The sequence below is a fragment of the Myxococcus sp. NMCA1 genome, assembly GCF_026810205.1.
Classification (GTDB): Bacteria; Myxococcota; Myxococcia; order Myxococcales; family Myxococcaceae; genus Myxococcus; species Myxococcus xanthus_A.
On sequence record NZ_CP113950.1, the window covers coordinates 6,548,175 to 6,604,082 of the forward strand.

The 55,908-nt window shown below is 69.6% G+C and carries 51 protein-coding genes and 1 pseudogene (2 of these 52 running past the window's edge); 29 read left to right on the forward strand and 23 right to left on the reverse strand.

What is annotated here, in order from left to right:
- Positions 1–355, forward strand: the 3' end of a protein-coding gene (locus OZ403_RS26830) for a LytR/AlgR family response regulator transcription factor (protein ID WP_268782117.1). Its footprint begins 416 nt before the window's first position; only the last 355 of its 771 coding nucleotides appear in the window; the start codon falls outside the window, past its left edge; it ends in the stop codon at positions 353–355.
- Between the two features lie 71 nt (positions 356–426).
- On the forward strand, positions 427–1,794 hold the full coding sequence (gene dnaB, locus OZ403_RS26835) for a replicative DNA helicase (RefSeq protein WP_140794221.1): 1,368 nt from the start codon (positions 427–429) through the stop codon (positions 1,792–1,794).
- 12 nt (positions 1,795–1,806) lie between these two features.
- Here the strand turns inward: dnaB and thiD are convergent, their stop codons facing one another.
- Genes thiD through thiE form a run of 3 tightly spaced genes read right to left on the reverse strand, consistent with a single transcriptional unit; the run spans position 1,807 to position 3,985 of the window.
- Positions 1,807–2,547: a bifunctional hydroxymethylpyrimidine kinase/phosphomethylpyrimidine kinase gene (gene thiD, locus OZ403_RS26840; protein WP_140799421.1), complete on the reverse strand. Its 741-nt coding sequence runs from the start codon at positions 2,545–2,547 to the stop codon at positions 1,807–1,809.
- The gene (locus tag OZ403_RS26845) at positions 2,544–3,308 is read right to left on the reverse strand and encodes a gamma-glutamyl-gamma-aminobutyrate hydrolase family protein (protein WP_140876479.1); all 765 of its coding nucleotides are present in this window, start codon (positions 3,306–3,308) and stop codon (positions 2,544–2,546) included. The genes thiD and OZ403_RS26845 overlap by 4 nt, the downstream gene beginning before the upstream one ends.
- A gap of 20 nt (positions 3,309–3,328) precedes the next feature.
- The gene (gene thiE / locus OZ403_RS26850) at positions 3,329–3,985 is read right to left on the reverse strand and encodes a thiamine phosphate synthase (RefSeq protein ID WP_268782118.1); all 657 of its coding nucleotides are present in this window, start codon (positions 3,983–3,985) and stop codon (positions 3,329–3,331) included.
- 92 nt (positions 3,986–4,077) lie between these two features.
- Here thiE and OZ403_RS26855 point away from each other — a divergent pair, with 92 nt between their 5' ends.
- Genes OZ403_RS26855 through OZ403_RS26865 form a run of 3 tightly spaced genes read left to right on the forward strand, consistent with a single transcriptional unit; the run spans position 4,078 to position 5,410 of the window.
- Complete coding sequence (locus tag OZ403_RS26855; protein ID WP_140794225.1) at positions 4,078–4,461, forward strand: RNA polymerase subunit sigma; 384 nt, start codon at positions 4,078–4,080, stop codon at positions 4,459–4,461.
- On the forward strand, positions 4,458–4,772 hold the full coding sequence (locus tag OZ403_RS26860; protein WP_140794226.1) for a DUF1844 domain-containing protein: 315 nt from the start codon (positions 4,458–4,460) through the stop codon (positions 4,770–4,772). Before OZ403_RS26855 ends, OZ403_RS26860 begins: the two co-directional genes overlap by 4 nt.
- Positions 4,769–5,410, forward strand: a complete 642-nt coding sequence (locus tag OZ403_RS26865; RefSeq protein WP_140794227.1) for a hypothetical protein — start codon at positions 4,769–4,771, stop codon at positions 5,408–5,410. Before OZ403_RS26860 ends, OZ403_RS26865 begins: the two co-directional genes overlap by 4 nt.
- Positions 5,411–5,416: 6 nt before the next feature.
- Here the strand turns inward: OZ403_RS26865 and OZ403_RS26870 are convergent, their stop codons facing one another.
- Positions 5,417–6,052, reverse strand: a complete 636-nt coding sequence (locus OZ403_RS26870) for a hypothetical protein (protein WP_237079831.1) — start codon at positions 6,050–6,052, stop codon at positions 5,417–5,419.
- 127 nt (positions 6,053–6,179) lie between these two features.
- Between OZ403_RS26870 and clpB the strand changes: the two genes are divergently transcribed.
- From clpB to OZ403_RS26890, 4 genes are all read left to right on the forward strand, one after another.
- A complete protein-coding gene (gene clpB, locus OZ403_RS26875; protein ID WP_268782119.1) occupies positions 6,180–8,804 on the forward strand; it encodes an ATP-dependent chaperone ClpB in 2,625 nt (874 codons plus the stop codon).
- Between the two features lie 79 nt (positions 8,805–8,883).
- The gene (locus OZ403_RS26880) at positions 8,884–9,567 is read left to right on the forward strand and encodes a hypothetical protein (protein ID WP_268782120.1); all 684 of its coding nucleotides are present in this window, start codon (positions 8,884–8,886) and stop codon (positions 9,565–9,567) included.
- A 10-nt stretch (positions 9,568–9,577) separates the two neighbouring features.
- Complete coding sequence (locus tag OZ403_RS26885; RefSeq protein WP_268782121.1) at positions 9,578–10,594, forward strand: LLM class flavin-dependent oxidoreductase; 1,017 nt, start codon at positions 9,578–9,580, stop codon at positions 10,592–10,594.
- A 466-nt stretch (positions 10,595–11,060) separates the two neighbouring features.
- Entirely contained in the window at positions 11,061–12,446 is a 1,386-nt protein-coding gene (locus tag OZ403_RS26890) for a di-heme oxidoreductase family protein (protein WP_268782122.1), read from the forward strand.
- 77 nt (positions 12,447–12,523) lie between these two features.
- Here the strand turns inward: OZ403_RS26890 and OZ403_RS26895 are convergent, their stop codons facing one another.
- Both OZ403_RS26895 and OZ403_RS26900 read right to left on the reverse strand, forming a co-directional pair.
- The gene (locus OZ403_RS26895) at positions 12,524–13,852 is read right to left on the reverse strand and encodes a DUF418 domain-containing protein (protein ID WP_268782123.1); all 1,329 of its coding nucleotides are present in this window, start codon (positions 13,850–13,852) and stop codon (positions 12,524–12,526) included.
- Positions 13,853–13,949: 97 nt separating this feature from the next.
- Positions 13,950–15,278 carry a DUF418 domain-containing protein gene (locus tag OZ403_RS26900; protein ID WP_140876485.1) on the reverse strand — a complete coding sequence of 443 codons (1,329 nt, stop codon included), beginning with the start codon at positions 15,276–15,278 and terminating at the stop codon, positions 13,950–13,952.
- Positions 15,279–15,418: 140 nt separating this feature from the next.
- Between OZ403_RS26900 and OZ403_RS26905 the strand changes: the two are divergent.
- Together OZ403_RS26905 and OZ403_RS26910 are read left to right on the forward strand one after the other, a co-directional pair.
- A pseudogene (locus tag OZ403_RS26905) lies at positions 15,419–16,728 on the forward strand (amidohydrolase).
- 131 nt (positions 16,729–16,859) lie between these two features.
- Positions 16,860–19,079 (forward strand): Ig domain-containing protein, encoded by a 2,220-nt coding sequence (locus OZ403_RS26910; protein ID WP_268782124.1) that lies wholly within the window; start codon positions 16,860–16,862, stop codon positions 19,077–19,079.
- A 56-nt stretch (positions 19,080–19,135) separates the two neighbouring features.
- On the opposite strand, the gene OZ403_RS26915 is transcribed toward OZ403_RS26910, so the two are convergent.
- Positions 19,136–19,552 carry a winged helix-turn-helix transcriptional regulator gene (locus OZ403_RS26915; protein ID WP_140794236.1) on the reverse strand — a complete coding sequence of 139 codons (417 nt, stop codon included), beginning with the start codon at positions 19,550–19,552 and terminating at the stop codon, positions 19,136–19,138.
- Between the two features lie 101 nt (positions 19,553–19,653).
- On the opposite strand from OZ403_RS26915, the gene OZ403_RS26920 reads away from it, so the two are divergent.
- Positions 19,654–20,508 carry an SDR family oxidoreductase gene (locus tag OZ403_RS26920; RefSeq protein WP_268782125.1) on the forward strand — a complete coding sequence of 285 codons (855 nt, stop codon included), beginning with the start codon at positions 19,654–19,656 and terminating at the stop codon, positions 20,506–20,508.
- A gap of 48 nt (positions 20,509–20,556) precedes the next feature.
- Here the strand turns inward: OZ403_RS26920 and OZ403_RS26925 are convergent, their stop codons facing one another.
- Entirely contained in the window at positions 20,557–21,108 is a 552-nt protein-coding gene (locus OZ403_RS26925) for a sigma-70 family RNA polymerase sigma factor (protein ID WP_140799426.1), read from the reverse strand.
- A gap of 309 nt (positions 21,109–21,417) precedes the next feature.
- Here OZ403_RS26925 and OZ403_RS26930 point away from each other — a divergent pair, with 309 nt between their 5' ends.
- Positions 21,418–22,236: a DUF6209 family protein gene (locus OZ403_RS26930; protein ID WP_268782126.1), complete on the forward strand. Its 819-nt coding sequence runs from the start codon at positions 21,418–21,420 to the stop codon at positions 22,234–22,236.
- 149 nt (positions 22,237–22,385) lie between these two features.
- Here the strand turns inward: OZ403_RS26930 and OZ403_RS26935 are convergent, their stop codons facing one another.
- Entirely contained in the window at positions 22,386–22,820 is a 435-nt protein-coding gene (locus tag OZ403_RS26935; protein ID WP_140794240.1) for an arginine repressor, read from the reverse strand.
- Positions 22,821–22,989: 169 nt separating this feature from the next.
- Between OZ403_RS26935 and OZ403_RS26940 the strand changes: the two genes are divergently transcribed.
- From OZ403_RS26940 to argG, 5 genes are read left to right on the forward strand one after another with little or no spacing between them, the layout of a single operon-like run.
- On the forward strand, positions 22,990–23,997 hold the full coding sequence (locus OZ403_RS26940; protein WP_140876493.1) for an N-acetylornithine carbamoyltransferase: 1,008 nt from the start codon (positions 22,990–22,992) through the stop codon (positions 23,995–23,997).
- Positions 23,998–24,040: 43 nt separating this feature from the next.
- On the forward strand, positions 24,041–24,967 hold the full coding sequence (argB, locus tag OZ403_RS26945; protein WP_140794242.1) for an acetylglutamate kinase: 927 nt from the start codon (positions 24,041–24,043) through the stop codon (positions 24,965–24,967).
- On the forward strand, positions 24,964–26,025 hold the full coding sequence (locus tag OZ403_RS26950; protein WP_140794243.1) for a M20/M25/M40 family metallo-hydrolase: 1,062 nt from the start codon (positions 24,964–24,966) through the stop codon (positions 26,023–26,025). The genes argB and OZ403_RS26950 overlap by 4 nt, the downstream gene beginning before the upstream one ends.
- Positions 26,018–27,367 carry an argininosuccinate lyase gene (argH, locus tag OZ403_RS26955; protein WP_140794244.1) on the forward strand — a complete coding sequence of 450 codons (1,350 nt, stop codon included), beginning with the start codon at positions 26,018–26,020 and terminating at the stop codon, positions 27,365–27,367. Before OZ403_RS26950 ends, argH begins: the two co-directional genes overlap by 8 nt.
- A gap of 25 nt (positions 27,368–27,392) precedes the next feature.
- Positions 27,393–28,583, forward strand: coding sequence for an argininosuccinate synthase (gene argG / locus OZ403_RS26960; protein WP_140794245.1), 1,191 nt, complete (start codon positions 27,393–27,395; stop codon positions 28,581–28,583).
- A 237-nt stretch (positions 28,584–28,820) separates the two neighbouring features.
- On the opposite strand, the gene OZ403_RS39500 is transcribed toward argG, so the two are convergent.
- The gene (locus OZ403_RS39500; RefSeq protein ID WP_328285465.1) at positions 28,821–29,375 is read right to left on the reverse strand and encodes a hypothetical protein; all 555 of its coding nucleotides are present in this window, start codon (positions 29,373–29,375) and stop codon (positions 28,821–28,823) included.
- 39 nt (positions 29,376–29,414) lie between these two features.
- Between OZ403_RS39500 and OZ403_RS26965 the strand changes: the two genes are divergently transcribed.
- Both OZ403_RS26965 and argC read left to right on the forward strand, forming a co-directional pair.
- Entirely contained in the window at positions 29,415–29,651 is a 237-nt protein-coding gene (locus tag OZ403_RS26965; RefSeq protein ID WP_268784935.1) for a hypothetical protein, read from the forward strand.
- The gene (gene argC / locus OZ403_RS26970) at positions 29,648–30,715 is read left to right on the forward strand and encodes an N-acetyl-gamma-glutamyl-phosphate reductase (RefSeq protein WP_140794247.1); all 1,068 of its coding nucleotides are present in this window, start codon (positions 29,648–29,650) and stop codon (positions 30,713–30,715) included. The genes OZ403_RS26965 and argC overlap by 4 nt, the downstream gene beginning before the upstream one ends.
- On the opposite strand, the gene OZ403_RS26975 is transcribed toward argC, so the two are convergent.
- Positions 30,654–31,454: a TVP38/TMEM64 family protein gene (locus OZ403_RS26975; protein WP_140794248.1), complete on the reverse strand. Its 801-nt coding sequence runs from the start codon at positions 31,452–31,454 to the stop codon at positions 30,654–30,656. The two genes, argC and OZ403_RS26975, sit on opposite strands and share 62 nt — an antisense overlap.
- 186 nt (positions 31,455–31,640) lie before the next feature.
- Between OZ403_RS26975 and OZ403_RS26980 the strand changes: the two genes are divergently transcribed.
- Together OZ403_RS26980 and OZ403_RS26985 are read left to right on the forward strand one after the other, a co-directional pair.
- Positions 31,641–33,251, forward strand: coding sequence for a Na+/H+ antiporter (locus OZ403_RS26980; protein ID WP_140799430.1), 1,611 nt, complete (start codon positions 31,641–31,643; stop codon positions 33,249–33,251).
- A 127-nt stretch (positions 33,252–33,378) separates the two neighbouring features.
- Positions 33,379–34,245: a universal stress protein gene (locus OZ403_RS26985; RefSeq protein WP_268782127.1), complete on the forward strand. Its 867-nt coding sequence runs from the start codon at positions 33,379–33,381 to the stop codon at positions 34,243–34,245.
- Positions 34,246–34,270: 25 nt separating this feature from the next.
- Here the strand turns inward: OZ403_RS26985 and OZ403_RS26990 are convergent, their stop codons facing one another.
- The 5 genes from OZ403_RS26990 to OZ403_RS27010 form a co-directional block, all read right to left on the reverse strand.
- On the reverse strand, positions 34,271–35,029 hold the full coding sequence (locus OZ403_RS26990; protein ID WP_140799432.1) for a hypothetical protein: 759 nt from the start codon (positions 35,027–35,029) through the stop codon (positions 34,271–34,273).
- Positions 35,030–35,050: 21 nt separating this feature from the next.
- Positions 35,051–35,848, reverse strand: a complete 798-nt coding sequence (gene truA, locus OZ403_RS26995; RefSeq protein ID WP_140794252.1) for a tRNA pseudouridine(38-40) synthase TruA — start codon at positions 35,846–35,848, stop codon at positions 35,051–35,053.
- A gap of 3 nt (positions 35,849–35,851) precedes the next feature.
- Positions 35,852–37,078 carry a serine/threonine protein kinase gene (locus tag OZ403_RS27000; RefSeq protein ID WP_140794253.1) on the reverse strand — a complete coding sequence of 409 codons (1,227 nt, stop codon included), beginning with the start codon at positions 37,076–37,078 and terminating at the stop codon, positions 35,852–35,854.
- Between the two features lie 173 nt (positions 37,079–37,251).
- Positions 37,252–38,238 (reverse strand): class I SAM-dependent rRNA methyltransferase, encoded by a 987-nt coding sequence (locus OZ403_RS27005; RefSeq protein ID WP_268782128.1) that lies wholly within the window; start codon positions 38,236–38,238, stop codon positions 37,252–37,254.
- 8 nt (positions 38,239–38,246) lie between these two features.
- Complete coding sequence (locus OZ403_RS27010) at positions 38,247–39,572, reverse strand: amidohydrolase family protein (protein WP_140794255.1); 1,326 nt, start codon at positions 39,570–39,572, stop codon at positions 38,247–38,249.
- 98 nt (positions 39,573–39,670) lie between these two features.
- Here OZ403_RS27010 and OZ403_RS27015 point away from each other — a divergent pair, with 98 nt between their 5' ends.
- Complete coding sequence (locus OZ403_RS27015) at positions 39,671–40,819, forward strand: hypothetical protein (RefSeq protein ID WP_237079833.1); 1,149 nt, start codon at positions 39,671–39,673, stop codon at positions 40,817–40,819.
- Here the strand turns inward: OZ403_RS27015 and OZ403_RS27020 are convergent.
- The 3 genes from OZ403_RS27020 to OZ403_RS27030 all read right to left on the reverse strand — a co-directional run bounded on the left by OZ403_RS27020 (position 40,816) and on the right by OZ403_RS27030 (position 45,069).
- Entirely contained in the window at positions 40,816–41,595 is a 780-nt protein-coding gene (locus tag OZ403_RS27020; protein WP_268782129.1) for a MerR family transcriptional regulator, read from the reverse strand. The genes OZ403_RS27015 and OZ403_RS27020 overlap by 4 nt on opposite strands.
- A 175-nt stretch (positions 41,596–41,770) precedes the next feature.
- Positions 41,771–42,028: a hypothetical protein gene (locus OZ403_RS27025; RefSeq protein ID WP_174258898.1), complete on the reverse strand. Its 258-nt coding sequence runs from the start codon at positions 42,026–42,028 to the stop codon at positions 41,771–41,773.
- A gap of 164 nt (positions 42,029–42,192) precedes the next feature.
- Positions 42,193–45,069 (reverse strand): fused MFS/spermidine synthase, encoded by a 2,877-nt coding sequence (locus OZ403_RS27030; RefSeq protein ID WP_140876501.1) that lies wholly within the window; start codon positions 45,067–45,069, stop codon positions 42,193–42,195.
- Positions 45,070–45,113: 44 nt separating this feature from the next.
- On the opposite strand from OZ403_RS27030, the gene OZ403_RS27035 reads away from it, so the two are divergent.
- From OZ403_RS27035 to OZ403_RS27050, 4 genes are all read left to right on the forward strand, one after another.
- Positions 45,114–46,088, forward strand: a complete 975-nt coding sequence (locus OZ403_RS27035; protein ID WP_328285466.1) for a sensor histidine kinase — start codon at positions 45,114–45,116, stop codon at positions 46,086–46,088.
- A gap of 7 nt (positions 46,089–46,095) precedes the next feature.
- Positions 46,096–47,559 carry a sigma-54-dependent transcriptional regulator gene (locus tag OZ403_RS27040; RefSeq protein ID WP_140794261.1) on the forward strand — a complete coding sequence of 488 codons (1,464 nt, stop codon included), beginning with the start codon at positions 46,096–46,098 and terminating at the stop codon, positions 47,557–47,559.
- A gap of 273 nt (positions 47,560–47,832) precedes the next feature.
- A complete protein-coding gene (gene mrpC / locus OZ403_RS27045) occupies positions 47,833–48,579 on the forward strand; it encodes a Crp/Fnr family transcriptional regulator MrpC (protein ID WP_002634092.1) in 747 nt (248 codons plus the stop codon).
- A 93-nt stretch (positions 48,580–48,672) separates the two neighbouring features.
- The gene (locus OZ403_RS27050; RefSeq protein ID WP_237077438.1) at positions 48,673–49,173 is read left to right on the forward strand and encodes an SMI1/KNR4 family protein; all 501 of its coding nucleotides are present in this window, start codon (positions 48,673–48,675) and stop codon (positions 49,171–49,173) included.
- A 2-nt stretch (positions 49,174–49,175) separates the two neighbouring features.
- Here OZ403_RS27050 and OZ403_RS27055 read toward each other — a convergent pair whose 3' ends face one another.
- Both OZ403_RS27055 and OZ403_RS27060 read right to left on the reverse strand, forming a co-directional pair.
- A complete protein-coding gene (locus OZ403_RS27055; RefSeq protein ID WP_140796600.1) occupies positions 49,176–50,747 on the reverse strand; it encodes an aromatic amino acid hydroxylase in 1,572 nt (523 codons plus the stop codon).
- 103 nt (positions 50,748–50,850) lie between these two features.
- Complete coding sequence (locus tag OZ403_RS27060) at positions 50,851–51,762, reverse strand: LysR family transcriptional regulator (protein WP_442929626.1); 912 nt, start codon at positions 51,760–51,762, stop codon at positions 50,851–50,853.
- A 96-nt stretch (positions 51,763–51,858) separates the two neighbouring features.
- Here OZ403_RS27060 and OZ403_RS27065 point away from each other — a divergent pair, with 96 nt between their 5' ends.
- Positions 51,859–53,763, forward strand: coding sequence for a sulfatase-like hydrolase/transferase (locus OZ403_RS27065; protein ID WP_268782131.1), 1,905 nt, complete (start codon positions 51,859–51,861; stop codon positions 53,761–53,763).
- Between the two features lie 45 nt (positions 53,764–53,808).
- Here the strand turns inward: OZ403_RS27065 and OZ403_RS27070 are convergent, their stop codons facing one another.
- Positions 53,809–54,405 (reverse strand): hypothetical protein, encoded by a 597-nt coding sequence (locus OZ403_RS27070; protein WP_140856188.1) that lies wholly within the window; start codon positions 54,403–54,405, stop codon positions 53,809–53,811.
- The gene (locus OZ403_RS27075) at positions 54,405–55,175 is read right to left on the reverse strand and encodes a metallophosphoesterase family protein (RefSeq protein ID WP_140794264.1); all 771 of its coding nucleotides are present in this window, start codon (positions 55,173–55,175) and stop codon (positions 54,405–54,407) included. Before OZ403_RS27075 ends, OZ403_RS27070 begins: the two co-directional genes overlap by 1 nt.
- Positions 55,176–55,331: 156 nt before the next feature.
- Here OZ403_RS27075 and OZ403_RS27080 point away from each other — a divergent pair, with 156 nt between their 5' ends.
- Positions 55,332–55,908, forward strand: the beginning of a protein-coding gene (locus tag OZ403_RS27080; protein WP_268782132.1) for a HEAT repeat domain-containing protein. Its footprint extends 1,145 nt past the window's final position; the window shows 577 of its 1,722 coding nt (coding positions 1–577); its start codon is at positions 55,332–55,334; the stop codon falls past the right edge of the window.

Below are 55,908 nucleotides of genomic sequence, written 5' to 3' on the forward strand. Positions count from 1 at the left end.
GCGGGCCCCCGCGGGCCGTCCGCTGGAGCGGCTGGTGGTGAAGGCGGGGGAGGCCTGGGTACCCCTGCCGCTGAAGGACGTCTGGCGCCTGTCGGCCGAGGACAAGTACGTGCGGCTCTACACGGGCCAAGGAGAACACCTGGTGCGACAGACACTCCGGGCCCTGGAGGAGCGGCTGGCCCCCTCACGCTTCGTCCGGGTGCACCGGGGCGACATCGTCAACCTGGACGCGGTGGCCCGCCTGGAGCCGTGGAGCCACGGGGATGGAATCCTCGTCCTCAAGGACGGGAGCTCCGTCGTGCTCAGCCGCACCTGGCGTGAAGCGTTCCTCCAGAAGTGGGGACTGGAGGGGTAGGCGTCACTGCTACAGGTCTGTGGTAGCAAATTTGGTTGTGTCAGCCCTGCCTGTAGAGTGGGCGGGCTGCCATGGAGAACGTCCACGAGTTCAGAGAGGGTCGGAAGGTCCACGAGGACCTCGCCGCGGAGCGCGCCGTGCTGGGCGCTGTGCTGGCGGATAACACGCTCATCGCCGCGGTAGGCGAGGTCGTCCACCCAGAGGATTTCTCCAGCCCCGCACACGCCCAGATTTTCGAGGCGATGCTGAAGCTCGACGGCCAGTCGAGACAGGTGGACCACCTGACGCTGGCCGAGGAGCTGAAGGTGTTGGGCCACCTGGTGTCGGTGGGCGGCCCGGCCTACCTGATGCGTCTGGACCAGGTGGTGCCCATCGCGTCCAACGCGGTCCAGTACGCGCAAATCGTCAAGGACCAGGCCATCCGCCGCCGCCTGGCCCAGGCGGGCAGGGAGATCCAGGACCTCGCCAGCCAGGAGACGGGCGAGTTGGAGGTGCTGCTCGACGAGGCCGAGCGCAAGGTGTTCCTCCTCGCGGAGAAGAAGCGCGAGGGCGACCTGCGCCCGGTCAGCGAGCTGATGGAGCACACGCTCGACCTGCTCGACAAGATGAAGGCGGCGGCCACGGGCATCACGGGCCTGTCCACCGGCTACATCGACCTGGACAACCAGCTCACCGGCCTGCACGCCGGCGAGCTCATCATCCTCGCGGCGCGTCCCGGCATCGGCAAGACGTCCTTCGCGATGAACATCGCGGTGCACGCGGCGCTGAAGGAGAACAAGGCCGTCGGCATCTTCAGCCTCGAAATGCCCGCCGACCAGTTGCTGATGCGTCTGCTGGCCTCCACCGCGCGCGTGGACATGAAGAAGCTGCGCGGCGGCCGGCTGACGCCGCACGACGAGGAGAAGTTCCAGGAGATGGCGGGCGCGCTCTACAACGCGCCCATCTACATCGACGACTCGGGCGGCCTGTCCCCGTTCGACCTGCGCGCCAAGGCCCGCCGCGTGAAGCAGCGCGACCCGCGCCTGTCGCTCATCGTCATCGACTACCTCCAGCTCATGCATCAGAAGGGCAAGGTGGAGAGCCGCCAGTTGGAGGTCGCCGAAATCTCCCGCGCACTGAAGCAGCTCGCCAAGGAGCTGGAGGTGCCCATCATCGCGCTCAGTCAGCTCAGTCGAAAGGTGGAGGACCGCAAGGACGGCAAACCCCTGCTGTCGGACCTGCGTGAGTCCGGCTCCATCGAACAGGACGCCGACGTGGTGATGTTCATCCACCGTGAGACGACTGACGAGGGCCCCGACGGGCAGCCGGCGCAGCAGTCGAGCACCGTCATCCCCGTGGAGCTCATCGTCGCCAAGCAGCGCAACGGCCCCATCGGCTCCATCGACCTGGTGTTCCTGGCCGAGTTCACCCGCTTCGAGAGCCGGTCGAGGACCGATTAGCGCGGCCCCACCCTACTCCGCGCCGGTCCGCAGGTAGCGCACCACCAGCGCGCGGGCCGAGCGCACCGCCGTCTCCAGCGTACGGCCCCGCCCCAGCTCCGTGGCCAGCGCGGAGGCCAGCCGGCACCCGGTGCCCCGGCGTCCGGGGGCACGCGCCAGCCTCTTGCCCTCCAGCACTCGCACGCGGCCCGGTGTGGCCAGTACGTCCGCCAGCCCCTGCGTGTCCGGCAAGTGCCCGCCCTTCACCAGCACCGCGCCAAAGCCGTGCCGTGCCAGTGCCTCCGCGGCCTCGACAGCCTCTTCCACCGTGCGCGCGACGGGTCGTCCCAGCAGCCAGCCCGCTTCATCCAGGTTCGGCGTGAGCACCACGCGCGGCGCGGCCAGGGCCAGGTAGGCCCGTGCGGACAGGCGCGTCAGCGGCTCGCCCCGGGAGGTGCGCACCACCGGGTCCACCACCCACCACGCGCCCGTGTCCTCCAGGGCCCGCTGCGCGGCCTCGAGCTGCGCGCGAGCGGGCACCATGCCGCACTTCACCGCATGCACCGGCCCCAGTTCGCGCGCGGCGGCCACCTGGGCGGATAGCACGCGCGGCGGCGAGGCCGTCCAGGTGAAGGTGCGGACACCCTGCGCCGTCTGCGCGGTGGGCACCGCCACCGGCTGGCCCCGCAGCGCGCGCACCGCGGCGACGTCCGCCAACAACCCCGCCCGTCCCGTGGGCTCCAGCCCGGCCAGCAGGAGGACGCGGGCGCTCACCGGCGGTGCTCGCGCGCCTTCTGCACGAACGCCTTGTAGAGCCCCACGTGCACCGGAATGGTCGTGGACATGTATTCGGGGTGCCACTGCACGCCCACGGCGAAGGTGTGCACGGAGGACTCGATGGCCTCCACCACGCCATCCGGCGCCACCGCGGTAATCGTCACGTCATTGCCAACGCCGCGCACCGACTGGTGGTGGGTGGAGTTGACCATCAGCTGGCCATGCCCCACCGCCTCCGCCAGCAACGTGCCGCTCTTCACGTCCACCGGGTGCTGCGGGTGGGTGCGGTCGTGCTTCTGCTCGTGCTCGCGCGCGCCCTCCACCTCACGGCCGATGTCCTGGTACAGCGTGCCGCCCAGGATGACGTTGAGCAGCTGCATGCCGCCACAGATGCCCAGCACCGGCATGTTGCGCTTGAGCGCGCCGCGCATGAGCGCCGCCTCGAAAGAGGTGCGCCCTTCCTTCAGCGCCCCCAGACCCTCGCGCGCGTCTTCGCCGTAGGCCGACGGAGGGATGTCGAACGCGCCGCCCGTGACGAGCACCCCGGAGATGCGGTCCAGGTAGGACTCCACGCAGGCTGGCTCGTCCGAGTACGGCAACACGAAGGGCAGCCCGCCCGCGCGCAGGACGGCGTCCGCGTACGGCACCTTCAGCTCGTAGCGAGCAAAGGGCTGTTCTCCAGCCGGACTCCAGTCCGGGGTGATGCCGATGTTGGGGCGGCGCGGCGCCGGCCCGTGGTGACGCGAATGGGTGTTCATGGAGGCTCCTGGCTTCGAGGCTATGCCCCGAAGCGCCCCTGTTCAAACGCGTCCGCCAGCTGTCTCACACGCTCGGTGATATCCGCGGCAAGCAGCGCGTCGGAGACCACCGCCGCGCAGTACGCCCCGGCCGCCGCCACGCTCGCGATATTCGCCAGCCCCACCCCACCAATGCCCACCACGGGCAGCGGGCTGTCGCGCACCACGGCCGCGAAGGCCTCCAGGCCCAGCACCGGCGCGGGCACCTGCTTCGTCGACGTGGGGAAGATGGGCCCCAGGCCCACATAGTCCGCCCCCGCCGCTTGTGCCGCCCGCGCGCCCACCACGTCTCGCACCGTGACGCCCACCAGACGGCCAGGCCCCAGCAGCGCGCGCGCATCCTCGGTGGGCACGTCCTCGTCACCCACGTGGACGCCGTCCGCGTCCGCCAGCAGCGCCACGTCCACCCGATCATTCACCAGGCACAGCGCGCCTTCCCGGCGGCACAGCGCCACCACCTGCCGCGTGGCGGCCAGCGCGTCACGGACCGGGGTGCGCTTCATGCGCAGTTGCACCACCCGGGCCCCTCCGGCCACCAGGCGAGCCGCCTTGTCCACCAGTGAAATCTCCGGCAGGACGGAGTCGTCGCACAACAGGTAGGGACCGCGGGGAAGGTACGGGCGGGACGGTGCGTTCATCGGCTCTGGAAGGCGGGACGGCGGCGTTGACAGATGGCCACCCTGCTATAAGGTGCCGCGCTGTTTTCCAAGCAATTCTGAGGATTTGAACCATGGCGGATTCGGCGGACCCGAAGTACCTCGATAAGCGCACCGTGGAGCGGTACGTGCGCTCAGGCCAGCTCGACGAGGTGGAGTACGAGCGCCACCTCCAGGGCCTGCCCGACGTGGCGGAGAAGTCCGTCCCCGTTGAGACGCTCATGCTCGACGACGCCGACGACTTCGACGACGAAGAGGATGACTTCGACGACGAGGACGAGGACGAGGACGACGATACGTCCGACGACGAGGCCGAGACCTCCGCCGCCGCCGAGTCGACGGATGGCGACGCCGCCGAGGCCGGTGAGGACGACGAGGACGACGAGGACGAGGGCGACGACGATGCCGCCACCGCTTCGAACGAGACCCCCGACGACGAGGGGCCGGTCTCCGCATGAGCTCCGGGGACGAGAAGCGCGGCGAGACCTTCGTGATGCGGGGGGAAGCGCGCTCCGCGTCCGAGGAGTCGATTTCCTTCAGCACCTTCATCGTGGGGCTGGGCACCGCGGTGCTCATCCACCTGGGAGGTGCGCCCAATCCTGAAACGGGTCAGACGGCGAAGGACCTGCCGCTGGCCCGGCAGAACCTGGACCTCTTGTCCATGCTGCGCGCGAAGACGCGGGGCAACCTCACGGCCGAGGAAGAGAAGCTCTTCGACGGGCTGCTCGCGGACCTCCGCCTGCGCTACGTGGAGGCGACCAAGCGGTGAAGCACTCCGGTAGGAAGGGCCTGCCCGGCGGCATCCGCTTCGCCGCCATCGTGGGCCTCGTGCTCTCCATCCTCACGGGCTGGGCAGCGCTGATGGAAGCCGTCGAGATGGCGAACTTCTACGAAGCGCGCTCGCTCCGGATGGAGCAGGAGCTGCCTCGGATTCCCGGCGCCCCGGCACTCGACCCGAAGATTTTCGAGGTCTACTACGCGGCGCTGGAGCCCATGCGGGAACCGCGCGCGGTGCTGTTGGGCCTGCTCGCCGTGGCCTGCGCCTTTGTCAGCGTGTCCGCGGCGCGAATGCTGAGTCCGGAGAACCTGCCGCGCGACGCCATGCGCCGGGTCCTGAGCCGCGCGGCCATCATCGCCGCCGGGCTGCGCACCATCGACGGCGCGCAGATGTCCGTGGCCAAGCAGCGCCTGTTCGCGGCGCTGGCGGAGCCGATGAGCAAGATGCCCGAGTTCCCACCGGACATCACCGTCGAGGCCTCTCGCGAAATCCTGAGCGCGATGGGCACGGGGAGCGCCATCTTCGGCACCGTGGTGGTGGCGGGCACCTTCGCGCTCCTGGGGCAGTACTTCCGCAGCCAGGGCGTCCGCGAGGCCATGGCCGTGCAGGACGGGCCGCAGGAGGAGTAGCCCTTCTCAGAGGGCGTCGGACTCCGGCAGCGTCACCTGGCAGGTCGGCAGCAGGGCCTCCAGGACGGCGGCCCCTTCTGCGTCACGGCCCTCCAACTCCAGCTCGTGGCCCGGAGCCACGCGCGGCAGCCGCAGCAGCTCCTTGCGCGTCAGGCCGAACACGTACGCCAGGTGGCCCACCGGCCAGCGCTCCTGCATGTGCTTGAAGGCCGCGTCGTCCATCTGGTCCAGCGGCACCGGGAGCTCCACGTCCTCGTAGACGACCCGCTCGCCGCCCACGCGCCGGCCGTTGCCGTACGCGATGACCTGCTCGCCTTCGTCTGGATCATAGACGTAGGCCTGGACGGCGGCGTTCGTCGCCCGGGAGAGCAGTCGGGGGAGCGCATGGTGGGCCGCATACCAGTGTGCGCCCTGCCGTCCCTCCGTGAAGGGAGCCACGTACGCCAGACGGACCACCTTGCGGCGCCGGTTGACGGACACCTTCAGCCCCGTCGCGCCCATCGCACCGTCCAGCGCCAGCGCTTCACGCGCCAGCCGGAGCAGCTCCAGGCCGCCGAAGCTTTCGAGTCGTAGGAGATATCCGCCGTGCGCTTGCAGTGTCAGCCCCCCAGGGGATTGGGCGCCGCCTATACCCGGCATCATACCCGCTGGCAACTCCGGCACCTTGAAAAGCAGGTGGTTACCAGGAGTCCAAACAATTTCAGGCGAACGGAAACGCCGCGCCACGTGCGCTGCTTGCCAAGGGGTGGCCGACTCTTACGTTGGAGGCATGCGACTCGACAAGTACACAGTGAAGGCGCAGGAGGCGATCCACGAGGGTCAGACCCTGGCCCGTCGGGCGGACAATCCGCAGTACGAGCCCGAGCACCTGGCCGCTGCGTTGCTCGGCCAGAAGGACGGCATCGTCGACCCCCTGCTCCGGAAGATCGGGGCAGACGTGAAGCTGTTCGCCGCGCGGCTCGGCGAAGCGCTCCAGAAGCTGCCCCGCATGCAGGGGGGCGAGAGCGCGATGCTCGGCCAGCGGCTGCTCAAGACTTTCGACAAGGCCGAGGACGAGGCCAAGTCCCTCAAGGACGAGTTCATCTCCTCGGAGCACCTGCTGCTCGCGCTCACGCACGACAAGGGCGCGGTGGGCGAGGTGATGAAGTCCTCGGGCGTCACGCGGGAGCGCGTGCTGTCCGGACTCAAGGACGTCCGGGGCTCCGGGCGCGTGACGAGCCAGGACGCCGAGGCGACCTACCAGGCGCTGGAGAAGTACGGCCGCGACCTCACGGAGGCGGCGCGCGCCGGCAAGCTCGACCCCGTCATCGGCCGTGACGAGGAGATCCGCCGGTGCGTCCAGGTGCTGAGCCGGCGCACCAAGAACAACCCGGTGCTCATCGGCGAGCCCGGCGTGGGCAAGACGGCCATCGCGGAAGGACTGGCGCGGCGCATCGTTGACGGCGACGTGCCGGAGGGCCTGAAGAACAAGCGCCTGGTGTCCCTGGATTTGGGCGCCATGGTGGCCGGCGCGAAGTACCGCGGTGAGTTCGAGGAGCGCCTCAAGGCAGTCCTCAAGGAGATTGCCGACGCCGCGGGCGAGGTCATCCTCTTCATCGACGAGCTCCACACGCTGGTGGGCGCGGGCAAGGCCGAAGGGGCCATGGACGCGGGCAACATGCTCAAGCCGGCGCTGGCGCGCGGTGAGCTGCACTGCATCGGCGCCACCACGCTGGACGAGTACCGCAAGCACATCGAAAAGGACGCCGCGCTGGAGCGGCGCTTCCAGCCCGTCCTGGTGGGCGAGCCGAGCGTGCACGACACCATCAGCATCCTCCGCGGCCTGAAGGAGCGCTACGAGGTGCACCACGGCGTGCGCATCCAGGACAACGCCCTGGTGGCCGCGGCCACGCTGAGCCACCGCTACATCGCGGACCGGTTCCTGCCGGACAAGGCCATCGACCTGGTCGACGAGGCCTCGAGCCGCCTGCGCATCGAAATCGACTCCATGCCCACCGAGCTGGACGACGTGCGCCGGAAGATGACGCAGCTCCAGATTGAGCGGGAGGGCCTGCGCAAGGAGACGGACCCGCACTCGCAGGAGCGCCTGGGCCAGATTGAGAAGGAGCTGGCCAACCTGAGCGAGAAGTTCAACGCGCTCAAGGTGCACTGGGACGCGGAGAAGACGGCCATTGGCGCCATCCGCGGCCTGAAGGAGAAGCAGGAGAAGGCGAAGAACGACCAGGCGGCGGCCGAGCGTCAGGGCGACCTGAACCGCGCGGCGGAGCTGAAGTTCGGCGTCATCCCCTCGCTCGACAAGGAGCTGAAGGCACAGAACGAGAAGCTGACCGAGCTGCAGAAGAACCAGAAGTTCCTCAAGGAGGAAGTCGACGCGGAGGACATCGCGCAGGTGGTGGCCAAGTGGACGGGCATCCCCGTCTCGCGGCTGATGGAAGGCGAGGTCCAGAAGCTGGTCCACATGGAGGACCGACTGGCGAACCGGGTGATTGGCCAGCGCAGCGCCATCGAGGCGGTGTCCAACGCCGTGCGCCGCGCGCGCAGCGGACTGCAGGACCCCAACCGCCCCATCGGCTCGTTCATCTTCCTGGGCCCCACGGGCGTGGGCAAGACGGAGACGGCCAAGGCGCTGGCGGAGTTCCTCTTCGATGACGACTCGGCCATGGTCCGCATCGACATGTCCGAGTACATGGAGAAGCACTCCGTGGCCCGGCTGGTGGGCGCGCCTCCGGGGTACGTCGGCTACGAGGAAGGCGGCCAGCTCACCGAGGCGGTGCGCCGGCGGCCGTACACGGTGGTCCTCTTCGACGAAATCGAGAAGGCGCACCACGACGTCTTCAACGTGCTGCTCCAGATTCTCGACGAGGGCCGGCTGACGGACAGTCAGGGCCGCACGGTGGACTTCAAGAACACGGTGCTCATCCTGACGTCCAACATCGGTTCGCAGGACATCCAGGCCGGCATGGCCGGCAAGGAGGAGTTGGATGAGCGCACTCGCAACGAGGTGATGGACGCGCTGCGCGCGCACTTCCGGCCGGAGTTCCTCAACCGCGTGGACGAGGTCGTCATCTTCGAGCCGCTGCGGAAGAAGGACATCTACCGCATCGTGGACCTGCAGTTGGCGCGGCTGTCCAAGCTGCTGGCCGACAAGCGGCTGACGCTGGAGCTGACGGAGAAGGCGCGCGAGCTGCTCGCCGAGCGCGGCTACGACCCGACGTACGGCGCGCGGCCCCTGAAGCGCGCGGTTCAGAAGAACCTGCTGGACCCCCTGGCCCTCAAGGTCCTGGGCGGCGAGTTCGTCCCGGGCGACCACATCCAGGCGGATGCGGGCCCGGACGGACTCACCTTCGCCAAGGTGCTGGTGGACACCTCGAAGAACGTGAAGCGCTCGGCCTGAGCCCGGGCGTCCACGGATGTGCCCCGGCCCGGCGTCATGGCTTGACGCCGGGCCGCATCCCGCGCGAAGAGCCCCGGTCATGAAGCCCTGGGAGACGCTGGAGCGCGCAGAAGTCCCGGACGTGGGGGAAGTCACCCTGGTCCGGCGCGGAGACGAGTATGTCTTCCGCGTGCGGGGACAGACGCTGATGTCCAGCCGGCAGCACGGCTCCGAGGAAGCGCTGGCGGACGCCGGCTGTGAAGGGCTGGCGGGCCGGAGCGGCGTCCGGGTGCTCGTGGGGGGGCTGGGTTTTGGCTACACCACCCGCGCGGTGCTGGACCGGCTGGGTCCCGACGCGCGTGTCACGGTGGCGGAGCTGCTCCCCGTGGTGGTGACGTGGAACCGGGGGCTGCTCGCGCCGCTGGCCGGGGCGCCCCTGGAGGACCCGCGCGTCACCGTGGTGGAGCTCGACGTGGGCAAGCACATGGCCCGGCAGTCCGGGACCTATGACGTCATCCTGCTCGACGTGGACAACGGGCCCACCGCCCTCACCCACCCCGACAACCACGGCCTCTATGGGCGCGTGGGGCTGGCACACGCCGTCCAGGCGCTGCGGCCAGGTGGCGTACTGGGCGTGTGGAGCGCCGGGCCCTCCCCCGCCTTCGAGCGCCGCATGGAACAGGCGGGCTTCACCGTCCAGGTGCTGCACCCGGCTGCCCATGGCACCAAGGGGACGCGGCACACCCTGTTCATGGGCAAGCGGAGGCCCCAGGGACGGCGTTAGTAGGGGCCCCATGATTCCTTTCTCCGTCCTCGACCTCTCGCCCGTCACGCAGGGCTCCACCGCGGCCGACGCGCTCCGGAACACGCTGGACCTGGCACGGCACGCGGAGGACTGGGGCTTCAAGCGCTTCTGGCTGGCCGAGCACCACAACATGACGGGCATCGCCAGCGCGGCGACGTCCGTGGTCATCGGCTACGTGGCCGGGGGGACGAAGCGCATCCGGGTGGGTTCGGGCGGCGTCATGCTGCCGAATCACGCGCCGCTGATCATCGCGGAGCAGTTCGGCACGCTGGAGACGCTCTACCCGGGGCGCATCGACCTGGGGCTCGGCCGGGCGCCGGGCACGGACATGCTGACGGCGCGCGCCCTGCGGCGGGACCTGGCGGCGAGCGCGGACACCTTTCCCCAGGACGTCGTGGAGCTGAAGTCGTACTTCGAGCCCACCGAGCCGGGGCAGCTCATCCAGGCGGTGCCGGGCGCGGGCTTGAAGGTGCCCATCTGGCTGCTCGGCTCCAGCCTGTTCAGCGCGCAGCTCGCGGCGATGCTGGGCATGCCGTTCGCCTTCGCCTCCCACTTCGCGCCGGATGCCCTGCTTCAGGCCCTGGACATCTACCGGGAGCGCTTCAAGCCGTCCGAGTCGCTTGAGCGGCCCTATGCCATGGCCTGTGTGAATGTCTTCGCGGCGGATACGGATGCGGAGGCACAGCGCCTCTTCACTTCCGTGCAGCAGCAGTTCATCCGCCTGCGCCGCGGCACGCCCGGTCAGCTGCCGCCTCCGGTCGATGACATCGACTCCGTGGCTTCGCCCGTGGACCGCGCGAGCGCCGACCATGCGTTGAAGTACTCCATCATCGGCGCGCCCGACACCGTTCAGCAGGGCCTGGCGTCGTTCATTCGACTCACGGGAGTCGATGAGCTGATGGTGACGGGAATGGTCTACGACCATGCCGCGCGGCTGCGCTCGTTCGAACTGACTGCACAGGCGCACAAGAAGCTCTCCGAGGCCGAAGCGGCGCGGACGGCCTGATGCGGCGTCGCGGGCGCGTTGCACCACGGCCGACATGCGATACGCCGTCGGCATTCTGCACCGCAGCCAGCGTGGACCCCATCTGCGGCGTTGCGGCTCAAGGCGCGGTCCACGGGGTTCATGGCCGCTGATTCCGGGCGGCCCCGATCGCGCCGTTTGCGAATGCCGCCTCAGCGCAGCGGCGCCACGACCTTGGTGTCTCCGCGCCGCAACGGCACCACGCTCCCGCTACGTGGAGCGTGGAACATCGTGCCTGTAGCGATGAACGACACACACGCCAGGGACCTGTAACGGAATGCGCTACAGGGCCCCTCGGTTCGCGCGCTCGGACGCTGTTCCTCACAGGGGGCAGACTGACCCTGCTCCTCATGGCGCGCGAGGTGCACGCCGTGCGGACGTGGACGGCGTGCTTCGCCTCGGAGCGCGCCACGGGAAGCGAGTAGGATTTTCCGCAGGAGACCTCTCGATGCGCAGGCGGCTGTACCTTCTCGGCATTCCCGTCGGAGCCCTCGCGCTCGCCGCAGTCTGGGCGAGCACGCACCAGCAGCCTCCACCGCTTGAGCTGGGCGCCCTGCCCACCACGGCCGAGCCGGGTGAGGAACTCTCGGGTGGACGAGGCTCCGTGCCGGACCCGGGACGCAATGCCTTCGGCCGCTCGCCCATGAACATGCCGCGGACGCGCTGGGAGGACTTCCACGCGGGCAAGCGTGTCTTCGGCCGTGACTGGACGGACGTAGACGGCCCCATCCAGGTGGGGCCGCTGTTCAACGCGCCCTCCTGCATGACGTGCCACGTGAAGGATGGCCGCGGCCAGCCGCCTGCGTCCCCCAGCGAGACGCCGGTCTCCCTCGCGTTCCAACTGAGCGGACCGGACGGACGGGGTCCCCATCCGGTATACGGCGCACAGCTCGACGTGCGCCACGTGGACGGCGCCGGCGCGGAGGGCTCCGTCAAAGTGACGTACGAGAAAGTCACCGGCCGGTTCGCCACTGGAGAGTCCTTCACACTGCACCGCCCCCGCTACCAGTTCACCGGCTTGTCCAAGGGCCCCATCGGCGAAGGGACGCGCTTCTCGCCTCGCGTCGCGCCCGCCAACCACGGGCTCGGCCTGCTCGAAGCCATTCCCGAGAGCGCGCTGCTGGCCCACGAGGACGTCGAGGACCGCGACCAGGATGGCATCTCCGGCCGGGCCAACCGCGTGAAGGACGCCGCGACGGGACAGACGCGTTTGGGGCGCTTCGGCTGGAAGGCCAACCAACCCACGCTGCATCAGCAGGTGGCGCACGCGCTCGTCACTGACATGGGACTGACGACGGAGCTGTTCCCTCGCGAGCAGGGACGTGAAGCGCACGACGCCGTCCCACCCGAGGTCAGTCCCCAGGAGCTGGCCTCACTGCTCATCTACGCGCGTCTGGTCGCCGTCCCCAAGCGCAGGGACTGGGAAGCCGCCGATGTCCTTCGCGGCAAAGCGGTGTTCAGCGCCATTGGCTGCTCGGGGTGCCACGTGGCCACGCCCTTCGCGACGGAGGACGTGCCCGGATTCCCCGAGCTGTCCGGCCAGCTCATCCGCCCCTTCACGGACCTACTGCTGCACGACATGGGCGAAGGGCTCGCGGATGACCGCCCGGATGGACTCGCCAGCGGCACCGAGTGGCGCACGCCGCCGCTGTGGGGCATCGGCTTGGTGAAGGCGGTGAATGGCCACACCCGCTTCCTGCATGACGGGCGGGCGCGCAACCTGGAGGAGGCCGTGCTGTGGCATGGCGGCGAGGCCGCGCCGGCCCAGGAGCGCTACACGCGCCTGCCTCCCACGGACCGACAGGCGCTGCTCGCTTTCCTCGGCTCGCTTTGAGCCCCCGGCGGCTCAAGCGGCATTGACGCGGGTGGCGCCGCCACCCGCGAGCCGCCGCATGGGCTGAGCCCGGCGCATCAAGATGCGCTGACGCCGGCACCACCACCCTCGCCCACGAGCCGCCGCATGGGCTGGACCTTTCCGTACGTGAGCGAGCGCCACAGCCACTCCACGGGGCCGAAGCGGAAGTACGTCAACCACAGGCGGCTGAGCACCACCTGCGCCGCGAAAACGCTGCAGGTGATGACGACGATGCGCGACGGCGGCAGCTTGCCGATGAAGCCCAGCCCCCAGCCGTCATAAATCCAGATGCTCACCGCGGACTGCATCAAGTAGTTCGTCAGCGCCATGCGGCCCACGTGCGTCAGGACGCCCAGCCAGCGACGCCAGCGCTCGCGCTGGAAGAGCAGCGCGAAGGCCGCCACATAGGCCGCGCCCATGGCGATGTAGCCCGGCTCCTGGAGCCCGTTGAGCACCAGCATCGCGGGGCTCCGAGGCTCCCACGCCAGCACGCCCGCGGCGTTCAAGCGATACAATACGAAGCCGGTGCCATTGAGGACCAGGCCCACGGCCAGGCCCCACCCCAGAATCCTGCGCAGCAGCGGGCGGTGGGCCTCCACGTTCTGGAGCAGCAACAGACGCCCCGCGAGCAAGCCGAGCAGGAAGCGCCCCAGGATGAGGCTCAGCCATTGCACCTGACGGTACTCACGCCCGAAGAACGAGAGGAAGAAACGCGCGTTGCCCGTCTGCGTCGTCCAGATGGAGTCGCTCGACAGCGCCGCCAGTGTGTCCGCGAACAGAGCCAGGTTCCGGGCCTGGGTGGCCTTCACCGCCGCCTCCGCGGCCTCCGCGCCGTGCAGCAGAACGGGGACATAGCGGATGGCCGCGGGAACCAGGAACGGCATCACGGTGATGAGGCCCACCGCCCAGAACAACACTTTGCGGTTGGAGCTGGCCCGGAAGGCCATCAGCACGAAGCCCACCAGCGCGTAGCTGATGAGGATGTCCCCCGTCCACAACACGAGGGCATGCGCGATGCCGATGCCAAGGAGCACCAACAGTCGGCGACGGTAGAGCGACACCAGGGAGGTGCCACGAGCCTCCGCTCGCGCGAACTGGATGGAGAATCCCAGCCCGAAAAGAAAGGAGAAGATGGCGATGAACTTCTGCGCCACGAAGAGCTGGAAGAGGGCGCCGACGACCTGCTCCAGCCAGGGTGCGGACTGCGCCTTCGCCACATCCGGAGGCAGTAAGACCCTGCCGCTGAGCCACATGAGGCTGTTGGACATGAAGACGCCCCACAGTGCGAAGCCACGGAGGGCGTCCAGCAAGACGACGCGCTCGGAGACTTCCACCGGGCGCGCCCCGGGGAGGGCCGCTTCCACGGGAGAACCAGGCTCGGACATGGGTGAAGCAGACGCGCTCCGCCACCTGGGCGTCAATCCGGCGCATGACCGGCTGTCCTGCCTCAAGTCGCTCTGAGCCCGCGCCCTGCGCCTCGCGTCAGGAGGCCGCGACACCGGGCGCGTCACCGTCCCCGGCTGGACGTCGCATGAGCTGGGCCTTGCCATACGTGAGTGAGCGCCACAGCCACTCCGCGGGACCGAAGCGGAAGCGAGACAGCCACAGGTGGCTGAGCACCACCTGCGCCGCGAAGACGATGCAGCAGATGACGACGATGCGCGACGGCGGCAGCTTGCCGATGAAGCCCAGCCCCCAGCCGTCATAAATCCAGATGCTCACGGCGGACTGCATCAGGTAGTTCGTCAGCGCCATGCGTCCTACCGGAGTCAGGACGCCCAGCCAGCGGCGCCAGCGCTCGCGCTGGAAGAGCAGCGCGAAGGCCGCCACGTAGGCCGCGCCCATGGCGATGTAGCCCGGCTCCTGGAGGCTATTGAGGAGCATCATCCAGGGCCCCTGCGGATCCCACTCCAACACGCCAGCCTTGCGCAGGCGATACAGCACGAGCCCGCTCCCATTGAGCGCCAGCCCCACACCCAGGCCCCAGGCCAGAGTCCGGCGAAGCAACGCGCGGTGACGCGCCACGTCCTGGAGCAGGAGCAGACGGCCCGCCAGCAGGCCCAGAAGGAAGCGCCCGAGGATGAGGCTCATCCAGAGCACGCGCCGGAAGCCGCCCCCCAGATTCTCCAGGAAGAAGCGCGCGTTGCCCACCTGCGCCGTCCAGAACGACTCGCTCGACAGCGCCGCCAGGGTGTCGGCTTTCAAGACCCGATCCCTGGCCTGACTGGCCTTCACGGCCTCGGCCGCGGCCTCCGCGCCGTTCAGCAGGATGGGGGCGTAGCGAATGGCCGCGGGGACCAGGAATGGCATCACGGTGACAAGCCCCAGCGCCCAGAACAGCACCGTGCGGTTGGCGCGAGCACGGAAGGCCATCAGCAGGAAGCCCACCATCGCGTAGGTGTGGAGGATGTCCCCCGTCCACAACAGAAGGGCATGCGCCAGGCCGATGCCCAAGAGCACCAGCAACCGCCGGCTGTAGAGCGGCACCGCGGAGACGCCCCGCGCCTCCGCCCGGGCGAGTTGGATGGAGAAGCCCAGGCCGAAGAGAAACGAGAAGATGGAGATGAACTTCTGCGTCACGAAGAGCTGGTAGATTCCGCTGACCACCTGCTCCAGCCCTGACGCTTCCAGCGGCGCGGCCGCCTCGCGCGGCATGAAAGCCCGGCCGCTGAGCCACATGAGGCTGTTGGAGACGAAGACACCCCACAGCGCGAAGCCCCGGAGTGCATCCAGCAAGATGACTCGTTCGGAGGCATCCACGGGACTCGCGCCAGGAGCGGTGCTCGCCGGGAGCGGACTCGATTCGGACATGCACGAAGCAGACACGCTCCGCCGACTTGCCGTCAATTCCGCCCAATCCTGGACGGCGGGACATGCGGGCCTGCCCCCTGCCGACATGGCGGGTGTGCTGTAGTGGCGCCCCGCTCCCCCGTCGGACAGGAGTCCGCCCTGTGAAAGTTTCGCACCTGCTCCCCCTACTCATCTCACTGGCCGTGCCCGGCGGCCTCGCGCTCGCCGCGGAGACACCTCCCGTCCTGGGCGGCCTCGACGCGCTCTACCCCGAGCTCGACGCGCTCTATCGCGACCTGCACCAGACGCCGGAGCTGTCCAACCAGGAGGCGAAGACGGCGGCGAAGCTGGCCGACCGGCTGCGCAAGCTCGGCTTCGAGGTGACGTCCAAGGTGGGCGGACACGGCGTCGTGGCCCTGCTCCGTAACGGTCAGGGCCCCACGGTGATGCTGCGCGCGGACATGGACGCGCTGCCCGTGGAGGAGAAGACGGGCCTGCCCTATGCGAGCAAGCAGAAGGCGAAGGACGCTGCGGGCGCGACCAACCCGGTCATGCACGCGTGTGGCCATGACGTGCACATGACGTCGTTGTTGGGGACGGCCACGCTGCTGGCCCGTTCGAAGGACCGGTGGCGAGGAACACTGCTGCTGGTGGGCCAGCCAGCGAAGAAGTGGGCGCGGGCGCCCGGCAGATGCTCCAGGACGGCCTCTTCAAGCGCTTCCCCAAGCCGGACTTCGCGGTGGCGCTCCACGTCAACACCGCCGCGGCGGGCACGGTGGAGTTCACCCCCGGCTATGCGATGGCGAGCGTGGACGGCGTTGAAATCACCCTGCATGGCAAGGGGGGACATGGCGCCTATCCCCACACCACCGTGGACCCGGTGGTGATGGCGGCGCGCGTCGTGCTGTCGCTCCAGACGCTCGTCAGCCGCGAGAAGAACCCGCTGGAGCCCGCGGTGGTGACGGTCGGCGCCATTCATGGCGGCACCAAGCACAACATCATCCCCGATGACGTGAAGCTCCACCTCACCGTGCGCTCGTACAAGCCCGAGGTCCGCAAGGCCCTGCTGGACGGCATCGAGCGCATCGCCAAGGCGGAGGCCATGGCCTCCGGCGCGCCCCGTCCACCCGACATCGCCATCACCGAGGGCACGCCCTCCACCTTCAACGACCCCGCACTCACCCGGAGGCTGGTGGGCGCGGTGTCCCGCGTCCTGGGCGAGAAGAACCTCCAGGAGGCGCCTCCCGTCATGGGCGGCGAGGACTTCTCCGAGTACGGACGAGCGGGCGTTCCCGCCGTGATGCTCTGGCTCGGCTCCACCGAGCCGCGGCAATACGCCCAGGCGAAGGCCGCGGGGACAGCGTTGCCCTCGATGCACTCGCCCCTCTTCGCGCCGGACCGCGAGCGCACGCTGCGCACGGGCGTCACCACGCTGACCATCGCCGCCTTGGAGCTGCTCGACAAGCCGTGATGGCCGGGAAGCGCTCAGCGCCTTGCCCCGGGCCGGCACCTGTTCGGCGACGGGGTTCGCGAGACGCCCACGCTGATTTGACTCGGAGGAATGCGAAACCGTAGACAGGGCTCCTCTCGCATCGCGACAGGATGTCCCCCTTGCTCAATCGCAATCATTCCCTGCGAGCCCTGCTGGGGGCTTCGCTGTGGTGGGTCGCCTCCGGCTTCCAATCCGAGGCCATCGTCAGTCACGAAGGCACGGTCCGCAGTGGCACCTCCGTCTCGCTGAGCCTCCAGGTCTCCTCCGGGCCCAGCCAGACCTCCACGCGCACCGGTCAGCTGGTGGCCTGCATCGCCCTGCCCGGGGGCTGGCAAGCGCCGGGCGGCAGCTACACTCATGCCGGCTCAGCGGCCACCGCCGCGCAGCCGGGCGCCCCGGAGCTCTCCGCCGAGGCCCAGTCCGCCTGGCCGGTCAACGGCGCCACCTGGCACTGCCTGGTGTCGGAAAACGTGACCACGACGAACCAGGAGGTCCAATCGACCGCGCAGCTCACGCTCCCCGTGCCCGCGGCGGCCCAGGGGGCCTACCGGGTGCGGTACCAGAGTGGGTTCCGCGAGATGACGCCTCCGGTCGGAGGGGGGCAGGCTCCGACCTACCAGCCCACGGACTTCTCGGGACGCCTGGAGCGCCTGCTCCACGTCAACGTGGCCCCCGCCACCACCTTCGACGACTGGCAAGCGGGCGTCGCCACCGGCATCTTGGTGACGCCGTCCGTGACGCGCGCATGGCATGGCAACGGGACGTTCCTGGCGGCGGCCACGGGCAACACGGAGCTGCTGCGCTCCTCGGACGGGCGCCAGTGGACGGGCTTCGTTCCCGTGTCGGAGGGGACCACGTCGCCCCTCCCGCTGGAGCGGCTGGTCTACTCCCAGCGCAAGTGGTTCGGCCTGTCGAACGGGCGCATCGTCGTCTCGTCCGACAACGCGCATACCTGGGCCCCCGCCTACCAGGACCCGGCGCCCGGGGGCCGGCGCTTCCTGGAGCTCGCGCTCAGCGGAAACCGGATGGTCGCGGTGGGCACCGCGGGCCTCATCGCCAGCTCCACGGACGGCCAGCGATGGACCGATGAGAGCATCAACGGCGCCTATGATGTCGTGACGCTGGTGCCCGGTCAGAGCAGCTTCCTCGCCGTGGCCAACCCGATGGCGGGCGCGCCCTCCCAGCTTCCCGTTCTCGTGCGGCCCCAGAGCGCTGGCGCCGCCTGGGAGGTGTTCCAGCCCGCCACGCTGGCCGGGCTCACCATCGCCCAGCTCACCGCCGGCAATGGTCGCTTCCTCGCCTTCGCCCGGCCCAACCAGGTTCCCCCTCCGCCGCCCCTGGCCGCGGAGCCGACGAGCGGATTCTTCCTCTCCGAGGACCTCGGCAGCACCTGGACGCGCGTGGAGAGCCTCCAGCTTCCCGCTGACGCTCCATCGCCCACCCCGCTCATGACGTTCGTGGACCAGAGCTTCGTCGTCAGCTGGACAGCCGTCGACCCGCAGTTCGTGGAAGTGCTGCCCCCGTTCGAGTTGCAGGTGTCGGCGGATGGCAAGGAATGGACGGCGCACCCGACGGGCGCGGGCGGCAACTATGCGTCCACGGCCTTCGCCTCGGGTGAGACGTCGGTGGTCGCGGTGAGCCAGCGGCGCCTGCTGGTGGCCACGCGCCGGCCCTGGCCGCTGCCGGAGCTCCTCACGGAGACGCTGCCCCCGTTCCGGCTGGGCACGGCCGCCAACGTGGTGCTGAGCACGCGCGGCTCGGGCACCCTGACGTTCGAACTGGAGGGCACGCTGCCCTCGGGCCTGACGTTCACCCCCACGACGGGCACCTTCACCGGCACGCCCGCGCAGTCGGGCAGCACCGCCGTCACCGTCCGGGTCCGCGACGCGCGCGGCGGTGTGGCGGCGCGCACGTACAGCGTGGACGTGGTCGGCACGATGAGCATCTCCAGCGACGCGCTTGCGTCCGCGACCCAAGGCACCGCGTACGAGGCGCGCTTCACCGTCCAGGGAGGCCGGGCGCCGTATACGTGGAGCCTGGGCGGCGGCACCGTGCCCGGCGGCCTGACGCTTCAGCAGCGCGACGGCGCCTACGTGCTGAGCGGGATTCCGACCGCCAGCGGCACCTTCCCGCTGACGGTGCGGGTGACGGACTCGGCGAACCAGACGGCGGCGCGGAGCGTGTCGCTGCAGATAGCGCCCACGCCTCCTCCGGTGGAGGACAAGGGTGACGCGCCCAGCGGCTGTGGTTGCAACGGCGGCGGCGCGGGCGTCCAGGCCCTGGGGCTGGCGGCGCTGGCGCTGATTGGCCGAGCCCGCCGCAAGCGCTGACCCTGCGATGACCTGACGTCCTCTCCATCCAGGAGAGGGCGTCAGGCCAAGGAGCCCTATCCCTTCTTCGGGGTGTACACGGCCCGCGCCGCGGCGATGCGGGGCATGCTGTCCTCAATCCAATCCGCGAGCGCCTCCACGCGCGTGGCGACTTCCTCCCCCAGCGGCGTGAGGCTGTAGTCCACGTGCGGCGGAATCACCGGGTGGACTTCACGGAGCACGAAGCCGTCCTGCTCCAGGGCCTGGAGCGTCTGCGACAGCATCTTCTCGCTCACGCCCGCCACCCTCCGGCGCAGCTCGCTGAAGCGACGCGTGCCTTCCAGCAGCGCAATCAAGACCAGGACGCCCCAACGGCTCGTCACGTGGTCCAGCACGCCTCGGGAAGGACATGAGGGCACGTACAGGTTGCCCCGCTCCACCGCCAGCTTCGCCATCTTCCGCGCCAGCGGCCCCGGACGCTTGTTCGCGCTCATGTTAGTAGCTTACCAAAAAGTGGGTACTTACTAGAAGTTAGTGACATCGTTAGGTTCCTCTCGCGTCTGGAAAACCCTCCACGACAGGAGATGTGAACCCCATGATTCTTGTGACTGCGGCAACGGGTAAGCTGGGCCGTCTGGTCGTCACGGGCCTGCTCGAAAAGGTCCCTGCCAAGGACATCGCCGTCGCCGTGCGCGACCCGAGCAAGGCCTCCGACCTGGCGGCCAAGGGCGTCCAGGTCCGTCAGGCGGACTACAGCAAGCCGGAGACGCTCGGACCCGCGTTGGCCGGAGCGGACAAGGTGCTCCTGATTTCGTCCAGCGAGGTCGGCCAGCGCGCGGTGCAACACCAGGCCGTGGTGGACGCCGCGAAGAAGGCAGGCGTCCGGCTGCTTGTGTACACCAGCATCCTGCACGCGAATACCTCGGGCCTTGTGCTCGCCGGCGAGCACAAGGCGACCGAGGAGGCGATTCGAGCGTCCAGCATCCCCTTCGTCTTCCTGCGCAACGGCTGGTACACGGAGAACTACACGGAGAACCTGGCACCCGCGCTGGCACACGGCGCACTCATCGGCAGCTCAGGTCAGGGCCGCTCCGCCGCCGCCACCCGGGCGGACTACGCCGCCGCCGCGGTGGCCGTGCTCACCGGCACGGGCCATGAGAACAAAATCTACGAGCTGGCCGGCGACACCGCCTTCACCGCCGCCGAGCTGGCCGCCGAGGTGTCCCGCCAGGCGGGCACGACGGTCGTCTACAAGGACCTGTCACAGGCCGACCATGCCGGCGCGCTCATCGGCGTGGGCGTCCCCGCCCCCTTCGCCGAGTTGCTGGCGGACTCCGATGCGGGCGTGGCGCGCGGTGAGATGAACGACAGCTCCGGCGACTTGCGTCGGCTCATCGGGCGGCCCACGACGCCGCTCACGGACGCGGTGGCGGCGGCCGTCAAGCGCTGAGCCCGACGCCCCCAGATTCCAACCCGGCCCGCGTGAACGCGCGGGCCGTCAGTTGCCCAGCCGCGTCAGCAGCCACTCCCGGACGTAGGCCCAGTCGCGCTTCACGGTGACGGGCGACACGCCCAGCACGGCGGCGGTGTCCAGCAGGTCCAGACCCACGAAGTAGCGCAGCTCCAGCATGCGCGCGAGCCGCGGCTGGAACGTGTCCAGCTCCGAGAGTGCTCGGTCCAGTTCCAGCACCTCCATGCTCAAACCCGCCGGGACATCCGCTTCCACGTCCCCCAGGCTCACCCGCTCCAGCCGGGCCTCGCGGACCTGCGCCCTGCGCAGCCGCGTCCGGTCCACCATCACCCGCCGCATGGCCTGCGCCGCGGCGCTGAAGAAGTGACGCCGCGCCTCCACCGGAGCCCCCGCGCTGAACAGACGCAGCCAGGCCTCCTTCACCAACACCGCGGGTTGCAGTGACGGCGTCGACACCGCATCGGACATGGCCCGCTGCGCCATGTCCCGCAGCTCCTGGTAGGCCGCCGCCATCAACGCATCCCGCGCGCCCTGCTCGCCCTTCCGCGCGTGGTCCAGTAGCTCTGTCAGCTCCGACATGCCCACATTCACCTCCAGGCCAGACGGGTTCGCCGCCCCCACAGAAACTACGCCCTCAACGAGAAAGCTTGGAAAGCTGGGGCAGATACCCCTCACGGTGCAACGATTTCCCCGACCGGAGGGGTTGGGAAACGACAGTGCCCCACAGCGGGAGGCGTTCACCCCCTGACGTCAGGCCGAGGCGTGCCCGCAGGCACGGCGGAAGCAGGGCATTCCGGTATTTCCCTGAGTCGTGCTAGCGAGCCGCTCGCGTCCGGCGGGCCACACCCTCCGTCCGGGCGCAACCACCCTACGTGCCCGGGAGTCGCCATGAAGCCGCTGCTGTCCGCCCTGCTGCCGTTGCTGTGTCTTGCCTCCGCCGCCTCCGCCGCCTCCGCCGCGCCGCAAGCGCCCGTCGCCGTGCGGTCCGACCTGACCTTCCTGTCCGGACCGCCCACGCTGACCTTCGCCGCGGACTGGGGCGTCACCCTCAGCGGCCAGCCGGAGGCGGGCGGCGCGCTGGACATCGTCTATGACACCTCGCGCCTGCCGCTGTGCCGGGGCACCGGGTGGACCATCACCGGCTTCGCCATGTCGAACCGGGGCCCGGTGCAGAGCTTCCCCGTGGCGGATGCCACCACGGTGGGCGCCATCGCGCAGACGCAGCTGGCCCTGGCCCAGGGCGGCACGCTGGAGCTGTGGTTCCAGAACACGGACGCCACCGGCTGCTCCAACTGGGATTCGAACCTCCAGTACAACTTCCACACGTGGGTGACGCAGAACCCGACGATTTCGTTCCACCCCGCGCCAGCATGGACGTACACGGTCCACGGAACGCTCCAGGGCGGCACCACGCTGATGGTGGACTACGACATCGGCCGCATCGCCCAGTGCCGGGCGCAGTACCTGAACTACAAGGCCTGGGGCACCACGGCGTACTACCGCATCAACGGCGGCCCGGTGACGATGCTCAGCCTGACGGCGAGCTGGGGTGAATGGGACGCCCAGTTCTGGAGGCAGATCCCCGCCTTCATTCCGCTGCCGCCCGGCCCCGCGACGCTGGAGCTGTGGTTCTCCACCCAGGACCGCAAGGGCTGCCAGCAGTGGGACTCGCGCCACGGACAGAACTACGTCTTCGCCATCCAGTGAGCCCCCGCGCCCCGCAAGAACAAGGTCACAACCAGCAAACAGGATTGCGCGTCAAACGCCGACATTGCGTGCGCCAGGGACGCATCGAACGAGGTGCGCGTCTTCCAGGGACGCCCCCCTGACGAGAGTCCCCTGACTGGGCGCGCCTCTCACGCCCCCAGCGACAGGAGCCGCTCCACCGCCGCGCGCACGTCGCGCAGCAGCGCCGGGTCCGTCACCGCGACGAAGATGGTGTCATCCCCCGCCACCGTCCCTGCGAGCCCCGGCAACTCCCGCTCCTTGTCCAACGCCAGCGCGAGCACCGGCGCGAAGCCCGGCGCCGTTCGAATCACCAGCAGGTTGGGGGGCGCTTCCAAGATGGTGACGCGGGGCCGCTCCGGCATCACCGCGGGCGTGGCCGGCATGCGCTGATAGCGCCCACCCACCTTCAAGATGCCCAGCTTCTTCAGGCGCCGCGACAGCGTCGACTGGCTTGGCGCCTGGCCTTCGGCCTCCAGGAGCTGCTGCAGCACGGCCTGATCGCCGATCTCCCGCTCCGCGATAAGCCGCAGGATGGCCTCGTCCAGATTCATTCCCACCACCATGCATCCCCGTGAATATTCATGCAAGAACATGCATGCGCCCGTTGCGAATAATCCGCTTGCGCGGCGCGTCTTTCTGCATAATATCCGCCGCCTTTTCGCGGCAATGCACGCATTTTCACGCATATTCATCACGAATATGCAGGCAGCCGCTGCCGGGGAGGACAGGCCCATGAAGCACGTCACGCACATCAAGGATCTGGGGCCCGAAGGCGTGGAGGCGGTGCTCGCGCAGGCCGCCGCGTGGAAGCAGAAGGGCCCGGAGCACGCGCTCTTCGCCAACACGCTGCTGGGGATGGTGTTCTTCAACCCGTCGCTGCGCACGCGCACCTCGTTCGAGGCCGTCATGCTGCGCGGCGGCGGCAACGCCATCATCCTGGACGTGGGCGCCGGCGTCTGGAAGCTGGAGCACCGCGAAGGCGCGGTGATGAACGCGGACCGGGCCGAGCACCTCAAGGAGGCCGCGCCCGTCCTGTCGCGCTTCGTGGACATGCTGGGCGTGCGCACCTTCTCGCAGGGCGGCGGTGACGAGGAGGACGAACTCGACCCCGTCATCAACGCGTTCCGCAAGTGGTCCACCGTGCCGGTGGTGAGCATGGAGTCAGCACGCGAGCACCCCTGCCAGGGTCTGGCGGACATGCTGACGCTGCGCGAGACGTTTGGAAGCACGAAGAAGCTGCCGGTGACGCTGACGTGGGCGCCGCACATCAAGCCGCTGCCCAAGGCCGTGCCCAACTCCTTCCTGCTGAGCGCGGCGGCGGCCGGCTGTGAGATTCGCGTGGCCCACCCTCCCGGGTTCGACCTGCACCCGGCCGTCCGCGCCGAGGCGGAGGCGTACGCCAAGGCCACGGGCGGCAGCGTCACCTATACGCACGACCAGGACGAGGCCCTGGCCGGCAGCCGCGCCGTCTACGCCAAGTCGTGGGGCCCCACGGCCGCGGCGGCGTTTTCGCCCAACGACGTCACCGCGCTGCTCGCGTCCTACTCCGGCTGGATGCCCACGCGCCTGACGATGTCGCGCGCGCAGAAGGACGCGGCCTTCCTCCACTGCCTGCCCGTGCGCCGTAACGTGGAGGTGGCCGATGAGGTTCTGGACCACCCGAACAGCCGCGTCGTAGACGAGGCCGGCAATCGCTACCACGTCCAGCGGGCGCTGCTGCACTGGATGCGTTCGCGCTGAGCGGCCCCTCCGCATTCTTCCTTTCCTGACTTCGAGGTCTCACGTGCCCCTTTCGCCCGACCCCTACTCCGCGCTTCGCAACGCGGCGAAGTACGTGCAGCAGTTCCGCCGCAAGACGTTCGTGGTGAAGCTCGGCGGCGCCATGCTGAGCGACCCGCGTCTGCGCCGCGCCGCGTGCGAGCAGATTGCCCTGCTGTGGACCTTCTCCATCCGCCCCGTCGTGGTGCACGGCGGCGGCCCGGAGCTGGACACGCTGTGTGACGCCCTCCACCTGCCGGTGGAGAAGGTGGCCGGCCGCCGCGTCACCTCCGCGCCCGTGCTGGACGCGGCGAAGATGGTGCTCGCGGGCAAGCTGCACACGGACCTGCTGGCGGACCTCCAGGCGGCGGGCGTGCCCGCGGTGGGCCTGAGCGGCGTGGACGCCGGCCTCATCAAGGCGCGCAAGCGTCCGCCCGTCATGGTGACGGAGGCCGGGGCCACCGAGGGCAAGCTGGTGGACTACGGCCTGGTGGGTGACATCGAGCAGGTGGACACCCGCGTGGTGGAGCACCTGCGCTCGGCCGACTACGTGCCCGTCATCGCTCCCCTGTCGGGTGGCACGGACGGCGCCGTGTACAACACCAACGCGGACACCGTGGCCGCGGCGCTGGCGGTGGCGCTGTCCGCCGAGAAGCTCTTCTTCCTGGTCCAGGTTCCGGGCCTGCTGAAGAACGTGAGCGACCCGTCGTCGCTCGTCACGCTGGCCAACCTCACGGACCTGGCCACCATGGAGAGCACCGGCGCCATCGCGGGCGGCATGAAGCCCAAGGCGCACGCCATCCGCCACGCGCTCGTGGGCGGCGTGGGCAGCGTGCACCTGGTCAGCGGCGTGCAGCCCAACGCGCTCCTGGAGGAGGTCTTCACCAACGAGGGCAGCGGCACCATGGTCGTGCGGGAGAACGCGCAGAAGCCCGCGGGGGCGGTGGGATGACGGCGGCGGAGCTGCTCCAGGCGCTGGTGGCCATCCCCAGCGTGTCGGGTGACGAGGGCCGCATCGCGGACACCGTGTCCGGGTGGGCGGAAGGCTGGGGCGCGCGCGTCCAGCGGCAGGGCCACAACGTGTGGTTCTCCGTGGGGAGCGGGCCGCGCCGGCTGCTCGTCAACTCGCATCTGGACACGGTGAAGCCGTGCGCCGGGTGGACGTACGAGCCCCACGCGCCCGTGTGGCGCGAGGACCGCCTGTACGGCCTGGGCAGCAATGACGCCAAGGGGTGCGTGACGGGCATGCTGCTCGCCGCGCGAACCCTGCTGGCCGAAGGCGCGCCCACGGGCGCGGAAGTCGTGTTCGCGTTCACCGCGGAGGAAGAAACGGGAGGCCAGGGACTGGGAACGCTGTTGCCCAATCTGGGCCCGCTGGACGCCGCCATCGTCGGCGAGCCCACCAGCCTCAAGCCCTGCACCGCCCAGCGCGGCATGCTGCTGCTTCGCTGCACCGCGCACGGCAAGAGCGCACACGTCGCGCATGCGCACGCCACGGAGGCGGTCAACGCCATCCACCTGGCGGCCACCGACATCGCGGTGCTGGCCGAGCTGCGCTTTCCGCCTCACCCGCTCCTGGGCGAGGCCCGGGCGCAGGTGACGCAGGTGTCCGGTGGCCTGGCGCGCAACCAGGTGCCGGACCGGTGCGAGTTCTTCGTGGACCTGCGCACCACGCCGGGCATGGAGCACGCGATGGTGGCCCGGCAGGTGGCGGGCGCGTTGAAGAGCGAAGTGAAGGTCCATTCGGAGCGCTACCTGCCGAAGGCGACGTCGGCGGAGCAGCCCATCGTCCGCGCGGCGGTGGCCGCGTCGGGCGCGCAGCCGGTGGGCTCCAGCACGGCGTCGGACTGGGCCTTCCTGGGGGACATCCCCGCGGTGAAGGTGGGCCCTGGCGACACGCTGCGCAGCCACCTGGCGGACGAATTCATCACCCGGGCGGAGCTGGAAGCCGGCGCCGCCTTCTACACGCAACTGGTTCGGGGTTACTTCGAGGAGGTGGCTCGTGGCTGACACGCTGTGGGGCAAGGGCCTTCCCCTGGACGCGGCCATCCACCGCTTCACGGTGGGCAACGACCCGGTGGTGGACCTGGCGCTGGCGCCGCATGACGCGCTCGGCTCGGCCGCGCACGCGCGGATGCTGGCGCGCGTGGGCCTGCTGAAGGACGCGGAGGCCAAGGCCCTGGTGACGGCGCTCAAGGCGCTGCACGACGAGGCCCGCGCGGGCACGTTCGTCATCCGTCCTGAGCAGGAGGACGGCCACACCGCCCTGGAGGCGGCGCTGGTGGAGCGCGTGGGCGAGCCGGGCAAGCGCATCCACCTGGGGCGTTCTCGCAATGACCAGGTGCAGCTGGCCCTGCGCCTGCTGCTGCGTGAAGAGGTGCTCACGCTGGGCGCGCGGGCGGCGGAGCTGGCGGGAGCCTTCCTGGACTTCGCGCAGGCGAACAAGGACGTGGCGCTGCCGGGCTACACGCACCTGCGCCGGGCCATGCCTTCCACCTTCGGCCTGTGGGGCATGGCCTTCGCGGAAGGACTGCTGGAGGAGTTGGAGGCGCTGCGCGGCGTGTGGGCTCGGCTGGACCGCTGCCCGCTGGGCGCGGCGGCGGGCTTCGGCGTGCCGCTGCCCATCGACCGGGAGTACGTGGCGGCGCTGCTTGGTTTCTCGCGCGTGCAGCGCAGCCCCATCGACGTGCAGAACGGACGCGGCCGTCATGAGTCCGCGGTGCTGGGTTGGGCCTGCTCGGTGGTGGGCACGCTGGAGAAGTGGCTGTGGGACGTGCAGCTCTACAGCATGGACGAGTTCGGCTTCCTCGGGCTGCCGGACGCGTACACCACGGGCTCGTCCATCATGCCGCAGAAGAAGAACCCGGACGTCGTGGAGCTGGCCCGGGGCCGCTGCCGCGAGCTGCGCGGGCTGGCGCATCAGGTGGAGGCCGTCGCGGGCGGACTGCCCTCCAGCTACCACCGCGACTTCCAGTTGCTGAAGTCCCCCACCCTGACGGCGCTGGGCTCCACGCGGGAGCTGTTGGACGTGCTCACCCGGCTGGTGCCAGCGCTCCAGGTGAAGGCGGACGCGGCGGCGCGCGCCAGCGATGACACGCTGTACGCGGCGCACCACGCCTATGCGCTGGTGGCCCAGGGACAGGCCTTCCGTGATGCCTACAAGCAGGTGGGCCGCGAGTTGGTGGAAGGAACGTTCCGTCCAGACCGCGGCGCCCTGACGGCCACCCACCTGGGTGGCGCCGGCAACCTGGGCCTGCCCCAGGCCCGGGAAGAGCTGGCCGCCTCGCGCGACTGGCTCGATGAGACGCACCGCTCGGTGGCCGACGCCGCCGGGCGCGTCTGGACGGTCTGAACCGCATCCCCGTGAGGAGCGAATCATGAGCAACAAGAAGAACGTGGTGCTGGCCTTCTCCGGCGGACTCGATACCGCTTTCTGCGCCGTCTACCTGCGCGAGCAGGGCTACGACGTCACCACCGTCACGGTGGACACCGGCGGCTTCCCGCCCGAGCAGTTGGAGCGCATCGCCGCGCTGTCCAAGCAGTTGGGCGCGGTGGAGCACGTGACGGTGGACGCGCGCGAGACGCTCTTCCAGGGCTACCTGCGCTACCTCATCGCCGGCAACGTGCTGCGCGGCCAGGTCTACCCCCTGAGCGTGTCCGCGGAGCGGGCCTGCCAGGCGGTGGAGGTCGTCCGCGTGGCGCGTGAGAAGGGCACCCAGGCACTGGCGCACGGCAGCACGGGCGCGGGCAATGACCAGGTGCGCTTCGACGTGGCCTTCCGCTCGCTGGCGCCGGAGCTGGAGCTGCTCACGCCCATCCGCACGCTGTCCCTGAGCCGTCAGCAAGAGCTGTCCTACCTGGCCGAGCGCGGCGTCCACATGCCCCCGAAGCTGGGCTCCTACTCCGTCAACGAGGGCATGTGGGGCACCTCCGTGGGCGGCGCCGAGACGCTGGACTCCTGGAAGGCGCTGCCCGAGGCGGCCTTCCCTGGCGGCGAGCTGCCTCAGGACTTGAAGCCCCGTCCGCTCACGGTGACCTTCGAGAAGGGCGTCCCGGTGGCGCTGGACGGCGAGAAGCTGGGCCCCGTGAAGCTGGTGGAGGCGCTCAACGCGCTGGGGCGCACCTACGGCATCGGCCGGGGCGTGCACCTGGGTGACACCATCCTGGGCATCAAGGGCCGCGTGGGCTTCGAGGCGCCGGCGGCGCACCTGCTCGTCACCGCGCACCGCGAGTTGGAGAAGCTGGTGCTCTCCGGCAAGCAGCTCTTCTGGAAGGAGTCGATGGGCAACCTCTATGGCTCGCTGCTGCACGAGGGCCACTTCTTCGACCCGCTGGTGAAGGACCTGGAGGCGTTCCTCAGCTCGTCGCAGGAGCGCGTGACGGGCGAAGTGCGGCTGGTGCTGCACCCGCGCACGCAGGTGGTGGAAGGCGTGCGTTCGCCGCACTCGCTGATGGACGCGAAGGTGGCGACGTACGGAGAGGCCAACGTGTTGTGGAACGGCTCGGAAGCCGCGGGCTTCGCCAAGCTGTACGGCGTCGCGCAGATGCTCTCGCATCGCGCGAAGTGAGGGTGCCATGAAGGTTTTCGTCGACAAGGTAGGCAGTGTCACCCGCAACCTCGGCCTGGGGCGGACGGTCCACCTCGCGTCCGAGGTGAAGGCCGAGGAGGGCGCGGTGGTGGCCGTGCGCATCCACGGAGAGAAGAGCACGTACAACCAGCTCGAGGACGTGCACGGGCGCCTGGTGACGCTGCACGCCGGTGACATCGTCGTGGGCGCGCTGGGTCACCGCAACGCGCTGCACGGCTACGAGGGCGTGGTGCCGGCGTCCGTCACCGTGGGCGAGCGGCTGCACGTGCTCAACATGGGCGGCGTCATCGGCAAGTGCACGTCGCACAACCACGGCGTGGGCCTGCCCTTCGAGGCGGAGGTGCTGGGCCAGGTGCTGGAGTTCCCGGAGCTGATGTCGCGCACCGGGCAGCCGGCACACGTGTCCTCCGGCGCGCTGAAGGGCACGTCAGCGCCGGTGAAGTGCCCCGTCGTCTTCGTGGTGGGCACCTGCATGAACGCGGGCAAGACGTTCGCCGCGGCGGCCATGGTGCGCAAGCTGGCGCAGGCGGGTTTCCGCGTGGGCGGCGCCAAGCTGACGGGGGTGTCGCTGATGCGCGACACGCTGAGCATGCAGGACTCCGGCGCGGACGTGGTGATGGACTTCACGGACGCGGGCATCGTCTGCACGGGGCCCCGCACGGGCGCTCGCGTGGCGAGGGTGCTCTTCTCCGAGCTGGCGGCGGAGAACGTGGACGTCATCGTCGCGGAGACGGGCGACGGCATCATGGGCGAGTACGGCGTGCAGGGCATCCTCGCCGACCCGGAGCTCAAGAGCCTGGCGGGGCGTGGGTGCTGTGCGCCAACGACCCGGTGGGCGCGTCCGGCGGCGTGCGGCACCTGCGCGAGGCGTACGGCATCGAAGTGGACGTGGTGGCCGGGCCGGCCACGGACAACGCCGTGGGCGTGCGCTTCGTGGAGCAGGTGGTGGGCATCCCCGCTCGCAACGCCCGCGCGGACGCGGCGGCGCTGGGCGGACTCATCCTGGAAAAGCTCGCCCCCAAGCTGGGCGCGGGGAGGAAGTCATGACGCAGGTCAACATCTACATCCTGGGTGCCTCCGGCTTCGGCGGCGGCGAGCTCTTGCGCATCCTCTCCGGCCACCCGGCGGTGGGCAGCATCCGCGCGGTGTCGCGGCACCACGCCGGCGAGCCCATCCACAAGGTGCACCCGCACCTGCGCGGACTGGTGGAAGGCCGCTTCGAGGGCGAGCCCGACTGGAAGTGGCTGGCGGACTGCCAGCAGCCCGTCGTCTTCAGCGCGCTGGGCCACGGTGACCTGGCCAAGCAGTTCGCGGGCCTGGAGAAGCAGTGGGCGGAGGTCGGCATCGCCGAGCGCCTGCTGCTGGTGGACCTGTCCTCCGACTTCCGGCTGGACCACCCGGGCCGCTACGCGGGCGCGTACGGCCGGCCCCACCCGTCCCCCGAGCTGCTGGGCACCTTCACCTACGGCCTCACCGAGTGGAAGCGCGACGCGGTGAAGACTGCGAAGCGCATCGCCAACCCGGGCTGCTTCGCCACGGCGGTGCAGCTGGCGCTCCTGCCCATCGCCTCCACGCCGGGCCTGGGGCTGCTCGCGGTGTCCGGCGTCACGGGCTCGTCCGGCTCCGGCTCGCTGCCCGGTGAGGGCACGCACCACCCGACGCGCGCGCAGGACTTCCGCGCGTACAAGCCGCTGGAGCACCAGCACGAGGCCGAGGTCGAGGTCATGCTGGTGGCCCACGGCGCGCAGCGGCACCGGCTGGCCTTCGTCCCGCACTCGGCGCCCATGGTGCGCGGCATCTTCGCCACCGTGCAGTTCGAGTGGCCGGAGCACGGCGGCGCGGTGGTGACGGCGTCGCTGATGGAGCGCTACCGCCGCTACTACGAGGGCTCGAAGTTCGTGCGCATCGTCGAGGGCACGCCGCGCATCGCCGCGGTGGCCGGCAGCAACTTCTGCGACATCGCGGTGGCCACCAAGGGCCGCTCGGTGGCCGTCATGGCGGCGCTCGACAACCTGGTGAAGGGCATGGCCGGCCAGGCGGTGCAGAACTTCAACGTCGCACTGGGGCTGCCGGAAGACACGGCGCTGCGCCAGGCCGCCTGCTATCCGTAGGCTGCACGTCCTCTGGGCCTGGGCGCACGCGCCCGGGCCCACCGCTCGCGACGGGCGCTTCCTTCGCGAGCAACTCCCGCATCAACCTGCGTCCCAGGACGAGCCCCAGCAACAGGCTCACGACCATGCCGGTGGCGGACACGGCCGTCATCCACGTCTTCCCCTGCCCCAGCGAGCTGCCGAAGAGCGCCGTCAGCAGCGTCCCGGGGAGGGTGCCCACCACGGCGCCCAGCGCCAACGGGACGTAGCGAGCGCCTGACGCGGACGCCGTCGCCAGCATCACATCCGCCGGAATCACCGAGTTGATGCAAGCCAGGAAGCCCAGCTGGAAGCCGTGCTCGCGCGCCGCACGCTCGAACACCGGGTGTTTGTCCCCAGCCAGGCGCCGCATGGGCTTGCGGCCCAGCCTGCGCGCCAGGAAGTGGATGAGGCCCGCGGCCAGCAGCGTCCCGACGAGCGCGTAGGCCGTGCCGGCGGCCATGCCGAAGAGGATGCCGCCCACCGCCGTGAAGAGCTGTCCGGGCAGCAGCGTCACCGGGCGCACCGCGAGGAGCAGGATGAAGGCCAAGGGCGCCAGCGCGCCCAGGGGACTCAGCCAGCCCGACAGCGTCTGCTGATCCAGGTATTGGGGCCCCAGCAGCCGCAGCCCCACGAGCAGGCCGACGGAGATGCAGAGCGGTCCGATGAGCTTGAGGCCCGCGCTCAGCCGTCCTCCCTTGGAGCGGGGGTGCTTGGACATGGCTCAAAGCTGGGAAGCCCCACGCGAGAAGGCAAGAGCAGCCAGGCGAGAGATGACGTCTTGCATTCCGCCTCACCCTGGCAATTTGCGATGTCTTCCGTGCGAGCGAGAACAACGTCGAGTGCGTCTCTGTTCAGCTCAACTGCGCTATGGTCCTGCGCCTTTGATCCAAACGGGTAAGGACGAATGCATTTCGAGTTGGCCTTCGTACTGATTTTCGCCATCGCGACCGCCGTGGCCATCGCCGCGCGGTACTTCAAAATCCCCTATACGGTTGCCCTGGTCGTCGCGGGTCTGCTGTTGGGTACGTTCAAGGCGTTCGAGCCGCCGCACCTCACGAAGGAGCTGCTCTTCGCCATCATCCTTCCAGGTCTGCTCTTCGAAGCGGCCTTCCACGTCGAGTTCCGCAAGTTCTGGAAGAACAAGATGGCCATCCACGCCCTGGCCATTCCAGGGCTCCTGGCCTCCGCGGGGCTCACGGCCTTCATCCTCACGCGCGTGGTGGATGGGTTGGACTTCGTCCATGGCTTCGGGATGCTGTCCGCGCTGGTGTTCGCGTCCGTCATCGTGTCCACGGACCCCATCGCCGTGGTGGCGCTCTTCAAGTCGCTGGGCGCGCCCAAGCGGCTGCTCATCCTGGTGGAGGGAGAGAGCCTGCTGAACGACGGTTCCGCCGTCGTGCTCTTCACGCTCATCGTCGCGGTCGCCACGGGTGGCCAGTTCACGGTGGGCGGCGCCATGTTCGACTTCATCAAGGTCTTCGGCATGGGCGTGCTGATGGGCAGCGCGGTGGGCTTCGCCGTCGCGCAGGTCATCAAGCGCGTGGACGACGCCATGGTGGAAATCACCCTCACGGTCATCGCGGCGTACGGCTCGTTCGTGCTCGCCGAGCACTTCCACTACTCGGGCGTCATCGCGTCGGTGGTGGCCGGCATGCTGTGCGGCAACTGGGCCACGCACGAGGGCATGAGCCCCGCCACCCGCATCGCGGTGGAGAGCTTCTGGGAGTACCTGGCGTTCGCGCTCAACTCCGTGGTGTTCCTCCTCATCGGCCTGGAGGTGCAGCTCTCCTCGCTGCTGGCCTCGTGGAAGCCCATCCTCGCCGCCTATGTGGCGGTGATGGTGGCCCGCGCCGTGGTCGTCTACGGCGTGTCCGCGCTGCTCCGCTTCACCAAGGAGAAGATTCCGTGGACCTGGAGCGCGGTGCTCACCTGGAGCGGCCTGCGTGGCGCCATCTCCATGGTGCTGGTGCTCGGTCTTCCCACGGACTTCCCGCACCGCGAACTGCTGGTGAACATGACGTTCGGCGTGGTGGTCCTCTCCATCATCTTCCAGGGCCTCACCATGGCGCCGCTGCTGCGCAAGCTGCGCATCACCGGCCTCAAGGACGCGTTCCAGGAGCAGTACGAGCTGGCCCGCGGCCGCCTGGGCGCCATCCACGCAGCGCTGGCCGCGCTGGAGAGCATGCGCCGCGCCCGGGAGATTCCGGGGGATGTGGTGACGCAACTGGAGAAGGACTACCAGGAGAAGGAAGTCGTCGCGGAGAAGGAGCTGACGGCGCTGAAGCAGCAGTCGATGCGCTTCCACGAGGAGGAGCACCAGGAAGCAGTCCGCCGCGTGCTCATCGTGGAGAAGGCGGCGCTGCTCAAGGCCTACCAGTCCGCCACCATTGGCAAGGAGGCCTTCGCACGGCTGACTGCGGATCTGGATGAGCGCATCGCCGCCGCGGACGCCGCGGAGAACCACGTGCCCACAGAGGGTGAGCCTCCGGCCGCGGCCGGCGCTGTGAGCGCCTGATTCACCCGGGCACGGCACATCCGCCTGATGACAGTCAGGCGGGTTTGCCGTGCCTGCCGCGTCCAGGACTCCTAGACTCTCGTGGGTGAAACCACGAAAGCAGACGTTCCCGCGGCGACTTCGCAGAGTGCTCGTCGCCACTGATTTCTCGGAGGCGAGCACCCACGCGCTGGGCAGGGCAGGACACCTGCCACTCGCGGACGGCGCGAAGGTGCTGGTGACGCACGTCCTCCCCAGCCGCATGCCCGCGGAGGTGGGCACCCGAGCGCTCCATGCCACCGCGCGCGAGCTGGAGCGGATCGCCGAACGGCTGCGCAAGGCGCTGCGTGCCGCGGGCAACTCCGCCACCGTCGAGACGCACATCGCGCGAGGCAAGCCCGTGGAGGCCATCCTGCGCCGGGCCCGGGCCTTTGGCGCGGAGCTCATCGTCCTGGGCCGGCATGGCGACAAGCCGCTGCGCAACATGTTCCTGGGCTCCACGGCGGAGAACGTCATCCGCGGTGGAGACCTGCCCGTGCTCATCGCCAACCGGAGGGCTCCCGGGCCCTACCTCCGGCCTGTCGTGGCCGTGGACGCGGACGAGACGTCCAAGCGCGCGGCGAGCTTCGTTCCCACGCTGATGACGCCCGGCTCCGAGCTGACGCTGGTGCACGCCTATGACGTGCCGCTGGAGTACGCAGTGTTCCCCGGCCTGACGACGAAGGAGCACAAGCACTACCGGCAGACGTTCAAGGCGTCCGCGGAGCGCAAGCTCAAGGCGTTGCAACGGGAGCTCGACGCGATTGAGGTCCCGTACCACCTGGTGATGGAGAACGGCGGCTCGCGCTCCATCGTCCTCGAGTTCGTGGACGACCAGGGCGCGGACCTGCTGGCGCTGGGCACCCGGGCGCGCTCCGGTGTGGCGTTCGCGTTGCTCGGCAGCGTCGCGACGGACCTCATCCGTGAGGCGAAGTGCGACGTGCTCATCGTCCGCGAGGCCGAGCCCGGCGAGTAGCGTAAAGGCCCCCGCTCGTGTGGGCTCAGGCCTCGGGGGCCTTGCCTGCCTGGGTGTCGGTGGCGGGTGATGCCCCTGCCTCTTCCGCCGCGACGGGCTCCGCGCCACCGGAGGTCTGCGCCTGCGATGCAGCAGCGTTCGCGTCGCTGGCTGGCGCCTGAGCCGGCACAGAAGCAACCGTCGCCGAGATGGCCGCGGCCGTGAGCGCGTCTCCAGCCACAGCAGTGGACTGGGCTTCCCGCTGCTCCAGCCGCGCCCCGCCCTGCTCCGCCGCGCGGAGGAACTCGTCGTATTCGGACTTGCGCTCCTCTGCCTTGGCCTGGGTTTTCACCGACTGCTGTGCCGCGGCGTCCCGGCCCATCATCACCGCACGCGCGCTGAGCACGACGCCTCCGGCAAACGCCGCCATGCTGAACAGCGAGCCGATGTCTCCGGCCCACAGCCCGTACACCCCGCTCTGGATGAAGGCCATCGCGTTCAGGAAGGCCGCGCCCGTGAGCGCCGCACCGCCCGCCGTGGTCCATGGACGCAGCTCCATCACCCGCGCGGCGCCGTAGCACAGCACCGGCAGCACCCCGAGCACCCACAGGTTCTCCAGCAGCACCGCCAGCGCCACCCGCAGCATGCCCACGGGCACTGCCTGGATGCGCACGCTCAGCCGAAGCGTCAGCGCCACGCTCAGAAGCGACCCCGCGATGAGCGCGATGAACCCCAGTCCCATGATGAACTGGAAGCGACGGACACGGACGCGCAGCGGTTCTAGGACACTCGTCTTGGAGCTCACAGGCAGGCAGCCTACTCCACTTCAGCCCTCATCCTCTTCCGCGTCCGCCGTCCCCCCCGGCGTACGGGCAGGCGGGCCGTCCCCGTAGAAGACCTCCTCCAGCACCAGCCCCTGGGCCGGCGCGGTGGGCCCGGCGCGCTTGCGGTCCTTGGAGGCCAGCACCTCCGCCACCCAGGACTCGGGCCGCCGTCCCTTCCCCACCTCCACCAGCGTCCCCGCCAGGTTGCGCACCATGTGCTTCAGGAACGCGGTGCCCTCGACCACGAAGGACACGGCGTCCCCCGACGTGCCTTCCACCGCCAGGCTCCGAATCTCGCGCACCGCATGCTTCGCCTGGCAGTCCGCGGCCCTGAAGGCGGAGAAGTCATGCCGCCCCAGCAGGTGCGCGGCCGCCTGCCGCATGGCCTCCACGTCCAACGGAGCGAAGACTTCCCAGTGCGTCATCCGCCGCAGGGGCGAGCGCGTGCGCCGGTTGCTCACGCGATACCGGTAGCGCTTGCCCCGGGACCATCGGCGCGGGTCGAAATCCTCGGCCACCTCCACCGCGTCCACCACGGCTACGTCGGAGGGCAGCAGGCCATTGAGTCCCATGACGTAGGCCTTCATCGGCAACACCCGGGGCGCGTCGAAACAGGCCACCTGCCCGGAGGCATGGACGCCCGCATCCGTGCGCCCCGCCGACGCCACCGACACCCGCGCCCCCAGCAGCCGCTCCAGTCCCGATTCCAACACCGACTGGATGGAGGGCCCGTTCGGCTGCACCTGCCAGCCCACGTAGCGCGTTCCTTCGTATTCGAGCGTCAGCTTCAGCCGGGGCATGGGTCAGCGGTACTTGAGCCAGGACTCGAGCAGCTCGGCCACCATGCGGCCCGCGGGCACGTTGTTGCGGCGGGCCACCGCATCCAGCGCTTCCGAGACGGCGGGACTCAGCGGCACGGCCAGGGTGCGCGGCTCGGTGCGGTCATCCCGAGCCGGGGGCTCCGGCTCCGGAGCGGGCACGGCCTTCGCGGTGTCGAGCGCGGCCGCCACATCCGACAGCTCCAGTGCCTCCTCCGACGTGGGCGCGGCCGCGGCGCGCACGGCCAGGCGGCGCTGCTCGGCGGCCAGCTCTTCCTCGAAGAGCTGCTTGATGAAGTTGGACAGGTGCAGCGCCGTGGGCGTGAAGTCGTACGCGTCCAGGAAGGCGTCCAGGTCCTTCTGCATCTGCGCGGCCGTCTGGTAGCGCTTGTCCCGGTCGCGCTCCAGCGCTCGCATCAGGATGATCTCCAGGCGCTCCGGCAGGTCCTCGCGGAAGTACGACGGCGCGTAGATCTTCCCGTCCGTGATGCTGCGCATCACCGCGGCCTCGGACTCGCCGGTGAAGAGCTTGAAGCCGGTGAGCCACTCGTAGAGCACCACGCCCAGGGAGAAGACGTCGCTGCGGCAGTCGAGCGGCTTGCCCAGACACTGCTCCGGGCTCATGTAGCTGAGCTTGCCTTTGATTTCGCCGTTGCGCGTCTGCTCCATCTGGTTGGCGGCCTTGGCGATGCCGAAATCCAGAATCTTCACCGAGCCGTCGAAGGCGACGACGATGTTCTCCGGTGACACGTCCCGGTGGACGATGTTGAGCGGGTTGCCGTACAGGTCCACCTTGGTGTGCGCGTGGTGCAGGCCCGCGCAGACGCACGAGGCAATCTTCACCGCGTACACCAGCGGGAAGGGAATCCCCAGCGCCTCCGCCTTGGGGACGACGCGGCGCATGTCCCGCCCGGACACGTAGTCCATGGCGATGAAGTAGCTGTCCGCAATCTTTCCCAGGTCGTGAATCTGCACGACGTTGGGATGGTTGAGCTGCGAGGCGAGCCGGGCCTCGTTGAGGAACATCTTCACGAAGGCCGCGTGCTTGGACAGATGCGGGCGGATGCGTTTGATGACGACGGGGGACTCGCGGCCGTCATCCTGCTGCTGATGCGCGAGGAAGATTTCGGCCATGCCCCCCACGGCGATGCGGTCGATGAGGCGGTACTTTCCAAAGCGGCCGGTGTCGCGCTGCGGGGCGGCGGGAGGCATGGCCCAGCGAGCCTACCTGTGCCGAGCCGCGGAGTGGCAACAAACTTGGGTGAGGCTCGACAGGCTTCTATTCGAAGCTGCAAGCCTCTCGGGCCTCATCCCAGGCCGCATCCGAATGAGCGTAGCAGCTTGCGAGTGAGCGGGCCGAGGGCTCACCTCCCCGGCCGCTGGTACTACCGGACCTGCACCCGGTGCACCTTCAGCGCGGGTTCCTCTCCGGGCGGCGGTGGGAAATCCAACGCGGACGGCCCCAGCGAGCCCAGCGACTTCCCCTGGCGTCCCGCCTGAGTCACCCCTTCGAGCACCATGGCCTCGAAGCGGCGGGCAGGCAGTCCCGCGTGGTTGCAGCACGCCACCAGTTGGCCTCCCGGGCTCACGACACGCGCGGCGGCCTCGGCCAGCCGGGCATAGTCGCGCGCCGCGGAGAACCGGCCGCTGCGCGTCGTCGAGAACGACGGCGGGTCTGAGATGACGATGTCGAAGGACTCGCCCTTCTTCGCCAGGCGCTTGAGCCAATCGAACACGTCGCCGGCCACATAGTCATACCGGTCCACCGTCTGGCCATTGAGGCGCGCGTTCTCCTCGCCCCACTCCAGCACGCGCCGGCTCGCATCCAGGTTGAGCGCCCGCTTCGCGCCGCCCGCCATGGCCACGACGCCAAAGGCACAGGTGTACGAGAAGAGGTTGAGCACGGTGAGGCCCCGCGCCTGCGACAGCAGCCACGCCCGCGTGTCCCGCATGTCCAGGTACAACCCCACCGACAGCCCTTGCGCCGGACGGATGAGGAACGCCAAGCCGTTTTCGAGCGCGGTGAAGGACTCCACCGCTTCGCCCCGGGCGGGTGCCTCGGGCGCGAGCGACTCCTTCGCCACGTTGGCCAGGACACGCGCCTCCCGCGGCCGGCGCTTGAGGTAGAGGCTTCGAGGCGCCCAGGCGGACATGGCCGCGTCGAGCAGCGTCTCCTCCTCGGCCGGCGTGAAGTCCCGATACAGGCTGATGACGTACACGTCGCCAAACACGTCCGCCGTCACATCCGGCACGCCGTCCGCTTCGGCATTCACCACGCGCCAGGCTGTGGTCCGCGCGTCTCCAAGCAGCGACCCGCGCCGGCCGCGCGAGGCGCGCAGCGTCTCCACCAGGGAAGAAGGCAATGCGCTCATGCCGCCGCTCAACTGCCCAGACGCGCGCGCGTCCAGACACGCTCCAGCGCCTGGGTCGCCGCGCGGGAAAGCGCCACATAGTCGAGCCCCAGCAACTGGCCCTCCCGCACGCAGACCCGGCCGTTGACGATGGTCCACCCCACCGGTGAATGCGCCAGCTGCCCGAGCAGATAGGGCGAGTAGCCCGTCTCCGGGTCCGCGGTGGGCACGACGTCATAGACGACGAGGTCCGCGATGCACCCCTCCTCCACGTTCCCGGAGGGCAGGCCAAACAGCCGCGTACACAGCTCCGCCGGGCCATTGACGAGCAGGTGCGCCAGCGCGCCATCCACGTCGGGCATCCTTCCGGAACGGGAGATGCGCAGCACGCCCACCAGCGCGGCGAGCAGCTCGTCCTGGAGGCTGCCATGGCCCCCCGTGCCGAGCCCCAGCAAGTGGACTCGCGACAGCACCGCGTCCATGGGGTCCGCGCCACGCTCCAGCGCGCGCACGCCCCGGGCCGCCAGCGCCACGAAGGCCCCGCTCTGCTCCAGCAACTCCGCCTCCGCGCTGTCCAGCACGCGCGCATAGCCCGCGATGGCACGCGGCCCCAGCAGCCCCAGCGCATCCAGCCGCGGGACCACGCGTTTGCCGTGCTGCGAGTAGGTGGAAGAGAGGTCGTCCTCGCTCTCCGCGAGGTGGAAGACGGTGGGCGCGTCCAGCACCCGGCTCAGCTCCGCGATGCGGCGCAGCAGCGCGTCGTCACAGGTGAACGACGCATGGAAGCCAAGCGCGCCCCGGACCAGTGGGTGGTCCCGATACGCGCGGGTGAAGTCCGCGTTGGCGTCCAGCCACGTCTGCGCCTGCGCCGCGCCGTCCAGCCCGTGGGTGGAGTGGCTCGTCACCAGCCGCAAGCCCACCGCCTCCGCGGCGCGAGCCTGGGCGGCGAGCCCTCCGGCCACGTCCTGACAGGACAGGTGCTCCACCGCCAGGGTGACGCCGTGGCGCAGGGCCCGGGCCGCCGCGTAGCGGGTGAGTGCCTCCACGTCCTCGTTCGTGAGCAGCCGCGCCACGTGCCGGAGCCGGTCCAGGCGCTCGCGGGGCGGAAGCATCAGGAAGTGCCCCGTGGGCGGCAGCAGCTGGCCGTTGACGAGGTGCGTGTGGCAGTCCACCAGTCCCGGCGCCACCAGCCGGCCGTGACAGGCGACTTCCCAGTCCCCGGGCAGCACGGGCACCTGGGCGTCCGGAGCCACGCGGCGGATGGTGTTGCCTTCCACCACCACGGCCATGCCATGGCGGACGCGACCGTCCGCCCTGAACACGGCACAGTTTTTCAGAAGCAGGCGGCCTTCCATGAAAGCCCTGTTCTAACACGGGCCCGGCGCGGCGCGAGGGGCGCCGCCGCCAGCGAGCATGTTAGGGTCCGTACGGTATGACGCCGCTGAGCCCCGCCGTGAACTCCCCGTCTCCCGTGACGGCCCCCTCCCCGCGAGGGGCGCTGGCCTTCCGGGGCTTGTGGCTCTTCTCACCGCGGGCAGATGCCCTCATCGTCGCCCTGCCCCTGGCCCTGGCCCTGTGCACGGCGGCCGCCAACGTCTGGCTGGCCCCGGGCGCCGCGGAAGGCGCGCACCGTCTGTCGGCCTGGACGGCGCAGAACCTGCTCGGCAACGCCACCCACGTCATCCTCACGTTCCTGCTCTTCGCGGTGCACCGGGACGTGCTGACGTCCGCCCCGGGTCAACCCCGGCAGGTGCTGGCGGGCTCGCTGGGCATGCTCGCGGTGGGCACGGTGCTCTTCTTCACCTTCTACGCGGAGCGCACGGCGCACACGTATGGCGTGGCGGTGATTTTCAACGTCTTCGGCACGCACCACACCCTGTCCCAGCACCGGGGAATCTGGTCACTCCACGGGCTGCGCGCGGGCAAGGCCGGCCTGCCCGGCGCGTCGGCGCTGGAGCGCAAGCTGCAACAGATGTACGTCCCGCTGCTGCTCACGCTGCTGCTGGTGCGCATCTTCTTCGTGCCGGAGGCTCCCGGGCCCGATGCGCCGGCGTACCTCGACATTGGCCAGGGCGCGGTGCTCCCGCACGGCGCGCTGGGGGTGCTGCTGGCGGTGTGGCTGGGCTACTTCATGCTGCTGTTCCGCACGGTGCTGCGCGCGGAGGCCGTCAGCGGGCCCAAGGTGCTCTACCTCCTGGCCATGGCGACGGCGACCGGGCTGGTGCTGGTGGCGCCCACCTGGGGCTACGTCATGCTGCCCGGCATGCACGGCCTGGAGTACTACATGCTCACCGCGCGGATGCTGGAACCCCGCGAAGGTGACACGCCCCGGCTGCCGAGGAAGTTCATCGTCCCGGCCATGATTGCGTCCATGCTGCCCCTGCTGGCGCTGGGCGCGGTGCACGGCCTGCTCCAGCAGGGCGTGGTGCGCGGCGCGCTGGGCAGCAACATGGGCGTGGCGGAGACGCACCCCCTGCTGCGCGCCATGACGTCCCTGGGCTTCGCGGTGGTGCTGGCGCACTACTTCGCGGACGCCCTCATCTACCGCTTCCGGATTCCCTCCATCCGCGCGGTGATGTTGAAGCGGCTGGGCTTCAGCTAGCCGCAAGGAGCATCGGAGGCCCCCTGCCGCTCCGCGTTGGCCGCGAAGGCGTCCCGCAGGAACAACGACAGGCCAGGGCGCACCTTGTCGATGTTCTCCGTGAAGCGCGTGTCCGCCACGTACATCTCCCCCAGGCCCCGGTGCATGGCGGGAGGGCACGCGTAGAACCACTTGCCCAGGTATTGGCGGTGCGCCTCGGCCAGGTCCATGGCAGCGGCCGACGCGGCCCGGGTGTCCGCCGCGAGCAGGTCCGCCAACGCCTGGAAGAGGGCATCCCCCTCCTCCTTGATGCGCTTCCAGTCCTCCTTCTTGTAGCGCGCCGTCCTCCGCGCGGACTCCTTGTAGGCCTCCGTGTTCCCCCAGCGCTGCTTCGCTTCCTCCTCGTACTTCGAGGGGTCGAAGTCGCCAAAGGCCTCGAACATCGCTTCCTTGTCCACGTGCGTCCCCTTCTCCAGCGCGTCCAGCGCTGCGTCCACGGCGTGCATCAGCGCGTCCAGACGGGCGGCCCGCTCCGTCAGGAGCTGCCGCTGCATCCGCAGCGCGGTGCGCAGGTCGAAGGTGGGGTCGCCCAGGATGCGGCGGATGTCCTCCAGCGGGAAGCCCAGCTCCTTGAAGAAGAGCACCTGCTGGAGCTTCTGGAGGTCCGCCTGTGAATAGAGCCGGTAGCCGGCCTCGCTGCGGTCCGAAGGACACAACAGGCCCAGCTCGTCGTAGTGGTGCAACGCGCGGATGCTGATTTTCGCCAGCCGGGCGACCTGGCTCACCGTCAGGGCCATCTCCACCTCTTGAAGAGGAGGTGTAGGGCCTCACGTCGCGTGAGGGTCAAGCCCCTGGGCGGGGGTGCTGCCACTTCCGGCCGGGCACCGGGCTGACGACTCAGCCCTCGACCTCGGCCGCCCGAGAGGAGCCACCCGCACGAGGCAGGTATGGCTCCCCCCGGAAGGACGCGGCTCAGTACGCGTTGTTCTGGCCGAACGTCTTGATGGTCTTCTTCTCCAGCTGGCGCTGACGCTCGGTGGCCTCGGACTCAACGGAGGCGTTACCGGCCAGCGCGTCGGCGGAGGCGCCGAACAGCTTGCGGATGTTGTCGCCGAACAGGGTCACCACGCCGATGGCGGCGATCGCGATGAGGGCGACGATGATGATGTACTCAGTCATGCCCTGGCCACGAGCCTTGCGGAGCTGCTGCTTCTTCGAGATCGCCTTCATGGAACTCTCCGGGGATTGCAGTGGTGGAAAAGACACCCTGCTGCTTGGGTGATTCGCACCCTAGGGCAGATCCCACTTCCACCTCCATCGGTCATCGGGAGGATGCCAGGAATTCTCAGTGATTCCGGGCAATTGGCCCGATTTGGATGATCCAAGGCCCCATTTCAGGGGCTCCCAGGGGCGGCGACGGGCGTTTGGGCGGAGCCTTCGCAGCTCGAACGAGGCAGCGCCTCGCAGAGTGAGCGCAGCGCCCGGGCCAGATGTTCGTCGTCCGGGTGCCGGGCCGCAACCTCGCGCCCCATGGACACGGTGTCGTGCAGGGCACCTACAGGCGTCCACATGGTGCGCGAAGCCCAGGTCTGGGCCGTCACCAGCCGCAGGTAGGCCGTCACCAGGGCGGGCTCGCGTCCGCCCCGCGCCACCTCGGGCTCCAGGAGCGAGGCGGCCAGCGTCAAATCCTGCTGAGCCAGCGCCGCCTTGCCCAGGGCCAGGGCGGACTCGGGGCTGTCGGGGGCCAGCCGCCGCCACTGCGCGGCCGCGCCGCGCACCATGGGGTCATTGGGCGCATGGTAGCGCTCGATGTTCCGGTACAGCCCGGCGGCCTGCTCCGCGGTGGGCGGGTGCTGCTGGACGTAGTCGTGCAGGAAGAGGCGGTCCGCCCCTTCGGGCGCGCGCCGCTCGTCCCTCACGCGCACGTCCAGATTCGACACGAAGAAGGCGATGGGCGACGCGTACTCCAGCAGGTTGTGGTCATCCGTGTTGATGGGTCCCTCACCGGCGAACTCGAGCTGGCCGGCCTCGCTGTGCACCTGCTTGGACAGCAGCGCGAACACGTCGTTGATGCCCACGCGGGACAAGTCCTTCCGCACCTCCGGATGCCCCATGCGCTCGGCCAGGCGCGCCGCATCGAAGGCCAGGGGCTTGCGGCTGGCCACCATCACCAGGTCATGCGGCCCCAGCCACGTGGTGGCGTGCGGAAAGGTGTCGCGCAGGGTGCGAACCACCAGCTTGATGAGGTCCTCGTTGCTCTCGTAGGTGTGGATCCACTGCACCAGCACGCCGTCGTCCGCCAGGTGCCGGTCCACCGTCTGGAAGAAGTCCCGCGTGAAGAGGCCGGACACGCCGGACACCCACGGGTTGGACGGCACGCTCACCACCAGGTCGTACTTGCGCGGCGACAGCGCCATGAACGTCTTGGCGTCATCCACGTGCACGTGGGTGCGCGGGTCGTCCACCGCGTTGCGGTTGTCCGCCTTGAACAGGCGCGCCGCGTCGATGACGGCGGGCGCGATCTCCACCATGTCCAGGTGCTCCACGGGGTGCACCAGCACGCTGCCCGCGGTAATGGCCGCGCCGGCGCCCACCAGCAGCACCGACTTGGGCTCGCGCGGGTGCAACAGGGCGCCCAGGTGGCCGGCCACCACCTGCGTCTCCACGTCGCTCCCGTTGGACGCGTCCACCTTCCCGTTGAGCTTCATGAACCGCAGGTTGTCCACGGGAGCGTCCGCCACCATCACCGTGGCGAAGGTGTCGTCCTGGTAGAAGATGGGGCGGATGATGGCCTCCGTGTCCGCCACCAGCTTCGCGTAGCTCTCCGGCGGCTTCTCGTGGGAGCGGATGGAGGCGATGCCCGACAACCGCACCGCCCAGCCGCTCATCCCGCCCAGCACCACCAGCGCCAGCACCGCCGTGGCGGCCACCGGCCACAAGGCACGCGCCGGCTGCGCGGGACGGCCGGGAGCCGCGTGGAAGGCCAGCCCCGCGCCGAGCAGATTGGCCGCCACGCCCGCGATGAAGTTGCCCTCCATGCCCCACCACGGCATCAGCACCAGCACGCCCAGCGCCGAACCCGTAATCGTGCCCACCGTGTTCCACAAGTAGACGCCGCCCAGTTGGCGCCCCACCTCGGACACCTTGGCCGTGGCCACGCGCGCCGCCGCCGGGAAGGCCGCGCCCATGAAGAAGGTGGGCACCAGCAGCACGAGGCAGCAGAAGCCGAAGGTCAGCACCTGGAACAGCGGCCAGGTATCCAGCGAGCGCGTCATCATCCACTGCGCCTTGCGGAACAGGTGCGGCAGCCGGACGTAGAGCGGCAGCGCCACGCAGATGCTGGCCACCAGCGCGACCTGAAGCCGGCCGAACAGGCGCAGCGAGTCCACCTGTCCCTTGCGCGTCATCAGCCAGAAGCTGCCCAGGCCAATGCCCATGATGAACGCGGTGAGGATGAGCGTGAAGGCGTAGGTGGACGCGCCCAGGACGATGGACAGCAGGCGGATCCACGTCACCTGGTACAGCATGGACGTGAAGCCCGACAGCAGCACGCCGATGAGCGCTGCCCTCACCGCGATGCGCGGATAGGACACCTCCGCGTCGCCCGCTTCCGCGGGAGGCGTCTGTCCCGGCACCAGCGCGGGCGGGAAGCGCCGGGCCAGCCCCAGCGAGGCCAGCGCCACCAGGATGTTGAGCCCCGCGGCCAGCCCCGCCGAGGAGGACAGGCCGATGGCGGGCACCAGCTTCGTCCCGGCGATGAACACACCCACCGCCGCGCCCAGGCTGTTGACGGCGTAGAGCCGCGCCAGCTCGTAGCGCACCCCCGACAGGCTGGAGGCGAAGTGCCGCACCAGCGCCGGCAGCGTGCCGCCCATCAGCAGCGTGGGAATCAGCAGCGACGCGGAGGAGACCAGCAGCCGGGGCCCCAGTCGCCAGCCATCCGGCACGGACGGGGCCACGTTCAGCCATAGCGCCCCCAGCACATCGAGCACATAGGGGAAGGCCAGCGCGTACAGGCCCACGCCCAGCTCCAGCAGACCGTAAAGGGCCAGGGGGTTCTTTGCCCGGTCGGCTGTCCGCCCGAAGACAAATGCCCCCAGCGCTTGCCCTCCCATGAACGTGGCGAGCACCACGGCATGCGCCTGGCCGCTGTTCCCCAGGACATTCCCGAGATACTTGGACCAGACGAGTTCGTAGACAAGCGCAGTGCCCCCGGACAGGAAGAGGAGGCAGGCCACAAGGTTCTTAGGAAAACGCGCCGTAGATGACATGGGGACAGCGCGGAACCTTAGTCGGTATGTTTCAGGCCCATCAAATGAACACCCATCTCCTGCAAGCCGCGATGCTCGCCTGGACTCCAAGCCTGCGGGTGACACGCGCCGAAGGCGACCTCTCCAGCATCCTGCGCCGCCCCGCCGGGGCCCTGTTGGAGCAGCCGCTCCACGAGGTCCTCGGCGTGTCGCCCAAGCGCGCCCGTGAGCTGGACGCCCGCGCCCGCGAGGACCGCCGCGCCGTGGAGTTCGTCTCCGCCAACCTCGGCGGCGAGGACGCGTGCCCCCTCCGCCTGTCCCTGGGACTGGACGGCGGCGAGGCCTGTGCCACCGTGTTGGATCTCAATGCCGTGCTGGACGGCGCCCCCCCGGTGCAGATTTCACGGCTGTCCTCCTCGCTCAGCCACGAGATTCGCAACCCCCTCTCCTCGGTGAAGATGGCGGTGCAGACGCTGGCCCGGAACACAGGCCTCAATGACCGGGACAAGCGGCGGCTCACCATCGCCAACCGGGAGATTCGCACCATGGAGCGAATGCTCTGGCTCCTCTCCGAATACGGCCGCGACACCACCCCGAAGATGGACGCCCATCCGCTGCGCGGCGTGGTGCAGGAGGCCACGGAGATGGTGGCCCCCGAGCTGGCCGAGCGGCGCGTGGAGGTCCGCGTGGACGAGGAGCCCGACCTGCCCCGCGTCCGGGTGGACCCGACGCGGCTGCGGCCCGTGCTGGCCCAGGTGCTGCTCAACGTCGCCATGGGCCAGACGGAGGGCAGCCCGGTGGAGGTGGCCCTGCGCCGGGGTGGCCCCCACCAGGTGATGATGGTGCTCCATGACCCCGCCGCCGCCCTGCCGCCCGAGGAGAACGGTTCGCTCTTCGAGCCCTTCGGCTCCCGGCTGGCCCGGGGCGCCGGTCTGTCCCTGGCCGCCCTGCGCCGGGTGATGATGGGCGTGGGGGGAGACGTGGCCGCCCGGGGCAGCGCCGAGCCGGGCGTGGTGCTGACGCTGACGTTCGCCACCTGAGAGCGCCATGGAGACCCTTCTCATCGTCGACGACGACGTCTCGCTCCTCGAAACGCTGAAGATGCACTTCGAGGAGATCGAGCAGGACGGCCAGCCCCGCTACCAGGTGGCCACCGCCACCAGCGCCGCGGCAGGACTGCGCGCCGCCCAGGAGGCCATGCCCAGCGTGGTCATCCTCGACATGATGCTCCCGGACCGCACGGGCCTGGAAATCATCGAGGAGATGAAGGGCCTGTGCGGGGACGCGCGCATCATCCTGGTCACCGCGTACCACGACATGGAGACCACCATCCGGGCCATGAAGGCCGGGGCCTTCGACTACATCCACAAGCCCTTCCCGGACCCGGCCGCCCTGGACCTGGTGGTGGAGCGCGCACTGGAATACCGCCAGCTGTCGCGCCGCGCGGACGAGGTCCACCGGGAGAACGCCGCCGCCCGCCTGGGCGACATCGTGGGCACCAGCCCGCTGATGCAGCAGTTGGTGAAGGAGATTGGAAAGGTCACCGGCAGCCACGCCACCGTGCTGATCACGGGCGAGAGCGGCACCGGCAAGGAGCTCATCGCCCGCGTCATCCACAACTACTCCTACGACGAGCCCCGGCCCTTCATCGGCATCAACTGTTCGGCCATCGTCGACACGCTGCTGGAGAGCGAGCTCTTCGGTCACGAGAAGGGCGCCTTCACCGGCGCCACGGCGGGCAAGCCGGGCAAGTTCGAGCTGGCCGAGGACGGCACGGTGTTCCTGGACGAAATTGGCGACATGTCGCTGATGCTCCAGGCCAAGCTCCTGCGCGTGCTGCAGGAGCGCGAGTTCGAGCGCGTGGGCGGCGTCAAACGCATCAAGCTGCGCGCCCGCGTCATCGCCGCCACCCACCGGGCCCTGGTGGAGGAAGTAGAGGCCGGCCGCTTCCGCGAGGACCTCTACCAACGCCTCAAGGTCATCACCCTCCAGATTCCCCCGCTGCGCGAGCGGCGCGAGGACATTGCCCCGCTGGTGAAGCACCTGCTCGAGCGCATCAACGAGAAGGTCCACAAGCGCGTCACCCGCGTGCCCGGCGAGGTCATGGAGCGCCTCACCCGCCTGCCCTGGCGTGGCAACGTGCGTGAGTTGGAGAACGTGCTCACCCGCGCCGTGGTGCTGGCCCCCGGTGACGTCCTGCGCGGTGACGACCTGCCCGCCCTGGAGTCACCCCTCCCCGCGCCGGAACCGGGCCGGGCCACCTCTGCCCACACCGCCAGCGCCATGTTCGCCGCGCCGGCCGAGGACGACGCCAGCCTGATTCCCACTTTGGAAGAGGCCGAGCGCCAACTCATCGCCCGTGCGATGACCGTCACCAAGGGGCACAAGGGTCGCACCTGCCAGATCCTTGGAATCAGCCGGCCCACCCTGGAGCGCAAGCTCCAGAAGTACGGTCTTGCACAGGGCCAGAGCACTCAAGTGCACACCTTCCCTGTGAAGGATGCGTCGTGAGCACTCTTGGACAGTGTCGCTGCTCCGACACTCCTCCCCCCGGTTTGAACGTTTCGTTCAAATTGATCAGACTGTTTGAACGTTCTGTTTCAGGTTTTGGACACAGAACGGGGTCTGGTGCGGGCCTGTAGCGCTAAGTACCCGGCATTTCAGGAGGTGTTGTCCCGGCGGCATTTCAATTCCCGCTGGCATGAACCTTGGAGAAGGGAAGTCCCGTTCGCCGCTGAAGCAGACGGCCCGACTTCCCTACGCTTCCTTCCCAGGAGTAATGCCATGCACGGATTCAACCGCCCCCTCGGCCCCATCGGTTCCAACGTCGTGGCGCCGCTGCAGACGACCAGCTCCGGGATGATGGTCACCGCCAACAAGCTGGTGCCCGGCCAGGAAGCCATCGACTTCAAGGGCTACTTCAAGGTCGAGTCCTTCCCGCACAACTCGACCATCTACCGCCCCGGTGACAACACCGACCGCGTCTACCTGCTGAAGTCCGGCCGCGTGCGCCTGATGCGCATCGGCAAGAACAGCACCCGCTCCGTGGTGTCCATCCTCCGCCCGGGCGACCTCTTCGGCGAGCTGTTCCGCCCCGAGGGCACGCCGATTGAAGAGATGGCCATCGCCGCCGGTGAGGCCGAGGTCTGGAGCATCGAGGGCCGCGACTTCCGCGCCCAGTTGGAGGCCCGTCCGGCCCTGGCGGTGGACGTGGTCCGCGCCTACGCCGAGCGCGTGCGTGCCCTGCGCAAGCGCGTGCTGGGCCTGACGTTCAAGGAGGTTCCGGCCCGCCTGGCGGACACCCTGCTCACCCTGGTTGAAGCGCACGGCGAGCGCTGCCCGCACGGCGGCGAGACGGACCTGCGCGGCATCACCCAGCAGGACCTCGCGGACCTCGTGGGCGCCTCCCGCTCCTTCGTGTCCACGCTCATCAACGAGATGAAGCGCGAGGGTGTGCTCGGCAACGTCGGCCGCATCCTCTGCGTGCGTGACCAGAAGGCCCTGCGGAAGATCGCCGGCAAGGAGAAGTAGTCCGCGCGCCCGCGGCGAACGGGAAGCAGGACACCAGACGGGCCTGACCATGCGCATGCCGCGTGGCCGGGCCCGTGGTGTTTCCAGCGAACGGTGCCCTCCCGAGTGACCGCCCAGGACCTCCACGTCCTGGAGTCCTCGCTGGGCGCATTGCTTCCCCAGGCCTACCTCGACTTCATCTCCCAGCACGGCCTGTTCTCCGTGGTGGATTGGCGGGGACATGAGCGCGCCCGGATGTTGAGCCCCACCGAGTTGCTGAAGGCGCTCCAGTGGTCCAAGGAGACCATCGAGGAGGGCTGCTTCGGCGACAACGAGGACGAGCTGGAAGCCGCCATCCTCGAGATGAAGATCCGCGAGCGGATCATCCCCTTCCAGTACATCGCAGCCACGAACGTGAGCGACTACTACTACTTCGACACGGGGATGCGTCGCGACACCGGGCGGCTCATCTTCCCGGCGCGCCACGACGACTTCGACTTGTCGACGTGGCTGCTGGACGGAGAGCCCGACGTCTCCGGCTGCACCTTCGATTTCGACGAGCACCTGCGCTGGGTCCTCCGGGAGGGCCTGGAGGAGAAGGACTGGGGCCGCTGACCTCAGACGCGGCGGCGCAGCTCCTCCACTTCGGCGCGCAGCAGCCAATCGTCCGGGAAGTCCGAGGCCGCCGCGGCAATCTGGCTCAACCGCTCCGGCTTCACGGCGTGCGTCTCCCGCATCTTCCGGACCTCGCGGTAGAGCGCGGCCAGCGCTGGGTGCAGCGCCAGGGCCTTGCGTGAGCGGGCCTTCTCCTCGCCATCCCCTTCCGAGAAGGCGCTCAGCTCGCCGTACCAGCGGTCCCACGTCGCCGGGTCCGAAGGCCCACCCGCCACCGAGGGCAGGTGCGTGCTGACGAAGAGCTTCGCCACCGCGGGCAGCGCCAGCTCGCGCCCCGCCAACCGGCCGCGCAGCGCCAGCACCTGGCCACCGTCCGTGGCGAAGCCCTCCAGCTCCAGCCCACTCTCCAGCGACAGCTTGAAGGGCCCGCGCTCCGGCAACGTCCCCGCGCCGAACGCCACCAGCGCCGGCCCGCTCCACGGCTTGTCGTCCAGGGAGCGCCCGCCGCGCGAGGCCATGATGGGCCCCTCCATGCAAACGAGCGCGGTGCCTAGACCTGGCGCCACCTCGCGCGGCGCGGCCAGCATCTCCAGCACCCGGCCCGTCACCTCGCGGCCGTCCGCCAGCACCAGGTGATTGACGGTCCGCGCGCGCAGCGCCTCCGTCAGGCCGAAGTCGCCGCCTCGCTTCCACGACAGCGAGGACTCGAACTCCGCCAGCACCTCGAACAGGTGCTCGAAGTCCCGCGCCACGAAGAGCTGCGGCTGCATGCGGGTGATGTCGTAGTCCATGTCCGCGCAGGCCACGCTCAGCGGCAGCTTCTTCACCGCCGGCGTCAGGCAGTGCTGCGCCTCGCCGATGCTGGACAACAGCCCCGCGCCGTAGATGCGCGGCGACTCCACGCTCCCGATGAGGCCGTACTCCGCCGTCCACCAGTAGAGGCGGCTCGCTCGAGTGCTCTCGCTGACGTAGCGACGGCTCGCGCTGGCGGCATCCAGCCGGGCCTGCGCGTGCGCCGCTTCCTCCTCGCTGGCGTCCGGGTCCTCCTTCACCACCGACAGGTTGCGGATGGCCTCGAAGACGGCCTGGTCCTCCACGCTGGCAATGGCCTTGAAGCCCACCAGCCCGCATGCCTTGAGGTACTCCGCGTAGCGGCGGTTGGCGATGATGGGCGCGTGCCCGGCACTCTCATGGACGATGTCCGGTGCCGGCGTGTACTCGATGTGCTCGTGGGTGCGGATGTCCGCGGCAATCGCCAGGACGCCCAGCGCCTGGAGCTCCGTGAAGACGGCGGGGGGAATGAAGCCACGCACCCCCACACAGGCCCACCCCAGACGAGCGAGCTTCTCGTTCATCTCATCCAGGCTGGGGATGCACTCCGAACCAATGCCCGTGGCCTCCAGGCCCTCCAGGTAGACGGGGTGCGCCTTGTCCGCCAGGTGGCCCCGCAAGGAGCCCAGGATGTTCCGCCAGACGGCCTGGTCCCGCGACGTATACGCCGCGTAGTCCTGGCCCACCACGTAGCGACGCAGATGAGCAGGCAGGCGGGCAATCGTCCGTTCCGTGGGAGTCATCATCATTCACCTCAGGCGGAATCTTCTATTCTTTGAAGATATCCCTTCTTAGGGCGAACGGAAATCCGACAGAAATCGACGTCTTCGTCGTTTTAACGTCGAACTAACCTGGCTGGCGGCGAAGTCCGTCCAGTACCAAACGGGCACCGGGGCTGAGCGCTCCGGAGGGCCACAAGGCCACCACCTCCACGGCCTGGGGCTCCTCTTCCAAGAGGGGCCACGCATGGAGGTCCGGTGGAAACGGGTGCATGGGGCGCAGGTCCGGAGTGATGGCGCAGGCGCGGAACGCGCGCAGCAGCTCGTAGAGGAGAAGGAAGCTCTCCGCGCGCCCCACTTCATCCACCGTCACGCCGTGGGCGGCGAAGCGAGCGCTGTTGGCGCCGCCGTAGGGGTCATCACGCAGCCAGTCCACGAAGCGCTGCCCCTCCAGGTCCTTCACGCGCAGCGACTTCCGGGACGCGGCCTGTCGCGCGAGCACGTTGTCCGGCCCGGCGAGCACCACGAAGGGCATGCGCAGCAGTGACTCCGACTCCACGCCTTCGTGGGTAGGCAGGGGCGTGAAGTCGAGCGCCAGGTCGAGCTGCCGCGTCTGCACCTGGCGCGTCAGTTCGTGGGGCCCTCCGAAGCTGAGCACCAGCTTGAGGTCCGCGGCGGCGGCGTCCCTCGCCACGGCGCCCACCAGGGACAAGGACAGCGTCGGGTTGAGGCCCAGCCGCACCACGGGCTCGGCGCTGGCCAGGTCGCGCAGCCGCTTCATGTCCAGTTGATGCAGCGGCGTCTGGGTGCCCGCGAAGAGCCGCTCCCCCCGGGCGGTGAGCTGCAGGCGACGGCCGGGCCCGCGCTCCAACAACGGCGCACCATCCGCCAGCGCCAGCTCCAGCGCGCGAACGTGCTCGCTCACCACCGAGCGCGCCACGCCCAGGTGCTCCGCGGCGGCCTCGATGCTGCCCGCCTCCACGGCGGCGGCGAAGGACTCCAACCAGACGAGGTGCCGAACGAGCTTGCGCGGAGGCATGAGCAGCATCCTTGCACGCCGCCATCAGCGGGGACGCGCCGCCGGACTTCATTGATGCTTGCGAAACTCCGGCATCCGGAATACCTGCGCCATCCAATGTCACGGATGTCTGACGCGGCGTCCACCGCAGCCGCCATTTCCCTCCAGCGCTTCGCAGCAGCCCGGCCCTACCTGAGCACCGCGCTGACCTGGTGCGTGCTCCACGGGCTCGTCGCATTGGTGTTTTTCGGCGGTGCGCTGCGCGTGGCCGTGGAGCGGCTGGCGCCAGGGCTTCGCCCCCTCCTGCTCGCGGGAAGCTTCGCCCAGGCGTTGTTCCTGGGGCTGGTGGCCTTTCTTGGAAGCCTCCCCCTGGCCTTCCTGCTCGGCCACCGCTATCGCTTCGCGCTCCCGTTGCTGACGGCGGTGGGCGGCGTGCTGCTCGGGCTGGACGCGCTGGTGCTCAACTCACTGGGCTTCCACATCAACGGCCTGGTGCTGGCGGTGGCGCTCCAGCCGCATGCCCTGGCGGAGACGGGGCTGTCTTCGTCGGAGGTGGCGCTGTTGGCCGGGGCGATGGTGGCCACCCTCACGCTCGACGCGGCGGCGGGCATCTGGTTCCTGCGCCGGGGCTTTGGCCCTCGCCGGGTGGCGCGCGCGGTGGTGCTGATAGCGGCCCTGTGCACCACCGAGCGGCTGGTCAGCGCGTCCCTCGTCTTCGCCCATGGCGGCGCCGTGCAGCACGCCACCACCACCCTGCCCCTCCAGGCACCGGTGCGGATGAACACCTTGCTGTCGCGCGTCACTGGCAAGATGCCGGCGTCCGGCCTGCGCCTGGGCGTGAGCCCCGAGGCGGGCGTGCCCGCGGCGAGCATCGACCCCGCGGAGGTGCGCTTCACCCGCCGTCCCGACATCGTCGTCGTCCTGGTGGAGAGCCTGCGTGACGACTTCTTCACCGCCGACGTCATGCCGAACATGTGGCGCAGGGCGCAGAGCGGCACGCGCTTCCTGCATCACCACAGCGCGGCCAGCTCCACGGACTACTCGCTGTTCAGCATGTTCTTCGGGCTGGAGGCCCAGCGCCGCGATGCCGTGGTGGGCGCGGGCCGCACGCCCCTCCTCTTCCCCGCGCTGGCCCACAATGGCTACCAACAGTCCTTCTTCGCCGCGTCCTCCGTTGACTGGATGGGCCTCAAGGACACCGTCTTCCGCGACGTGACGGGAGGCCTGCGCACGGACTACACGGGCCGCAGCCACCTGCGGGACGAAGCCATGGTCCGCGACGCGCTGGCGGCCGTGGAGGCCACGCCTCAGGACACGCCGCTGTTCCTGTTCGTGTTCTTCGCCGGCACGCACTTCGACTACGACTACCCGCCGCGCTCCGAGGTCTTCTCGCCCGCCTGGAATGGCAAGGGCGGACTCGCCACGGCGCGCGTACCTCCCGAGCATCTCAAGGCTCGCGCGTGGAACGCGGCCTACGAGGTGGACACCAAGGTCGAAGAGCTGCTGGCGCGCATCGAAAGCCTGCGCGGCGCGCGTCCGCTGATTCTCTTCACCGGCGACCATGGCGAGGAGTTCCGTGAGCACGGCCGCGTAGGCCATGCCAGCGACGTGACGGCCTCCCAGCTTCACGTGCCCATGCTCGTGTTCGACGACCAGCTTCCCGTGGGCCAGGTCGACGCCGTCACCGGACACATCGACGTGGTGTCCACGCTCTTCGACCTGCTGGGAGACACGCACAGCCCGGCGATGCTGGGTGACGGCATTCCGATGACCCGGCCGGACCCGCAGCGATACCTCCTCACCACCGTGGGTTGGGAGGCGCGTTACGCGCTCATCGGCAAGGAGCTGAAGGTCCATTTCGGCGCGGGGCGGCCTGGCACCGTCATCACCGACCTGCGCGACCGTCCCCTGGCCGATGGCAAGGAGCGCCTCGCGGCCGAGGCCCCGCGCATCCTCCGCCGACTGAGAGGGACGTCGGAGTCGACGCTTCCCGACTCCGCCACGGCCACGGACATGCCCTGACGGTACCTCGCGGCGGGCCCTGGGGCGGTGCTCACACGCGCCGCTTCAGAACCGGAGCTTCACACCCAGGGCCAGCGTGAAGAGCTCGACGTTCACGGTGGAGGGATTGCGGATGAACTGCACCAGCCGGTAGTCGGTGGCGACGAGCTCGAAGTACCCCTCCACGAATCGCAGGTTCAGCGCCTCCACCGGGCGCCCCGCGCTGGCGCCCAGCAGCAGCGCGGGCCGGATGGCGGTGCGGAACCAGTAATAGCCCCGGTCGTAACGGCTGGGCAGGCCCGCGAAGTAGTCGTCGCCCACCGTGTAGGTGAGCATCGCGCCCACCATGAGCGGGCGGACGGTCCACCCCGCCGCATCGAACAGGAAGGGGCGCCACTGCCCCTTCAGCGTGAAGGTGAAGAAGTCTTCCCCCGCCAACGCGGGCGGCGCCCAGCCCACCAGCAGCGCGGCCTCCACGGTGTCGTCGAGAAAGCTCCAGCCCGGCCCCGCGGAGAGAAAGCCGATGGCGCCCGCGAACTGCATCGCCGCATGGTCGGGCACGTACCAGGGTGACGCCTCGTGCGCCGGCTCCGGCCGCGCCTCCCGCGCCGCCAACAGCAGCGCCGCCACCAGCGAGGCTCGGAGACTCCCGTGCGCGGCCATCAGAAGGTGGCCCTCTGCACCTGCACCGAGGTGCCATCGACGTCCACCCAGAGGTAGCTCCGGCCCTTCATCGAATCGGTGGTGACGTACCGGACATCGTGCGCATGGACGTCGTGGTACTGGTGGACGTGGCCGTGGAAGGAGATGGCGACGCCCTTCTTCTGCTGGAGCTTCACCAAGGGCTCGGCGAGCGCATCGTCAAAGTCCCCGTTCCCAGGAGGCACGTGGGAGAAGGTGAAGGTGTTCATCACCGCGGGCGCCGGTGCGAGCGCCGTCTTCAGCCACTGCAGGTTCGGGATGTCGCCCGGGAAGCCGTACTCGCGGGAGTTGGAGTCGAAGAAGACGAAGCGGGTGCCCGAATACGTGAAGGAGAAGGACTCCGGTCCGAAGGTGCGCCGGTAGAGCTTCTGCCCCATGCCCAACGCGTCATGGTTGCCCATGACCACGAAGAACGGGACCTTCAAGCGGGACAGCAACTCGACGCCCCACTCGTACTCCTGCGTGCTGCCGAACTCCGTCAGGTCGCCCATCTGCACCACGAAGTCGACGCCGCGCTGCTCCAGGTCCCGCATCGCCGCCGCGGAGTCATCCAGGAACAACTGCATGTCGCCCACCACCGCGAAGCGAAAGGCCTGCTTCGGCTCCGCTCCGAACAGCCGCTCGAGCGAGCGCGCATGCAAGTCCCGGTGGGGTCCCCGGAGTTCATAGGGGTGGAACTCGAAGGCGCCACAGCCCGCGCACACCAGTAGCAATGTCACCCAGACGCGCACGGATGCACGCTAACGTCGGCCTCCCGATGCTTCCATGGAATGCGACACCCGAATCCGGAGCACGCGGCGACAAGGAGCAGCCATTCTCACGCGCCATATGAACTGGACGCAGGCGCCCTCCAGCGACCTTCTCGCCTCGCGCATGACGGCGGTGCCGTGAGCGCACCTCTGTCGACATGGGAGCTGCTGCATTGGGTGGCCACGAAGCCCACCCGGAGCACTCGGGAAGACCTCGACGCGCTGCTCGCGCGAGCGGATTTCACGCAGGTCGCCCGGGACGTCCTGGTGTCGGGCCCCCCTTCCGAGAAGACCACGGCCTTGCGAGTGCTCCGGAAGCTGGCGACGCCCGAAGCCCATGCCCTGGCCCGGCTCGCGCTTCGCGACGAAGCGGCTGACGTCCGGGTCCTGGCGGCTCGGGTGCTGGCGGGCACACAGGACGCCGCGGACTGGCGGAGCCTCCAGGAGGCGCTGGATGATACCGAGCCCTCCGTGCAGCACGCCGTCATGGACTCGCTCGCGAGGATGAATCCGGCGGCCGCGAGCGACCTCTTCCTCGAGCGCTTCGAACGTGCCCCTTTGGCGGAGAAGCTGAACGCGCTCGCCACCGCGCAACGGCTGGGGCTCCCCGAATCCGGCGCCCTGGCCCGGCTCGGCCTGGCTTCGACCTCTTCCACCCTCAGGGCCGCGGCGGTGGCCCTGCTCGCGCGAGAAGGCGAGGCGACAGAGGGCCTGC

What these genes read in the sequence shown, in the direction of transcription:
- OZ403_RS27040 (WP_140794261.1), top strand. Translation starts at nt 46,096, where the DNA reads ATGGAGACCCTTCTCATCGTCGACGACGACGTCTCGCTCCTCGAAACG.
- OZ403_RS27025 (WP_174258898.1), bottom strand. Translation starts at nt 42,028, where the DNA reads ATGAAGGCGATCTCGAAGAAGCAGCAGCTCCGCAAGGCTCGTGGCCAG.
- OZ403_RS27035 (WP_328285466.1), top strand. Translation starts at nt 45,114, where the DNA reads ATGAACACCCATCTCCTGCAAGCCGCGATGCTCGCCTGGACTCCAAGC.
- thiE (WP_268782118.1), bottom strand. Translation starts at nt 3,985, where the DNA reads ATGAACGCACCGTCCCGCCCGTACCTTCCCCGCGGTCCCTACCTGTTG.
- OZ403_RS26925 (WP_140799426.1), bottom strand. Translation starts at nt 21,108, where the DNA reads ATGTCGGAGCTGACAGAGCTACTGGACCACGCGCGGAAGGGCGAGCAG.
- OZ403_RS27000 (WP_140794253.1), bottom strand. Translation starts at nt 37,078, where the DNA reads ATGCCTCCCGCCGCCCCGCAGCGCGACACCGGCCGCTTTGGAAAGTAC.
- OZ403_RS27030 (WP_140876501.1), bottom strand. Translation starts at nt 45,069, where the DNA reads ATGTCATCTACGGCGCGTTTTCCTAAGAACCTTGTGGCCTGCCTCCTC.
- OZ403_RS26845 (WP_140876479.1), bottom strand. Translation starts at nt 3,308, where the DNA reads ATGAACACCCATTCGCGTCACCACGGGCCGGCGCCGCGCCGCCCCAAC.
- OZ403_RS26895 (WP_268782123.1), bottom strand. Translation starts at nt 13,852, where the DNA reads ATGTCCGAGCCTGGTTCTCCCGTGGAAGCGGCCCTCCCCGGGGCGCGC.
- OZ403_RS26855 (WP_140794225.1), top strand. Translation starts at nt 4,078, where the DNA reads ATGGCGGATTCGGCGGACCCGAAGTACCTCGATAAGCGCACCGTGGAG.
- OZ403_RS27020 (WP_268782129.1), bottom strand. Translation starts at nt 41,595, where the DNA reads ATGGCCCTGACGGTGAGCCAGGTCGCCCGGCTGGCGAAAATCAGCATC.
- OZ403_RS26870 (WP_237079831.1), bottom strand. Translation starts at nt 6,052, where the DNA reads ATGATGCCGGGTATAGGCGGCGCCCAATCCCCTGGGGGGCTGACACTG.
- dnaB (WP_140794221.1), top strand. Translation starts at nt 427, where the DNA reads ATGGAGAACGTCCACGAGTTCAGAGAGGGTCGGAAGGTCCACGAGGAC.
- OZ403_RS26890 (WP_268782122.1), top strand. Translation starts at nt 11,061, where the DNA reads ATGCGCAGGCGGCTGTACCTTCTCGGCATTCCCGTCGGAGCCCTCGCG.
- mrpC (WP_002634092.1), top strand. Translation starts at nt 47,833, where the DNA reads ATGCACGGATTCAACCGCCCCCTCGGCCCCATCGGTTCCAACGTCGTG.
- OZ403_RS26910 (WP_268782124.1), top strand. Translation starts at nt 16,860, where the DNA reads ATGTCCCCCTTGCTCAATCGCAATCATTCCCTGCGAGCCCTGCTGGGG.
- OZ403_RS27070 (WP_140856188.1), bottom strand. Translation starts at nt 54,405, where the DNA reads ATGGCCGCGCACGGGAGTCTCCGAGCCTCGCTGGTGGCGGCGCTGCTG.
- OZ403_RS26950 (WP_140794243.1), top strand. Translation starts at nt 24,964, where the DNA reads ATGACGGCGGCGGAGCTGCTCCAGGCGCTGGTGGCCATCCCCAGCGTG.
- OZ403_RS27060 (WP_442929626.1), bottom strand. Translation starts at nt 51,762, where the DNA reads ATGCCTCCGCGCAAGCTCGTTCGGCACCTCGTCTGGTTGGAGTCCTTC.
- OZ403_RS26930 (WP_268782126.1), top strand. Translation starts at nt 21,418, where the DNA reads ATGAAGCCGCTGCTGTCCGCCCTGCTGCCGTTGCTGTGTCTTGCCTCC.
- OZ403_RS26915 (WP_140794236.1), bottom strand. Translation starts at nt 19,552, where the DNA reads ATGAGCGCGAACAAGCGTCCGGGGCCGCTGGCGCGGAAGATGGCGAAG.
- OZ403_RS27055 (WP_140796600.1), bottom strand. Translation starts at nt 50,747, where the DNA reads ATGACTCCCACGGAACGGACGATTGCCCGCCTGCCTGCTCATCTGCGT.
- clpB (WP_268782119.1), top strand. Translation starts at nt 6,180, where the DNA reads ATGCGACTCGACAAGTACACAGTGAAGGCGCAGGAGGCGATCCACGAG.
- OZ403_RS27010 (WP_140794255.1), bottom strand. Translation starts at nt 39,572, where the DNA reads ATGGAAGGCCGCCTGCTTCTGAAAAACTGTGCCGTGTTCAGGGCGGAC.
- OZ403_RS39500 (WP_328285465.1), bottom strand. Translation starts at nt 29,375, where the DNA reads ATGCCCTGCACGCCGTACTCGCCCATGATGCCGTCGCCCGTCTCCGCG.
- OZ403_RS26940 (WP_140876493.1), top strand. Translation starts at nt 22,990, where the DNA reads ATGAAGCACGTCACGCACATCAAGGATCTGGGGCCCGAAGGCGTGGAG.
- OZ403_RS27005 (WP_268782128.1), bottom strand. Translation starts at nt 38,238, where the DNA reads ATGAGCGCATTGCCTTCTTCCCTGGTGGAGACGCTGCGCGCCTCGCGC.
- OZ403_RS26900 (WP_140876485.1), bottom strand. Translation starts at nt 15,278, where the DNA reads ATGTCCGAATCGAGTCCGCTCCCGGCGAGCACCGCTCCTGGCGCGAGT.
- OZ403_RS26880 (WP_268782120.1), top strand. Translation starts at nt 8,884, where the DNA reads ATGAAGCCCTGGGAGACGCTGGAGCGCGCAGAAGTCCCGGACGTGGGG.
- OZ403_RS26920 (WP_268782125.1), top strand. Translation starts at nt 19,654, where the DNA reads ATGATTCTTGTGACTGCGGCAACGGGTAAGCTGGGCCGTCTGGTCGTC.
- OZ403_RS27065 (WP_268782131.1), top strand. Translation starts at nt 51,859, where the DNA reads ATGTCACGGATGTCTGACGCGGCGTCCACCGCAGCCGCCATTTCCCTC.
- argG (WP_140794245.1), top strand. Translation starts at nt 27,393, where the DNA reads ATGAGCAACAAGAAGAACGTGGTGCTGGCCTTCTCCGGCGGACTCGAT.
- truA (WP_140794252.1), bottom strand. Translation starts at nt 35,848, where the DNA reads ATGCCCCGGCTGAAGCTGACGCTCGAATACGAAGGAACGCGCTACGTG.
- OZ403_RS26935 (WP_140794240.1), bottom strand. Translation starts at nt 22,820, where the DNA reads ATGGTGGTGGGAATGAATCTGGACGAGGCCATCCTGCGGCTTATCGCG.
- OZ403_RS26860 (WP_140794226.1), top strand. Translation starts at nt 4,458, where the DNA reads ATGAGCTCCGGGGACGAGAAGCGCGGCGAGACCTTCGTGATGCGGGGG.
- OZ403_RS26975 (WP_140794248.1), bottom strand. Translation starts at nt 31,454, where the DNA reads ATGTCCAAGCACCCCCGCTCCAAGGGAGGACGGCTGAGCGCGGGCCTC.
- OZ403_RS26980 (WP_140799430.1), top strand. Translation starts at nt 31,641, where the DNA reads ATGCATTTCGAGTTGGCCTTCGTACTGATTTTCGCCATCGCGACCGCC.
- argC (WP_140794247.1), top strand. Translation starts at nt 29,648, where the DNA reads ATGACGCAGGTCAACATCTACATCCTGGGTGCCTCCGGCTTCGGCGGC.
- OZ403_RS26885 (WP_268782121.1), top strand. Translation starts at nt 9,578, where the DNA reads ATGATTCCTTTCTCCGTCCTCGACCTCTCGCCCGTCACGCAGGGCTCC.